Genomic DNA, 57,671 nt, shown 5'->3' with positions numbered 1-57,671 from the left:
GGAGCCCATGAATAGCTATAGCTTCCTGTTCCTCCTGTTGCAGTTACTGTAGCTGTTGCATCGCTTCCGCCATTACATAGTACATTAGTATGCGTTTCTGTTATTGCAATTGCTGTTGGTTCTGTTATAGTAACCGTTTTTGTTATGAAGCATCCATTTGCGTCTGTAATTGTTGCAGTATACGTTCCCACACTTAATCCGGAAGCAGTTGCAGCAGTCCCACCAGAAGGAGACCAGGAATAGGTGTAAGGTGAAGTTCCTCCTGAAGGAGTTACTGTTGCAGTTCCATTTAGGCCTCCGTTACACGTTACATTGGTACTAGCAATTGTTGCAGTAAGAGGAGCAGGTTCTGTTATCGTAACTGTTGCTGTTGCCTGACATGCACTTGCATCGGTAATTGTTACGGTATATGTTCCCACAGCTAGACCTGAAGCTGTTGCTGCAGTTCCTCCCGAAGGAGCCCATATATAAGAGTAAGTTCCGGTTCCACCTGTTACATTTACAGTTGCAGTTCCGTTTGTACCTCCATTACAAGAAACATTGGTTTGAGATGTTGTTGCTACAATTGCAGCTGGTTCTGTAATGGTAAAACTTTGTGTTTTAGTACAAAGGTTCGCATCAGTTACTGTTACGGTATAGGTTCCTGCAGCAAGACCATTAGCTGTTGCTGCAGTTCCGCCAGAAGGTGCCCATGAATAAGTATAACCACCTGTACCTCCGGTTACAGTAACACTTGCAGATCCGTTAGATCCTCCATTACATGAAACATTTGTTTGTGAACCTGGAGTTGTAGTAAGAGCTGCCGGCTGTGTAATGGTAAAGTTTTTTACTATAGAACAACCATTAGAAGCAGTAATTATTACGGAATAATTTCCTGCTGCAAGATTTGTTGCCGTATCAGAACTACCTCCAGAAGGAGCCCATACGTAAGTAAATGGACCAGGAGCACCACTAGGAATTACCCCGGCAGAGCCAGTATTAACACCATTGCATAAAATATTGGTCTGAAAAGCACTGGCAACTAAAGTATTAGTAGTTCCAATGGTAAAGTTTCGTGTTAGGGTACAGCCATTAGCATCTGTTACTAAAACAGTATGATTTCCTGCTGCTAATCCTGTTGCTGTTGCTGTAGTCTGACCAGTTGGAGACCACAGATAAGAATATGAAGTTGTACCGCCAGATACGATTACTGTTGCCTCTCCACCGGTTGAACATGTGGCATTAATTTGAGATGTAGTAGCACTTAATACCGCTGGTTGTACAATAGTAAAGTTCTGGGAAATTGAGCATCCATTAGCATCTGTTATAAAGCAAGTATAATTACCTACCGGAAGTCCTGTAGCAGTTGGAGCAGTTCCTCCGCTAGGAGACCATACATAGGTATAAGAAGGAGTACCACCAGACACTGTTACGGTCGCTGTTCCAGTTGAACCACCATTACAAAGTACGTTGGTTTGTGATGGAGTAACTGTTAAGCTTGTTGGTTGTGTAATAGTGAAACTCTGTGTAGCCTGACATGAATTACTATCGGTAACAGTAACAGTGTAAGTCCCTGCAACAAGTCCGGTTGCTGTTTGAGCTGTTCCTCCAACAGGAGCCCAAGAATAAGTACGAGAACCAGTTCCTCCTGTAACACTTACAGTTGCAGAACCATTGCTTCCTCCATTACAAGAGACATTAGTTTGAGAACCAACACTTGCTACAAGAGCTGCAGGTTGTGTAATAGTAAAACTCTGTGTAGCCTGACATAAATTAGCGTCGGTGACCGTTACAGTGTAGGTACCTGCAGAAAGACCGTTTGCAGTAGCATTGGTACCTCCATAAGGAGCCCATGAATAGGTACGTGCACCGGTTCCTCCTGTAACAGCTACAGTTGCTGTACCGTTAGCGCCTCCATTGCAAGATACAGATGTTTGAGAACCAATAGATGCTGTAAGCGCTGCCGCTGGTTGTGTGATAGTAAAGCTTTGTGTAGTCTGACAATTATTGGCATCAGTAACTGTTACTGTATATGTTCCTGCAGTAAGTCCTGTAGCAGTTGCAGCAGTCCCTCCGGATGGAGCCCATGAATAGATATAGGCACCTGTGCCTCCTGTAACAGCTACTGTTGCAGATCCAGTTGCAGATCCATTACACAAAACATTAGTTTGTGCCGATGCTGACGCAGTTAAAGCTGCAGCTGGTTCTGTAATTGTAAACGATTGTGTCGTCTGGCAATTCTTAGCATCAGTAACTGTTACGGTATATGTTCCGGCAGTAAGCCCTGTTGCTGTTGCAGCAGTTCCTCCTGATGGAGACCATGAATAAGTATAATTTGGGGTTCCGCCTGTAACAGCTACTGTTGCAGATCCAGTTGGAGACCCATTACATAAAATATTAGTTTGCGACGATGGAGTGGCAGTTAAAGCAGCGGCAGGCTGACCAATTACAACAGTTGCTGTAGTCTGGCATGAATAAGCATCCGTTACAGTTACAGTGTAGGTTCCAGCGGCAAGTCCGGTTGCTGTTGCTGCAGTTCCTCCAGAAGGTGCCCATGAATACGTATAACCTGATGTTCCTCCTGTTACATTTACCGTACCAGTACCATTTGTACCTCCATAGCAGCTTACATTAGTAACTGTGCCTTGAGAAGCAGTTAAAACAGCTGGTTCAGAGATAGTAAAGTTTAATGTTTTTTCGCATAAAATGGCGTCTTTAATATTCACACTGTAGCTACCAACAGTCAAATTACTGATTGAAGAAGTGGTTGCTCCATTTGACCATAAGTAAGTATAGGTTCCTATACCTCCAGTTGGATTTACGGATAAAGAACCAGTATTTCCTCCATTGCACGCAATATCAGTTTGACTTGAAGTCGCCTGAATATTAGATATTTTCAAAACAGCAGAATTAGATGTTGCTGCAGGAGTACAACTTCCAGTGGCAACTAAACGGTATTGAAAATTATTAAGTGAAGCAGTTGCCCCTGTTATAGTAAGCGTTGAAGTAGTTGCTCCGGAATAAACACCTCCATCTGCAATATTACCGAAACCTGAGCCTTGATTTACCTGCCATCGATATCCTGTAGCATTTGCTGCTGTAGCACTGAAAGTGATATTTGAATTAGTACAAACAGAAACATCTGAAGGTTGTGAAGAAATAGATGGAGCTACATTAATTGTTAAGGCGGCATCATTCGAAGTAGCGTCTGGCGAACATGAACCTGTCGCAACAAGTCTATAAAGATATCCATTCATTGCTGAAGTTGCTCCTGTTATAGTAAGAGTTGCGGTAGTTGCGTTGCTATAAGGAGCACCATTTGTAATATTAGTAAAACCAGAGCCTGTGTTTACCTGCCATTGATAACCCGTTGCATTTGCAGCAACAGAAGAGAAAGTAGTATTCGCACCTGCACAGATTGTAATAGCAGAAGGATGGGATGTTATAGCCGGAACTGAATTTATAGTTAGCACAGCGCTATTTGAATTAATACTAGGACAAGATCCTGATGCTGTTACTCTATAAAGATATCCATTCATTCCTGCAGTTGCTCCTGTAATAGAAAGAGTTGAAGTAGTTGCTCCGGAATAAACACCTCCGTCTGTAATATTACTAAAGCCAGAACCTGTATTTACCTGCCATTGGTATCCTGTTGCATTAGTAGCCGTAGCAGAGAAAGTAGCATTCCCCCCTGTACAAATTCCAGTTGGAGAAGGCTGTCCTGCAAAAGTTATTGTATTCATATTTCCTGTTACGGCAACATTTTTAGTTGTGATACCAGTGGAGGAGATAGTAATATTACCTGAGGGTGTTCCAGTGGCTGTTGAAGCTAAACGGGCATATATGGTTTTAGTTGTAACAACTCCGCCAGAATTTGGATAAGATATATTGTTAACATAAATTCCTGCTGGTGATGTTGCTATTTCAAAACCGGTTGGTGCCATTACATCAAGAGAGCTGGTTAGACCGCCTCCCTGGATAGTGAAGCTTTGCTCTGCTGAAGCACCACCACAACTTGAAAAAGCACTTAAAGAAGTCGTAGAAACAATAGAACCTGCCGGCTGTGTTATAACTACGTTTTGAGTGGTAGTACAGCCTCCTAAACCATTAGGGGTACTGTCTGTAATAGTTACAGTATAAGTTCCTGCAGTTAGATTATTGGCTGTTAAGCCAGTTCCTCCGGAAGGAGACCAGGAATAAAAGTAAGGAGATGTTCCTCCTGAAACGGTAAGTGTGGCCGAACCATTATTACCGCCATAAGTACTTACATTACTTTGTGAGAAGACGTCTGAATTAATGGCTGTTGGAACAGTTAAGGTTGCTGCACCGGAAGTCGCTGATCCCGTTCCACTTGCTACACAACGATAACTGTAACCATTCATTGACGATGTAGCTCCGGTTATCGTTAGCACTGATAAAGTTGCTCCTGAATAAACACCGCCATTTGTGATAGCAGCGTAACCTGAACCTGTACTTACTTCCCATTGATATCCTGTGGCATTAGTAGCCGAAACAGTAAAAGAAGTAGTACTGCCCGGGCATATAGTTTTACTTAACGGGCTGGCTGTAATAGCCGTAGGTGTACTTAAATAAGGCTGGTCTGAAGGCATAGTAAGCGTTCCTGTACCAAGAGTCCAGTTTGCCTGGTTCATTAAGGCAGTCCTGATTTCGGCTGCTGTACTTAGAGGAGAGTTCGTTAAATTATCAAATCGAGCAGCCTGAGGTGCTGCACCAGAAAGTTCTCCGGTATAAAAAGCATTTGTACCGCCTGTAAGTCCTCCCGCACCGGTTTTTAGAGCAGAACTATTGGTACTGGCTACGCAGCCTGTATCCCAGGCGGCTGTTGTAGTTCCCGACGCACAACGGTTATAATGTAATCCGGCAATAAGGGTTACACCTCCATTGCTGATAACACCGCTGCCTCCCTGAAAGGCATAAATCTGATCTCCGGTACCGGAAAGAGCCAGTCCAAAATAGGTCATGGTACCATCAGTTCTTGACACAGTTCCATTTGGCGTTGAAGTATTTGTGCTAGGATTAAAAGTATAAGCATTGGTACTTTTTATATATACTTCGGTTCCGGCTGGGACTGTAGCCGCAACAGTCCAGGTAACAGCTCCTTCTCCGCTGTTGGCTGCTGACCAGGTACCGTCTGGTGCATAATATCCCCTGTCAGTAAAACTAATTACAGTACCAGGGTTAAGGGTTTTAAGACAGACAAAACTATACACATCACCAACGTCATTGGAATAGGAGGAGTCATACCCGGTAAAGAGGAGATCTCCTGCCACCAGGGTCGTCTGGGAGTTACCTAAGTAACTCTGCAAAAATATCCCCAGAAAGAGGGCGATATTTAAGAAATTTTTGATTTGAGAGTAAAAATGTTTCATAATAAGATAGTTAAATTATATTGAGGCAAACTGCTCGCCGTTTTTTAGACCAAAAGCGAGCAATTTATGCCCACTCATAAAACCTTCATCTGTATAAACAGTATTTATACGAAGCAGGGTATTATCATAACATTGTATTATTAAGCCATTGTTTTCATTTATTTCCAGAACGGTTCCGGGAGTTTTTGCCTGTTCCGTTGCAGTTTGGATCTGGGAAACTTCCAAAACACGTATGTTTATACCATTCCATTGGGTATAAGCTCCTTTATTCCAAGGATTACAAGCATTTACTAAAGCCTGTATTGATTTGGAATTTTGATGCTCCCATTTTATGCTCACATCAGTAATGGTTGGTTTTTTATAATATTGTGCTAAAGTTTCATCCTGCTGTACGCCTTTGTCATTTAAATGCAATAAGGTAAAAAGTTCAGGTAGTATATAGGACGCCAGATAGGATAAATGGGTGCAAAGCATTCCATGTGTAAAATCGGTGCGCAAAGGCAGTGTCTTTTTTAAAATGATTTTCCCTTTATCAATTTCTTTTTCAATAGCGTGAACAGAAATTCCTGATTCGTGCTTTTGCTTCCTGATTGATTCAAAAACAGGGTCTGCACCACGCATTTCCGGTAAAAGACCGTAATGAAAATTATAAAACACATTAGGATTTTTTTCTATAATTTCTTCAGGTATTTTCCAGGGAAAGGTCATTGTAAAAACACATTTTAAAGTATTTATCCTGACAATTTCCTGAAGATGGATATTGAGTTTCAATTTCTCCATCACTATTAAATTCACACCTGCTTTTGCAGCAAAAACAGAACAGAAAGCTTTAACATCTTCATTTTCGGCCGGTAGACCTATAGTATGTAACCTTCCAAGACTATGTAAAGTTTGTATGGCCGGAAAAGCCATTCGGTTATTGCACAAAATTACTATGTCACGTATCGGATTCATGAGTCTAAACAGGCATAAGAGTTTAACCAGGAATTAACAGGTGTATTTTGAATGGCGAGTATATGTTGGTATAAACGGCTTCGTTCTTCTTCTAATTCCTTAATCTCTGTTATATTTTCTAAAAGACAGTTTCCGTTTTGTTCATTTTTTGCTACGGTGGCATAATATACAGGAGCTTTCGAAAAACCTGTTTCAGGATTAAAATGTATTTTTCCTCTTGGGGAATCAATAGTAATATTGTCTAATGACTGACCGTTGAATTGGGTTATAAACAAACCGGCTTCCCAGCCTAAAAGAGAAAAAACGTTTGCTTTCTGTTCACGGATGCTATTCATCATGCTTACAAATTCTTCGTTTTCTTTATTTTTCAGATTAGCAGACCATGGTATGGCACAGCTCCAGTTGTATCCGGGATAAGCAATTTTATTCAACCAGGATTCCTCGGCAGTAAAACCGCTTCCGTATGTTTTAGAGGAAGCAATATTTTTAAGCTTGGCAGATTCCCTGAAAAAATCTTCGGTCATATCCCCGCAAAAAGAAGCCAATAAAGACACATTATCATTTTGCTCCAGAAACTCCTCCAGTGGTCCTAAATTAAAATCTTCTCTTTTTAAGGCAGTGATGTGATTATAACGCAACGATGCTCCTTTGTCTTCCACTGCAGTAGCATATGTGTAAGAAGGACGATAACCCGCATCATAAAAAGAACAGGTAAAAGCAAAGTTTTGCTGGCCTTCTTCTATAGCCTTACGGACAATTAATCGGGAACACAAGCTGTTTTCTAACGAAATAAAGTAAACATTAGGTAACTTTTTCTCAAAATTTTGAAAATGATAACCACTGTCCAGCACGATAAGTAATTTACCCGAACTTGCAAAAAGTGGTTGTATAAATTCAGCTGTATCCGGATTAATATACCCTATAATAATATCAGTATTATTAAAAAGCAGTTGCTCGCTACAGGAATAAATTTCTTTATTATCTGAACCAAGGCCTATACTGGCTGTTACAATTTCATGTTTTTCACCATGTCCCATTTTTTTGAGAGACGATTTTAAGCCGTCCATGATGTCAAAAGACATAGAAGGATAAATGACAGATCGGGGCAAGAGTAAAGCTATTTTCATAAATAATTTATAGATATTTTTTTAAAACAAACTACCCATTAGAGTTTCTAATGGGTGTCGGTTTGTTAATTTCTTTGTGGAAATATTCCCTGAAGACATATAATATAACTTAGGCCTAAATATGGCTGCTGAATAGAAATGGGCTGATTATTTCCAGTTATTCCTACAGATACTGTAGGTGTAATTGGTTTTAAAGCACTATCAGGATTCACGGTAGAATACAAATTATTTAGAGATGCCAGATAGGCATCTTGAGGTGTGGCAGTGTCTCCAAGATCTGCATAGCCTTTCATAGTAAAAACTCCTTGACCTGCATGGGTATGCTGCGGAAGATTTAAAAGTGTAGCGGTTACCGTGTTAGTACCCGTAATCGCACCTAACGGGAATTGTGTAATACCTCCCGGATTACCTGTTCCCACTGCGCTTCTGCCTCTAAAGTCGGGTAATGCAAAATTAGTTGTACCATTACCCCCATAGGTGGTACCTAAAAGACTAAATAAGGCCTGATTTGTATTTATAGCAAGCAGCTGCCCCGAACAATATGCCCAGGTTTTAGGGGCAAAATTGGCGGCAAATAATCGAATTTCGGACATTGTTCCTTCCATGGTTGTTTTTGGTTTTAGTTTCTACTTGGGAAAATACCCATTACACAAATAATGTAATTAGTAGTTAGTGTAGGCTGAATGATGTTAAACGGTTGACTGCCTCCGGTACCCCCAATGGTAACTGTTGATGTTACCGGTTTTAATGTACCGTCTGTTGCTTCAGCAGTATAAGCTGTGTCTGAACCGGCTAAAACGTTACCTGTTGGTGACGCACTATTACCGGGTGCATTATAGGTTGGAATGGAAATTGAACCTGCTGTTGCTACGTGTGTATGTCCCGGCATTTGATTAACACTCATAGTTACGCTTTCTGTACCGCCAATCTGGCCTAGTACGATATTCTGTAATCCTGGCCCTGTACCTGTTCCTAACGGAATACGTCCCTGAAGATCAGGTATATTAAAGTTATTGATACCATCGCCCCCAAATGTGGTTCCCAGTAATACATAAAGTGCCTGGTAATCATTAAGACCTAATGACTGCCCCTGACAAAACATCCAGCCTTGTGGAGCAAAATTTCCGCCAAACATGCGTACTTCTCCTAAATATCCTTCCATAGTATGATCTTTTAGCTTGTTATTTAATTGTTTTACTCAATAAATTAATTGCGTGTAGGAAATGTTCCGGCAATGCAAATAATAAAATTCATCCCTAGTACAGGCTGCATAATGCTGATAGGCTGAGTTCCGCCGGCAAGCGCAAGTGTAAGTGTAAAGTTGGCCGGTTTCATATTGTCTTCTCCGGCTTCTGTACTATACATTTTTGTTTTCGAAGCTAAATTATTACCACTTGGAGTATTCAGATCACCAAAATCGGAATAAGCAGGTATTGCGATGGTTGCTGTTGTTAGGTGGGTATGATTCGGAAGATTTGTAGTTAGTAATGTTGTAGTATTTGTTCCAATCATTTCTCCTGGTACATAAGGTGTAAGCCCGGGACCATTACCGGCACCTGCCGAAGCACGTCCAGCAAAATTAGGTAAGCCGAAAGTAGTGGTGCCATCACCTCCGTAGGTCGTTCCTAAAATAGAGAATAATGCTGTGTTGCTTCGTACTGCAACAAGCTGTCCTTGACAATATGCCCAGCTCCTTGGAGCAAAAGAGGCAGCAATGAGACGAATTTCTCCAACTGTTCCATCCATAATTTTTAATTTAATAGGTTAATATTTGTTTTTAGTTATTTTGCAGATTGGGTTTTTTAAAGTAACCTGACAGTATTTTATTACAATACTAAATTACTGTAAATTAATTCTTTAAAAGCAGGTGTTTTTACGTGTTTTTCACTAAAATATTAACTTTCAGTATTTTATATTAACTGTTGCAAAAACTACTGGATTAATCTTTTTAGATCCTGTCTGTTCTAAATCGTTAATAAAATTAGCTATGAAATGTGCTGAAAAGGAAAAATATGTCATGAAACGGTTTTTTCATGTCATGAAAATCAAAAAAAAAGCGGTGATTAATAGATCACCGCTTTTTTGATTAATTTAACTTGAAAAATTCAAGCCTTTATTTTTAAAACTTATGTAGAGTTCCTGTCGTGCCAAACTTATTGTTTCTTCTGTCCTGTAAATACTACACCAGAATTTAATTAAGAGTTTGTATTTTCCGTCAGAAATGGCGCTGTAATAAATTTGTGATGGTTTTGAACTGTTTACCATTGGCAGATTAGCCAGCGTTTCGTTCACTATTAAATTAATTTCTTCCGGAACAGTTTCTCCGACAATCTCAAAGGTAACTTCAACTAATTTATAATTATCTGTATAAGTCCAGTTGGTAATATTCTGCGATAATAAATTACCATTCGGAATAATGATTTCAGCTCCATTTGGCGCGTTAATTTTGGTAGTTCTTAATCCCATCGATTTTACGCGACCGGATTCTGAACTAATTTCGACCACATCGCCAATCTGAATTGGTTTATCAAAAATCAAAATAATACCCGAAACAAAATTGTTTACTACGTTTTGAAGTCCAAGTCCGACACCAACACCCAAAGCTCCTAAAAGAATACTCAGTTTATCCAAAGGCATTCCAGATGCCGCAACGGCTAAAAGATATCCACTTATTAAAACGACTAATCTGGTAATTAATAATTTAGAATGTTGTCTTTTGTTGATGTTTTCTTCATTATCATCATCGATTTCTCCAAAGAAATAGGCCACATAATTCTGCAGTAAATGCGCCGCCCAAATTATAATGAAGAATAAAACGATATTGCCTAAAGTAAAGGTAATGCTTCCGATAGTATTTGGGTGACTCAGTAATTTTTGGAAAGAAGCTCGTAATGATTCCCAGATATTTAGATTGGAAGCAATTACAATAATCCACATATAACTGATTACAATGATAAATGGCTTCTTTAAAGTATTTGATAAATTTTCGTAATCAAACATTTTTACAATACCTCTTTTTACTCTCGTTGTATAAATTTGCAAAAGAATAATTTCAAGAATAATTTTCAATAAAACACTCAAAGCAACAATCTGTGTCAGCGAAATAAATGCGGTAAGACTTAACATATTTGAAAGCGAGACTCTTCCGAAGAAATTAAAAAGAATAGACAATACATTTAATCCAATAAAGATAATGCTGGCCCATTTGAAGAAACCTTTTATATAAAGTTCTTCTTTTAATGTCTTGATTTGCACTAAACCATATCGAATTCCTAAAACATTGATTCCCACAAAAGCAAAACGTTGTAATAATCCGATGGTAATGAATAAATCAAGGAAGCAAAGCGCAAAGAATAATCCAATAAGAAAAAGCCAGTTTCGCATAGAAACCCCGGACCATTGATTTTTGAAAAGTATGGTTAAAGCCCCAAGAAGAAGTAACTGTAATAATTCTAAAAACAACGCTGGGGCATATAAGTTGGTCACAACCGCAATGTTTAAAGCAATTACCAAAATTGGAAGTAAAACACCTCGATTTAGATATTTGAAATTTAAAAGAGACAGATTTTCAGAATAGTCATTTGCTTTTAGATATTTTATATTTCGCGAAATGTACCAGAATAGAAGTCCCATAAAAAAACACAATGTAATTAATGCGCCCGCTTTATAACTTAAATAATAAGCCGCAACGTTTTCTTCAATGATGACTTTGGCTTTAATATTATGAGTTACTTTTTTCTTTACAGCCGAATCGCTGATTTGCCATAAAGCAGGATATTCTTTGTTGAAAATACTGATTCCGGATTTCTCCAATTTGCTTTCAACTGTAACTAAAGCATTAGAAACGGCAATTTTGCGCTGTACGGTTAACCTTTTTTTATTGTTCAAAACCGTTTGGTTTTTCGTCATTAGACTATCCGTACCAACGTATCTTTTTCTAAGATCTGCAAATTCTTTTTTAAACTGCCTGCGACGAATAGTATCACGAATCAAACTCATCAATGATTTGTCATTTCGAAGTTCAATGACACGCTTTTTAATTTTCTCTAAGTCGAGATTACGGGTGTTAATTTCTTTATTCTGCTCTTCCAGCTCCTGCTGGATTTCCTGAAGTACAATACGATACATCTGTTGGTTGCGAACATTTGGATTAGCACCTTTTAAACTTGCAAGAATAAGTTCCAGTTTACTTTCGGTACGCTTCATTTCTCCAAAAAGATGACGAGTGTCGCCGGCAAAATCAATGTCATTGTAAGCAGACTCCAGTACTTCTCCGGCTTTTTCAATAGCCATCAAATAATCACTGTCTGTTGCTGTAGAATCGTTGAATAATCTTCCCGGGCTTTCTTTTTTGACAGTTTTTTGTTCCTGAGCATTACTCTTAGGAGCGAGTAAAAGAAAGAAAAATAGAGGTAAAAAGTAAAGAGTCTTTTTTTGAAAAATCATAATTTAATGGCTTGTTTAGGGAGTTCAAATGTAATTTTTTTTATAAAACTTTTCATCAACAAAAAATTAAATTAGACAGATCTGACTATTTTATCGTCAGATTTGCATTATAAAACTGCAAACCCGATTTTTCATTTGATTCTTTTTTAAAATAAGAATAGAATTATAAAAAACAATAACAATGATGCACCAACTAAGAAAATAACAACAGTATTAATTGTTTTCTGGGCTTTAAGAAGTTCTGCCATGCTCATTTCACTTGGTTTCTTTCGTTTCATTTTCTATTTTTACATTACATTTTGCACAAAAATTAATTAAAAAAGAATCCAAAACAATAGGTCAATTTTTTTTGACTACCCTATAAAATTATGGAAGAAGTAGAAACTTGTCCGGCACAAAGACTTTTAAAAATGCTGTCCGGCAAATGGAAAGCAGAAATTTTTCGTTTGTCTGTAGAATCGCCTTTACGATTTAATACTTTGTTGAGGCAAATTCAAGGTTCCAATAAACAATCTTTGGCGACTGCTTTGAAAGAATTGGAAGAAGAAGGACTTTTAGAAAAAACAACAATTAAATTAAAACCACTTCATATTGAATACAATCTTACAGAAAAAGGAAAAGCTTTGATTCCAGTTTTTCAACAATTGGAAGGTTTATCTTAGGTGAGAATAGAATAAAGAGAATAGAATAAAGAAAAGAGAAAAGATTCCCAAATACTAGCCAGTGTGACCCCACGGAAACCACTGAAATTCTTTGAGAATCAAATTCTACATCCAAAAAAAATAAAAACGGCGGGTAAAAAAATCAGATTAGTTGATAAAATCAAATTTATCTTCAAAGATTTTTCCAATTACAGGAATTGGTTTCTTTTGTTCATTTGCAGCATTTATAATTCCGAAAATCCATAAAATCAAGATTACGTAACCAACGTAACTTAAAAAATATAAGGCAGGAACTATACTTACTACAATTGATAAAGCAATATTTATGGCTAATGAAACCAAAAAGATTCCAAAACCTTGTTTTAAATGATAACTTACCAAATCGCTTTTTGGAGTTAAATCTTTACTTTTAATAAAGGCTACAATCCATCCAATAATAGTGATGTAGCTTAAAATAGAAAGGGTTTTATTATTCATCGTTTTAGTGTTTATTACTTCAAAAATAGGAGCAACAAACCGATCGTGAAATAACCATTTTGTTTATGGTTGATTTGAATTGGTATTAGGGAGATTTTGATTGTTAATGGTTATTTGAATTTGAAATTTGAGTTTTTTTTTATTTAAATTTCCTCTTTCATTAATTTAAAAAACTGCTCTTTTTTACCTCTTGAAATTGGAACCACCGACTTATCATTCAGATGTACCATTCCTTCACGTGAATAACTTACAATTGAATTTACATTGATTAAATGCGATTGATGGATTCTGAAAAACATTGGCGGTTCTAATAAATCTTCGTAATTTTTAAGAGGTTTTGAAACCATTATTTTTCTGCCATCTGTTAAAAAGAAAGTGGTGTACGAACCCGAAGTTTCGCATCTTAAAATTTGCTCCAGTTTTACTACATACATTGCTTCCTGAGTTGGAAGAATAATTCGGTCCGGAGTTTTAGAAAGATTGTCTTTCAATTCGCTTAACTGTTGTTTTTCTAAAACTTTTTCCTGTAAAAGAGCGATTCTGTCAATTGCCATTTTGAGTTCGTCGGGATCAATTGGTTTCAAAAGATAATCGATGGCGCTGTATTTAAAAGCATTTATGGCATGTTGTTCGTATGCCGTTGTAAAAATGAGGTGAAAAGAATTAAAGGTTATCTGCTGTAAAACATCAAAACCGGTTCCGTTTTGGAGCATAATATCCATAAAAACCAGATCGGGTTGTAAACGGTCAATAAGTTTTACGGCTTCTTCTACGCTTTCTGCGTAAGCTATAATCTGAACCTGATTAGGAGCGACCATTTCAAGCATAATCGATAAAGCTTCACGAATGCGCTGTTCGTCTTCAATAATAATAGTTTTATACATTTTTTACAGGATTGGAATGTTGATAATTACGATACAGCCCGTTTCGCCATTTTCAGTTTCTCTTTCTAAAACTTTAAAACCAGCATTTGGATGTTCTTTCTGCATTTTGGATAATCTTTCGTCAGTTATGGTTGTGGATAAAGATTGATGATTTTCATTTATTCTCAGTTTACGTGAAGCCGCAAGTCCGATTCCGTTGTCTGTGATTGTACAGATAAGATTTTTTTGATCGGTCTCCCGTGAAAAGCAAATTTGAAGTCTTCCTTTTTCTTCTTTGGTTTTTGGTTTTAGTCCGTGTTCTACTGCATTTTCTACAAAAGGCTGCAATAATAAAGGCGGAATAAGAATATCAGTTTCAACAGTTTCATCGCATATAATTTCATACTCAAAACTATTGTTAAGACGTAATTGCTGTAACTCAATATAGTTTTTTAAAGTGCCAATCTCTTCTTCCAGCGAAATAGTTTCTTTTCTCGATTGTTCCAAAATCTGACGTGTGAGTTTAGCAAATTTATTCAAATAAGAAACCGCTGGAATGGTATCTTTTTGCAAAATCATACTTTGGATATTTCCCAAGGCATTAAAAATAAAATGCGGATCCATCTGCGAACGCAGCAATCTCCTTTCCAGAGAAAGCCTTGCAGCAAGGTTTTCAATTGTCTCTTTTTCCATTAATTGAACCTTAAGTTCACTGTTGGCTTGTTCCTGTTTTAAAATTTCTTCTCGCTTCAGATAGTAACGCTGTCTGAAATAGTAAGAACGAAACATAAATACAAGTCCAATCAATAAAACACCGGCAATGCCATAACCTAAAAGTTTATTTTTCTGTTCGAGTTCATTTTCCAGTTCCAGCTGTTTGATGCGTTCTATTTTTTTAGAAGATTCGTATCTCGCATCTGCATTCTGTAAAAGTTTCTGAGTGCTTTCTTTATATTTTAACTGATTGTATTTAGCATATAAAGTGTCGTAACCATAATAAGCTTTATAATCATATCTTTTTATTGAAACGTCTTTTAAAGAATTGTAAAAAGTAGCCAAAAGATAATTGTCAGTATAGGGCAGACTGAGTTGATATTTAATTCCTTCAATAAATAATAATTCTGCTTTTGCGTAATCTCCTTTTTCAGTATAATACATGCCTTGAAGACCAATAGCACTTCTGTAAATAATTTTTACATTATACTTTTTGGCGATTGCAGTTGCTTTTCTAAGATTGTTGAGCATTGCCGTTTCATCAATAGGTTTTGGGCCTTTAGCATAAAGATCTGCTAAATTGATGTAAGCGATTCCAATATTACTTTTACTGACGATTTGTGAGGTGTTTTTTTCAGCCAAAGCCACTGTTTCTTTAAAGAAGTTTAAGGCAAGAATCCATTCCTCTTTGTATCCTGAATCCAATCTGTCAGTCAAATATCCTCCAAAAGCAAGTCGGGCGTACAATTGACTTTCTGCATCGCCGGCTTTTGCTGCATGTTGCAAAGCTTCCCGGGAATATTTTTTAACCTTTTCAGGTGAAGCAGGAGAGAATAAATACGATATATCAGATGCTATTTTAGCACATTGGTCATGAGCCTTTATTTGAGCAAAAAGTTGGTACCCTTTTAGAAAATGTTCCAAAGCCTGAGGCCTGTCTTCTATATAAGATTTGAGACTTCCCTGCGCCAATGAAGCAAAAGCTTTAACCCTTATTTTATTTGATTTTTCAGCCAAAATATAAGCAGTGTCTGCATAGCGGGCAAATTCTTTTAGATGAAGAAGTCGTCTTTGTGTTAAGGCCAAATAAGAGTAACAGATTACTTCGTCATCAATATTATTTTTCTTTTTAGCTAAATCCAGTGCCTGAAGCTGTATCTTTTTACTGGCAGAAGAATCAGAAAAACGTTTAGAATAGCCATAAGCGGCTATTTTTTCAATAGACGAAATCTGCTGTGCATTGGCATTCGAAAAGAATAAAATCAATATATAAAATAACCATTTTGAAAGGCTGTTTTTCATCAGATTAAAAAGTGTTTTTTAGGTGCTTTTATAGTGGTAATTACAGCCAAAGTACAAATTGAGAATTGACTGACCAAAAAAAACAGCTTAGAATTTTGAGACGAAAAGCCTTTGGAAACCTTGATTTATAAGCCATTTCAAAAAGACGTTTTCGCAATAAGAATATAGAATTACCAAATAAAAATCTAAAACCTCCATTTGCCAATTCCGAATTGTTGGGAGTTGATCTTAGTAGTAATCTTGTTGTTATTAATTTTTTTTAAAACCCAAAACTTATGAATAAGATTTTTTTTACAATAACGATTATTGCGAGCCTTTTTTTCTCTGCTTTGACGTTTGCACAACAAGATGACAAACGCATTAAAATTGAAATTTCTGTAAAAGACGGAAACAAACTGATTAAAGTTCCTGTAAGATCGGCAACTTTTTCTTTTACCAAATCAGTAATTAATACTGAAACCAATGAAATTAAGAACAATTACTATTTCTCTCTTGATTTTGAAAAACAAGATATTGTTCTGCTGACTGCTTTAATGAAAAACAAATCAGGAATCGACGGACAGATTACGATGACAGATACGTATGGCAAACAACCGACCAGAAAATTTGATTTTGCAAAAGGCAGAATCGATTCTATGAGCGATCAAATTACGGCAGATTATACCAGTACTTATATGTCGCTTATTTGTGATTCGTTAATTATTGATGGTGTCAAAATCGATTAAGAAAATGACTGAACTAAAGAAATTTGAGAAAAACGGAAGCCAATTTGTTATGAAAAGACAATACGGCTTCGGTTTACTGGTTGTGATTGGAATGCTGGCGTTTGCAATTGGCGGAATTTATTATAAAAATACGGCAGTAATCTGGATTTTTGGAATTCTGACTATTTTATGTTTTATTTCCATTTGGTCACAGACTTTTGTTATAGACCTTGACAAACAAACATTCGTCATTAAAAACGGATTGATTAATAAACCTGTAGAGATTCCACTTTCAGATTTTGTAAATTTTGAATTAGTGAAAGTCAAACAAAATCTGATCACTACAAATGTTTCTTTGAATTTGTATTACATCAAAAACAACAAAGAAAAATGTACCGGAATTGCACAAGGCTTTACCACAAAATCAATGCAGAAGTTAATCAATGAAATTAATGCTATTTTAAGACTAAATGAACATTCGGGAAAGATATAATATTGAATATACTACAAGTACATTTACTTTGTATCCTAATAAAGCTTCACTACAATTATCCTGGTGGTTTTTGGGAGGAATGGTCACAGGTTTGGTTGTTCTGGTATTTTTTGAAAATTATCTCGACAAGAGTATATTTTGGGTGATTTGTACTTTGTTGATATACTTTACGTTACATAGTTTGTATGATGTTAAAATTGGTTCAGAAATTCATTATATATTTGATGCTTCTGAAAATGCAGTGTATAAAAAAAATCCATTTTTTTTGAGAAAGAAAATAATGAAACTGGATGAAGCTGTAATTTTTGTACATTCAGAAATGGGAAGCTGGTACTACGCTTTGGGCGCAGATCAGAGTCAGTTTATCAAAAATTACAAAATAAGTGAAGGATTTAGTTCCGGACAAAAAAGTTTGGAAAGGCAAAAAGCTTACGAGAATTTTATTTTGAACAAGATTGCTAACCTAATAGAAAACATAAATCTGGAACTTAAGAACTAAACTATACTAAAAATACATTTATGAAAATTAGAGGTTTTGCATTTTTAATGTTAATGATGGTCATAGTTTCCTGCAAATTTGTGAAAGACACTCCTGACCGGATTTTTAATACAGTTGGATTAAGTACCAATAAAATTCCGTCCAGTTTTGAAAGAGTTTTTAAGGAATTTAGACAACATAAAGCTAATGGAACTTTACAGCTTCCGACAGAAGACGGAAAAAACATGCAGAAGGCAACCTGTGTTGAAGTGGTAAAATTTGCTTATGCCAATACTTTTAAAGAAGATATCAGAAGAATAAAAAATCTCAATCCGACAGAAGAAGCAGAACCAGTCATAAATGCAGGAATCGAATTGTTTGAATATGCAGACGAAATCCAAAACAAAGACTTTATGATAATTGCCAGAATGATTGATGAAGGTAAAAGTGATGATGAAATTGATGCAGCCGCAAAACAACTCGACGACACAAAAGGTATTTTACTAGATGAAAAACAATCAAAAATGATGGATTTGCTTCTCCCGTATGCAGATGCAAATGGAGTAGAGTATAGAAAGTTTTAAGGTATACAATCGAGTTAGAATCTAAAAGGAGTTTAACTCGATTTTTTTGTTTTATACACCACTTCTATTATTTCTAAATTGTTAAAAGATATATTCAAACTATTTTTAATAGTGAGAAATTATATAATTTGGGTTAAATTTGCTTCGTGCGAAAACAGATTGTCTACATATTCATTTTTCTAATAGCTTCAAACAGTAGTTTTGTACAGCAGTTTTATAAACTGCCGATACTGATTGAACACTATCAAGAGCACAAAAAATTAATGGATTTAAGTTTCGTCGATTTCTTGTCAATGCACTATTGGGGAGAAGATTTAAATGACAATGATGGAGACCGTGATATGCAGCTCCCTTTTAAAACAATCAGCAGCAGTTCTTTTCACTTTGTTTTTATTTTAGATGACAAAGATTTATTACCGCTTCCTTTTAATCCGGAATTACCACAATTAAAAATACCAACTTACAGATCTGATCTTCATTCAGATCCAAATCTTCTTTCTTTATTCCGACCTCCGGTAGCATAAATTAATTTATAATTTTTTTGCTGTGGCTGAGACTTGACGTTTTGGTCGCTCATTTATTATTTTTTAATTAATACAATATGCTTAATAAAGTAATTCAGTTCTCAGTTAAGAACAAACTGGCAATTGGAATCTTTACACTGCTGTGGATTATCTACGGTGTGTATGAAGTTACCCAATTACCAATTGATGCCGTGCCGGACATCACAAACAATCAGGTACAAATTATTACGACAGCGCCATCTCTTGGAGCTGAAGATGTAGAAAGGCTCATCACTTTCCCAATAGAACAAGCCATTAGCAATATTCCACATCTTAAAGAAAGCCGTAGTATTTCACGTTTCGGACTTTCATTAGTAAGTGTTGTTTTTGAAGACGATGCCGATGTGTATTGGGCAAGACAGCAGATAACAGAAAGACTCCAGCAAGTAGAAATTGACCGAAATGCCAACCGACCAGAAATGGCGCCGGTTACAACTGGTTTAGGTGAAATCTATCAATATGTTTTAAAACCAAAGCCGGGTTTTGAAGAAAAATATTCTTTAGAAGATTTAAGAACAATTCAGGATTGGACAATCAGAAGACAGCTTTTAGGAACTGCCGGAATTGCTGATGTTTCGACTTTTGGAGGGAAATTAAAGCAGTATGAAATTGCTGTAAATCCTGCGAGATTGAAAGCGCAAAATCTAACCATTAGTGAAGTTTTTACTGCTTTAAACAGCAGCAACGAAAACACTGGCGGTGCGTATATTGAAAAAGGCCCAACGGTATCTTATATTCGAAGTACAGGTTTAGCGAAAAGCATTAAAGATATTGAAAACATTGTAGTGAAAAGCACGCAGGGCGGTCTTCCTATTTTAGTAAAAGATGTTGCCAATGTCAAAATTTCTTCGGCAATTCGTTATGGTGCTTTAACAACAGACGAATACGGAGAATCTGTCGGCGGAATTGTAATGATGTTAAAAGGCGAAAATGCCAATAATGTTATTGTCAATGTAAAAGATAAAATTGCCGAAATTGAAAAAATCCTTCCCGAAGGTTTAAAAATTGAGCCTTTTTTAGACAGAACAAAAATGGTAGATAATGCCATTGGAACAGTAGAAAAAAACTTAATTGAAGGTGCCTTAATTGTAGTTTTGATTCTGGTTTTATTTCTTGGAAATCTTAGAGCTGGTTTTATTGTAGCTTCGGTTATTCCGTTAGCCATGCTTTTTGCCATTATTATGATGAATACTTTTGGCGTAAGCGGAAACTTAATGAGTCTCGGTGCCTTAGATTTCGGATTAATTGTAGATGGAGCCGTAATTATTGTGGAAGCTATTCTACACCATCTTCACAGTTCAAAAAAATACAAAGCAATTGATTCTATTACGCAGGACGAAATGGATAAAGAAGTAACAGGTTCTGCCGCACGTATGATGAATGCCGCCGTTTTTGGGCAAATCATCATATTGATTGTTTATCTGCCGATTCTTTCGTTGCAGGGAATCGAAGGTAAAATGTTTAAACCAATGGCGCAGACAGTTGCTTTTGCCATTTTGGGAGCTTTTATTCTGTCGCTTACTTATGTGCCAATGGTCAGCGCTTTATTTTTAAGTAAAAAAATCAGCCATAAAAAAAATCTTTCAGACCGAATTATGGAAAGATTAGAAAATGCTTATGAAGGCTGGCTGACCAAAGCTTTAGGAATTAGAAAAGCGATTGTTATTTCAGCTTTTGTGCTTTTCGGAATTGCTGTTGTTTTGTTTGGAAGAATGGGAGGTGAATTTATTCCGCAATTAGAAGAAGGAGATTTTGCTGTAGAAACCCGTTTGCTTTTAGGAACCAATCTTTCTACTACAACAGAAACAATTACGAAAATTTCTAAAGAATTAAAGAAAGAATATCCAGAAGTACAACAGGTGGTTTCCCGAATTGGAAGTGCCGAAATTCCAACCGATCCAATGCCAATTGAAGGTGGAGATATGATTATTGTTCTAAAAGACAAATCAGAATGGACAAGTGCTTCTTCATTTCCTGAACTAGCCGATAAAATGACTAAAACCGTTAAACGAATTGCACCTGGAGTTACAACCGGATTTCAATTTCCTGTTCAAATGCGTTTTAACGAATTAATGACAGGAGCTAAACAAGATTTGGTATGTAAAATTTACGGAGAAGATCTTCAGAAGCTTTCAGAATATGCCGAAAAATTAGGCGCAATTAGCAAAACTGTTCAAGGCGCGGCCGATTTATACGTAGAAAAAGTGACCGGAATGCCTCAAATTGTAATTGATTACAATTGGGCAGAAATGGCAAAATACGGTTTACGAGTTGCAGATGTGAATGCAACGATTAACGCTGCTTTTGCAGGAGCTATTGCAGGAAGCATTTATGAAGGAGAAAAACGTTTCGATATGGTAGTCCGTGTGGAAGATAATGGCAGAAAAGGAATTGAAGATGTTCGAAACCTTTTAATTGCGACTCCTTCAGGAATGCAGATTCCGCTTTACCAAGTGGCAAATGTAGATGAAGTGGAAGGCCCAAATCAGATTCAGCGTGAAAATGCAAAAAGAAGAATCATCGTTGGGTTTAATGTCCGCGGAAGAGATGTGCAGTCTATTGTGGAAGAATTACAGCAAAAAGTCAATAAACAGATCAAATTTGATCCAGGTTATTATATCACTTATGGTGGTGCTTTTGAGAATTTACAGCAGGCAAAGGCAAGATTGGGAGTTGCTGTTCCGGCTGCTTTATTAATGATTTTTGCTTTGTTGTATTTTGCATTTAGATCATTTAAAGAAGGAATTATCATTTTTACTGCTATTCCGTTATCTGCAATTGGAGGTGTTTTTGCCTTAGTTATGCGAGATATGCCATTTAGTATTTCGGCGGGAGTTGGTTTTATTGCGCTTTTTGGAGTTGCGGTATTAAACGGAATTGTTTTGATATCCGAATTCAACCGAATACAAAAACAAGGAGAAATTACAGATCCTTTTGCCATTATCCTTTTAGGAACCAAAAATAGATTACGTCCAGTTTTAATGACTGCGGCGGTTGCTTCGCTAGGATTTCTTCCAATGGCATTGAGCAACGGAGCAGGAGCAGAGGTACAGCGTCCGCTGGCAACTGTCGTGATCGGCGGATTGGTAACAGCTACTCTTTTAACGCTTTTTGTACTTCCGGCTATTTATTTGATGACCTATCACGCTAAAGGATTTTCTAAAAAAAGAAAAAAACACATGAATAATCTAACCATTTTATTAGGTGTTCTTTTTATTGGTAACATGGCAAATGCGCAGCAATTACCAATTTCGCTTGACGAATCGATTTCGATTGCCATTCAGAATAACAGAACAGTTAAATCGGCTAAGTTGAACGAGCAGTCCAAAAGTCATTTGCAAAAAACGGGGTATAATCTTCCGCAGACACAAATCGATGCCGATTACGGTCAGTTTAATAGTGCTCAAAAAGATACTAGATTTGGAATCAGTCAGACTTTTGCTTTTCCCACTGTTTACAGCAATCAGAAAAAAGCACTTCAGGCAGATTTTAATAAAGCCAAGACAGAAGTGCAGCTGACTTCTCAGGAAATTAAAACCAGAGTCAGAAATATTTATTACGATTATTTATGGCTTCAAAGTAAAAGAGAACTTTTAGTCTATGCCGATTCGATTTACCGAATTATGGAAAAGAAATCGGATTTGAGATTTCGAGCTGGCGAAGCAAATGTTTTAGAAAAAAGTGCTTCACAATCTGCCCGACAATTTTACAGCAATCAGCTGGTAATGGTAAATCGTGATATAGAAATTGCTTTAAATTCATTTAATGCGATTCTTCAGGATAAAGTGGAATATGCTCCTAAAAATGAAAAATCAAAAGCGGTTTTAAATCAATCTTTAGTTGAAAATCTGAAAGCAGAAAATCTACCAATTGTAAAGCGTTCACAATATGAATCGGAAGCAGCAAAATGGAGATGGAAAACCGAAAGTGCCAAACTGCTTCCTGAAATCACTTTAGGTTATAATAATTTGAGTATTATCGGGACTCAAACTAATGCTTCAGGTCAGGAAGTTTATTATGATAGTTCACAAAGATTTAATTACATCAATGCTGGTTTGTCTATTCCAATTTTCTTTACGAGTCAGTCTGAACGCAAACGTGCCGCAAAAGCAGAATACGAGAGTTATGAGGCACTTTCCGAAGCCGCTAAAATTGAAGTGAAAACTGCTATTGAGAATGCGGATAGGGAAGTGAAAAAGTATCAGGAAAGTTTAGAGTATTATGAAAAAGAAGGATTAAAAAATGCTCAAACGATTATCGAAGCTTCAAGCAGCCAGCTTTACAATGGAGATATTGATTATCTGCAGTGGGTTTTGGTCGTAAATCAAGCCATTACAATTAAAAGTGAATATCTAGACGCATTGAATGCTTACAACAAAGCAGTTGTTACACTGCAGAATCTTAATAATATTTAAAATGAAAAAATATATAGCAGCGTTTGCAGGCGCATTAGTATTGTTTTCTTGCGGAAAGAAACAAAATGAAGAAAATAAAAATGCTGAAGTGAAGAGCATTAATATTATAAAATTGACCAGCGAACAAATCAAAAATGCTGATTTACAAACTGGAAATCCGACGCTTCAAAATGTAAAAGAGATTTTACAGCTTCAAGGAACGGTAACAGTGCCTCCAAAAAGTGTGGTCAGTATCAGTATTCCGTTAGGAGGATATGTAAAAAGTACGAATTTAATTGCGGGAATGAATGTGCAAAAAGGACAGGTCTTAGCCGTTTTAGAAGACATGCAGTTTATCGAATTGCAGCAAGATTATCTTATGGCGAAAGAAAAGTTTGAACTGGCTCAGAACGAATATAAAAGACAAAAAGAACTTAATGCAAGTAAGGCCAGCAGTGATAAAGTTCTAGAACAGATTACAACCGAAACACGTACACAGCGTATTACAATGGCTTCTTTGGAACATAAACTGACTTTATTAGGAATCAATGTAAAGAAACTGAATGTTTCAACAATCAGCAATACAGTTAAAGTAGTTTCGCCTATTAATGGATTGGTTTCAAAAGTAAATGTGAATGTTGGAAAATATGTAAACCCAACCGATATGCTTTTTGAATTGATTGATAAAAAGGATATTGTATTGACTTTAAATGCGTTTGAGAAAGATGTTGCTTCTTTATTAATCGGTCAAACGGTTATGGCTTTTGCCAATAATTCGGATGCAAAAAAATACCCAGCCAAAATTGCTTTTATCAATCAAAGTTTAAACGGAGATAGAGCAGCAGAGATTATTTGTAAAGTTAATGCTTATAATCCGGCACTTTTACCAGGTCTATTTATAAATGCGGAAGTCGAAGTAGAAAATCAAAAAGCTTTAACGGTTCCTGAAGATGCTGTAGTGCGCTGGCAGGGTAAGTTTTTTGTTTTTACAGCCCTTGGAAATAATCAGTTTCAAATGGTGGAAGTAAAAGCTGGAGTTAAAAACGAAGGTTTCTGCCAGATTACTTCAAACGAGTTGGATAATTCTTCTAAAATCGTTGTAAAAAATGCCTACACTTTATTGATGTCTGCCATGAATAATGACGAACAATAGAGCTTAAATCTTTGATTACAAGTTTAGAGTTAAACACAAAAGCCCAGTAAAACTAGTTTTACTGGGCTTTTAATAAAGAAACTATTTGTTTGCAATTTCATTCCGTAGGAATGTTTCATCGGTAGAAAAAAAAATGGTTTGAATATATACGTTCCGTAGGAACGTTTCGACGGTGTACGGAAATTTGAATTAGGTTTATACGTTCCAAAGGAACGTTTGATTATTTGGTCAGATTTTATTTTCGTAAAATTAGGTGTCCCTACAGGACACAATATAATTCAAAACCCCATTTTTTACCGACGAGATATTCCTAACGGAATATAATTTATTACTTTAAATAAGGAGATTTAAGATAATGTGAATTAATTTTTTAAATTAATCTTTTATCCCTTTTATCCAATCTTTAAATCGGTTAACCTGTTCCGAAAAGAAAGATTCATGTTCTTCCTTATCTTCTTCAATGGGCGGTAAAACATGTTCAAAATAAGTGCCTCGTAAAACTTTGTGCAGAATGCCTTCGCCTAAAAACGCTTTTCCATCATTAAGCGTTCGCACTGCTTTCAATAAATGTCGAATATCATATTGCAACGGATTAATATCCGGAACTTGTTTATTTAAATTCAACAATTTGTAAACCGCAATTCTAGCCGTTCTAATCGAACTTTCCATAGTAAATACCACATCATTATTCGTTTCAACAAATTGTCCAATTAAGCCAAGATTTTTGCATCCTTCAGGCACAACTCTCGGACGATCTCCTTTTGCCCTCGGCATAAACATCGAAGTGATGTAAGGCATAAAAGCGGTTCGTACAATGGTGTTTTCTATTATATTATCCAGTTTATCTAAAATTCCGAGATGGAAAGATAATTCAGTTAGAATCTCATCTCCAGTACATTCGGGCATTACTTTTTTGATATAATTCCCAGGTTTATCCATAAACAAGGCATAAACCCAAAGCACTAAAATATCGTCTGGCTGATCTGGAAAATGAGGCTGTCTGTTACAAGTAAAGCTCATTAACCAATTAGAATCGGTAATGGTAATAATTCCTCCTGTTACTGTTTTGCCGGAATACGGGTCGTTTACAGAATATTCTTTTAGTTTTTCTACAAAAGCAGAAGGCCTGCAAGTCAGCGTAACCGATTCCCAAGATGATTTCTCGATATTAGTGCAGAATTTTTCTGGTTTTCCAAAAATAGGAGATTTCGCGGCTAAGTTTTTCCATAACATCCATCCAGGACTTTTGCCGCTGGTAGAGTTGTCAATACCAATAATAGGAGCAGTTTTATTGTCTCCATAGAAAGTATCTTCGGTCATTGAACCTGTGGTAACAATTACAAAATCATCTTTGCCAATTGGTGTTCTATTTTCTTTGCCTTCATGCTCTGTAATAATTCCTTCAACTACTTTACCTTCAGTATTACTTTGGATGACTAAATCTTTGATCAGTGTATGAAATTTGATATTGACACCTTTTTCTTCAAGGAATTTTCGCAGCGGTGTAACAAAAGTATCATACTGATTGTACTTAGGAAATACTAACGAAGAAAGATCATTTAATCCATCAATTGCATGAAGAAATCTATGCATATACAATTTTAGTTCTAATAAACTATGCCAGTTTTCAAAAGCAAACATGGTTCTCCAAAACGTCCAGAAATTACTTTCTAAAAACGATTCACTAAAATAATCTTCTATCGTCAAGTCGTCTAGTTCGTCTTTTCTTTTCAACAGCAATTTTACAATTGCTAGTTGATCTTTTTTATTCAAACCAAATTTGCTAAAATCTTTTATTTCTCCGTTTTTATGAATTAACCTTGCTTTCGAATAATTCGAATCGTTATCATTAATCAATCGATATTCGTCTAAAACAGTGTAGGGTGGAGGCAGTTCTAAAGCTGGAATATCCTGAAAAATATCCCATAGATTTTCGTAGGTCATATCCATTTCACGACCGCCGCGAATCATATAACCCTCTTTGGGATTTCCTGAGCCATCGAGTGAACCACCATCAATATGAAGCTGTTCCAGAAAAGTGATGTTTTTGGCAGGAATTCGACCATCTCGAATAAAATAGTAGGCAGCTGCCATTCCGGCGATTCCGCTTCCTACAATATAGATTTTGCTGTTTTCATGTGATTTGAGAGGAATTCCAATATTACGTTGGTAATTTCCAATCTGATCTGAAAACGGCATTGATTTTTCGGGGGTATTTAACTGTGTTTCTGTGCTCGAATCTGGTTCGTGATTAACATTTCCGTAGGTTGTAGAATTGTTTAGGACTTTGTCAAATTTTGATGTAATATTCTTCATTTTCAAAGCTTTAGAAGTTAATTCAACTAATGTAAGCTTAAAATTTAAAAGATAATTCTTTTATTTTTGAGAATATATTCGTATAATTTATTGATTGTTAATTAGATATGATTTTAAATTTATCCAAAGGTTATCTTATTCTTTATTGATCTGAATGACATCATTTCCGGCGATGGCATAAACTGTATCTTCTAAGCTGGGTTTTAGAAAATACTTTCCAGTAAACTCGCCAAATGCAGGAAGGATTATTTGGTTGGGTTTGCAAAAGAAACAACGAAGCTTTAAAGTTTGTAAACCCAAGCCACGCAAGATAATTCCTGGATGGATATGCCCTGAAAAATTAAATAAGTTTTCTTTTTCTGTGGGATGATGCGTAAAAAAGAAATCGTCAATTTCTAAAATCTCTGTGACAATTACTCCAATTTTTTTATAATGACTTTCATCAATAATGTCATGATTTCCAGTGATTAAATAGGTTTCTTGTTTGTGATTGGAAAGCCATTCTTCAAATAAATTCCATTCTGCATTTTTAGTGCTGTGGAATAAATCTCCCAGAAAAATAATTTTTTCAGGAAGAAAATGATCCAAAACTGCTGTGATTTTTCTAAAATTTTCTGAAACAGTATTTTGCGGAATAGCAATTCCGTGTTTTCTAAAATGTGTTACTTTTCCCAAATGCACATCAGAAATTATGACTGTTTTTTGCTTTTCCCAAAAAATAGCTCCGCTTGAATGAAGTATAAAATTTTCGTTTTTTAATTGGATATTCATAAAGATTTATTTCATATAAGATGCAGTCATTTTCTGAATTCTTTCAGCCAGAGTTTCACTCGAAAGCTTTTCTCTCAATCGATCTGTAATGATTGGAAAACTAAAAGGCGTTGGTTTTAAACATTGTTTCCAAATTATGTTTTGGCTTGCAATTCTTTCCAAAGCTAAAATCAAACGCCCTTCTTCTAATTGATGTTCAAAGGTTTCTCTATACGCCTGATGCAATAACAAATTATCAGGTTCAAAATCCCTAAAAACTTCAAATAACAATTGCGAGCCACTCTGCAAATGTTTGGTTTTAACCATTTTTCCCGGAAAACCAGTAAAAACTAATCCGGAAATTACCGCTATATCTCTAAACTTTCTTCGAGCCATTTCGGTTGAATTTAAGCTTTTCTGCAAATCATGATGAACGTATTCTGTCGAAAATAAATTATTATCTAAAACCGCTTCAATATCAATTTTCTGATCAGAAAGCAATTCAAAGCCATAATCGTTATAAGCCAAAGAAAAAGTGATCGATTGTAACAAACTAATTCGGTAAGCCAGTAAACTGGCTAAAGCTTCGTGAACAAAACGTCCTTCAAACGGATAAAAAATAGCATGAAATCCTTCACGGGTTTTAAAAGTCTCAATGAGAAATTCATCTGAACTCGGTACAATAGATTCTTTTCGCTGTCTTTTAAACAAAGGCTGTAACGCTTTTAATTCTGGCGAAAGATTGTCGGTATTGGCACGATACAATTCCTGACGAAGCAATTCGCTCATCTGAGAAGATAAAGCCAAACGACCGCCCATCCAGCTGGCAATTTTAGATTCTTTTTTCGGACTCGCTTTTTTGACTAAAACCTGCATATTTCGAATACGGAATAATTCGAGTTTTTTTCCTGCAAAGATAAAAGTATCGCCAGGTTTTAATTTCGAAATGAACCATTCTTCAATCGTTCCAATATAACCGCCACTCATGAATTTTACATTCATGACAGCATCGCCAACAATAGTTCCAATCTGCATTCTATGATGCATGGCAATCATTCGGCTGTTGATTTTGTAACAGCCATTTTCATCAATTTCAACTTTTTTGAATTCGTCATAAGCATGAAGACTTTGACTTCCTTGTGTGATAAAATTCAAAATCCAGTTCCAGTTTTCAGTTGTAATGGTTTGATAACTAAATGTTCCGTGAATTTCTTTGAAAATTTTGTTTGGATAAAATCCGTCAGAAACTGCAATTGTATTAAGATACTGCACCAAAACATCCCAGCTGTTTAAATACGGAACGCGATCTTCTATAACACTGTTTTCGACAGCCTTTTTTAGTGCCGAAGCTTCGATTAATTCAACGGCATGAGTAGCTAGGAAATAAATAACACTTTCTTTGCCAGGCTGATGTCCGCTTCGTCCTGCGCGCTGCATAAAACGAGCAACGCCTTTCGGGCCTCCAACCTGAATAATCGATTCGACAGGAGCAAAGTCAACACCCAGATCTAAACTAGAAGTACAGACTACAACTTTTAATTCTTCATTCCGAATCGCATTTTCAACCCAAAGTCTCGTTTCTCTATCGATGCTTCCGTGATGCATTGCCATTTCTCCTGCAAATTCAGGATATTTTTCTAACAATCTCTGATACCAAATTTCGCAGGCCGAACGAACATTCGTAAAAATTAAAGTCGTTTTGCTGGCTTTTATAATTTTTGCTGCTTCATCAATCAAATGTAATCCCATGTGCCCTCGCCAAGGATAAGCATCCATTTTCTCTGGAATAATAGAGACTACTTTTATCTTTTTATTGATAACCGCTTTTATTAAAACAGAATTATGATAAGCTTCAGAATCTACTCCAAGCAAAACTTCCTGCGCTTGTTGTAAATTTCCAATTGTGGCAGAAATTCCCCAAATTCGGATGTTTTTTGCTATCGTTTTAAGTCTTGATAATGCCAGTTCTACTTGAACACCTCGTTTGGTTCCCAGTAATTCATGCCATTCATCTATGACAATTGAACTGCAGTTTTTAAAAGTTGCCGCATATCCTTTTGAGGCCAAAAGTAATTGCAGACTTTCAGGAGTTGTAATCAGCAAATCGGGCATTTTTCCTTTTTGCTTGGCTCTTTCTGAAGCAGAAGTATCTCCGGATCGAATTCCGACAGTCATTGGAATATCTAAATCTGTAAGCACTCGTTCTGCCGCTTGTTTGATTTCAACAGATAAAGATCTTAAAGGTGTGATCCAAATGGCTTTTAATCCTGAATTATGCTTGGTTTTATAATTCGGATTTTCTTTGATATAATTTAAAATGATTGGAAGCCAAAGTGCGTATGTTTTTCCGCTTCCGGTTGGAGCATTTAACAAGCCGTTTTTTCCCTGCAAAAAAGCAGTCCAGGTTTGAGTCTGAAACGGAAAAGGTTTCCATCCCTGACTTTCAAACCAGTCATTGGCAATCGTAAATAACTGCTCTCTGTTCATTTATACAATTAAATTTTTTAAATCTTCTATCGAATTGGCTTCTTCAATTTTTTTATCGTGTCGCCATCTTAAAATTCGCGGAAAACGGGTTGCAACACCGCTTTTATGTCTTTTGGAAAGTGCAATGCCTTCAAAACCAATTTCAAAAACTAATTTTGGAGTTACACTTCGTACAGGCCCAAATCGTTCTAAAGTATTTTTTTTGATAAAATCGTCTACCATTCTAAATTCTGCATCGGTTAAACCGGAATATGCTTTCGCAAAAGTTACTAGTTCTCGTTCGTTATTCTCATTTTCCTGCCAAAGGGCAAAAGTATAATCAGTAAATAAATTCGATCGTCGCCCGTGACCTCGCATTGCGTAAGTTAGAACAGCATCTATGGTTAAAGGTTCTATTTTCCATTTCCACCAATCGCCTTTTTTTCTTCCCACTAAATACGGAGAATCTTTTCGTTTTAACATTAAACCTTCACTTTTCATTTCACGAGATTTTAATCTTTCGTTTGTGACATCTTCCCAAGTAGAAAAATTAAGTCTTTCTGAAAGTTGCAACGGAATTTCTTTTCCAATTAAAGTGGTAAATAATTCTTCTAGTAACGTTCGACGTTCTTCATAAGGAAGATTCCGAATATCATTTCCCTGCCATTCTAATAAATCATAAGCTTTAATGATTACAGGAGAATTTTTTAAAACGGAAGCTAAAACATTTTTACGGCCAATTCTAGTTTGCAAATCATTAAATGTTCCAATTTGATTATCAATGAAAGGAAGAATTTCGCCATCAATAACAGTTCCGTCTGGAATATTTCCAAGGAAAGATTGAAACTCTGGATATTTATCGGTTACTAATTCTTCGCCACGGCTCCAAACATAAATTTCATTTTCCCGAATAATGGTTTGAGAACGAATTCCGTCCCATTTATGTTCGGCGCTCCAGTCTTCGGGATTTCCAAGATTTTCAATTTCGCCTTCAATTGGATAAGCCAAATAAAAAGGATAAGGTTTTGATAAGTAATCACTGCTTCTTTCATCCAGAATCAATTCCTGAAATGTAATCGTATTCGGATTCCAATCGCCCATTAATTTATAAGCAAGCGTGTCTTCGTCAATGTTTTCAGCTTTAGAAAGTGCACGGGTCATTAATTTCTGACTTAAACCAATTCTAAAACTTCCTGTTATTAATTTAGTAAAAACGAATCTTTCGTAATAATTCAAGTTCAGCCAATTGGTTTGCAGATATTCTTTTTTTTCTGAATCGGTTTTCTTTTTCAAAGCAATGATTTCCTGTAGAAATTCGGTCAGACTTTTATCAGAATGTTCTTTTGTAGTTGGAATAACCAAAGCAATCGTTTCTGCCAAATCGCCGACAATATGATAACTTTCCTCAAACAACCAAAGGGGAATATTAGCCAATTCATTCGCCCATAAACGTAATAAAGTAGTATTAACAGGTCGGGGAGGACGGCGATGAGAAAGGATAGCGATTGTCCAAACCTTGTCTTCGTCACTTGCTTTTAGAAAATAGTTTGTCAAAGCATCCACTTTTACCGATGTTTTATTAGAACTATCTAAGGTTTTTATAAGCTCGGCAAAGTTTTTCATTTTTTTAAGTTATGGGTTATGGGTTATGGGTTATGGGTTATGGGTTATGGGTTATGGGTTATGGGTTATGGGTTATGGGTTATGGGTTATGGGTTATGGGTTATGGGTTATGGGTTATGGGTTATGGGGAGGAGTTAGACATCGAACAACGTTTAACTTACAACTTTTAAAGTATCGCATAACGTTTGACTCTTAACTTCTAACTTCCCTAACTTTCATCAGTATCATTGGTTTCTCCTTCATATTGTGTGTTTGCAGTTCTGGCATCGTAACCCAATTCTCTAAGGTATTTTGAAAATATGTCCGAATATCCGTGCGTACAAATCACTCTTTCTGCGCCGGTAGCTTTGATACTTTCTAATAAACCTGTCCAGTCGCAATGATCGCTTAGAACAAAACCACGGTCAACGGCGCGTCTTCGTCTTGCTCCGCGAAAAGCCATCCAGCCACTTGCAGAACCTGTTACAAAAGGAGTCATTCTTCTAATCCAGGTACTTCCGTGTGCGCTTGGTGGGGCAATTACAATGTTTCCTAATAAATCTTCTTTTTTTGTTTCTGTATTCACTCGTATTGTTGGAGGTAAATCAATTAAGGGACGAATAATTTCAGTCATGTTTTCGATTGCACCATGCGTGTAAATTGTTCCAATATGGGGATCGAGATATTTTAATAATCGTTGTGCTTTTCCTAAAGAATATCCAAAGAGAACTGAAGTTTTTCCTTCTGCGCGATTTTCAGCCCACCAATTATTTATTTCCGTCATTACATCAGCTTGCGGTTCCCATTTAAATGCAGGAAGTCCGAAAGTGCATTCGGTAATAAACGAGTGACATTTCACTACTTCATAAGGTACTGAAATTCCATCATCTTCTGTTTTGTAATCTCCTGTAAATACCCAGATTTCTCCTTTGTATTCTACTTTTATTTGAGCAGAACCAATAATATGTCCTGCAGGATGAAAAGAAAATTTCACGCCATTTATAGTAAACGTTTCATTCCAGTCTTTTCCGGTAACATTAATATCGCCAAGACGGTATTTTATAATAGGCACATTGGTATGATGCGTAATGTAATTTTGATGTCCCCATCTGGCATGATCAGAATGACCGTGCGTAATAATGGCATTTTTAACAGGTCTCCAGGGATCAAGATAAACATCAGCCTGCTGACAATAAATGCCTTTATCGTTAAATTGTAGTAATGGTGGATTCATCTTCTAGAATTACATAATTATAGTTTTACTATCTTGTGGCCATTACAAGATAAGTAATCAACGAAATACTCAAGACAAACGTAAAGACGTTTATAAAATGGAGCATTGCATACGAATATTTATATTTTGATGACATAATGATTCCTGATTTTAATGTTCGAAATTTTTGTAATTGATGCAGTTGTATTTTTCATCCTCATGATCCAGATTATAACTGTCATAAGGATTGGCTTCATCATAAGTTGAAAAGGGCGTGTTATCTTCGGCAATATTTAAACCGCTTTCTATGATTTCGTAAGAATCATCAGTAAACGAATTGAAATCATTTCTATAAGTACTGGTGTCAGAATTTTGTCCAGTAGTAAATTCTTCATCCATTGCTTCATTTTCATGAGCTGTGTCTATATGATCAGGTTTACTGCATTTAAAATCATTAAATTTTGCAGAATCTAAGTTGTTGCCAATTGTTTTCATAACTGCTCTTTTAAATTAAATAAATTCAACTTTTGATATATACAAATTTGAAAATTAGAAGATTAAAAAGATTATAGGATTTAATTTTAATCTTACATGATTTGTTTATTCTTATTTTATAATAATCAGATATAATCCTGTAAAAAAGATGAGCTAGTATTTTCCAACTTTGTATATCAATAATTTAAAAAATTATATATCATGGAAACTTCAAGAAAAGATTCGAAATCTGGAATGAAAGATTCTGGAAAAACTCAAAAATCAACTTCTGGTTCTAGAGGAAAAAGCACTACAACAAAATCAACAGATTCAAAAGGTAGAGCTGGACATTAATTTTTTAGTTTATATAATAGACTAAATAATAAAAGCGTGCTGTCTAAATGTAGACAGCACGCTTTTACGTTTTTTGAGTATTTTTAATTTATTTCAGAACTTCCTGAATTGTTTTTACAAAAGTTTCAATTGGCTGAGCACCAGAAACAGCATATTTACGATCAAAAACAAAAAACGGAACGCCTTGAACTCCAATTTCACCAGCTTCTTTAATATCCGATTCTACTTCTTTGATAAATAAAGTTTCGCTTTCCAGTACTTCTCTAATTTCATTTTCATCTAAACCTGCCTGAATTCCTAATTTAATTAAAGTCTGACCATTGTTTAAATCTTCGCCATCACTAAAATAAGCTTTGAAGAAAATTTCTTCCATTCGATCGCCCATATTTTTGGTTTTAGCCAATTGAATAATTCTGTGAGCGTTTAAAGAATTAGAAATAACCGCTTTGTCAAAATTATAATCTAAACCAACACTTTTAGCACGTTCTGCAACTCCTTTATGCATTTCTTTAGATTGTTCAATAGACATGCCTTTTCTTTCTGCTAAAAACGTGTAAACGTCCATGTCAGGTTGAGAAGTAATAGTAGGATCCAGCTGAAAGCTTTTCCATTCGATTTCAAATTCGTTGTTAGGAAACACTGCAAGCGCTGTTTCCAACTGTCTTTTTCCGATATAACAAAACGGACACATGATGTCCGACCAAATTTCTATTTTCATATTACAAAGATACGGAAAATTGTTGTTTCAAGTTTTATGTTTCAGGTTTCACGTTGATATGCTTTGTGTTTTTTTACCGCAAAGGCGCTAAGGTTTGCGCAAAGTTCGCTAAGCATTTTTTAGCTTGGTGAAATATCTCGCAAAGACGCAAAGTTCAACACAAAGCTTTGCGAACTTAGCGTTTTATATGAAAAATCTAAATCAAAAAAACCTTGCGTTCTTTGCGTAAAAAATCTACACAAAGTATATCAACGTGAAACCTGAAACCTGAAACCTGAAACCCGAAACAAAATTAACCCCAAATAAAAAACCGCAACTCTTTATGGGAATTGCGGTTTCTAGGTATAAAAAATGGTTGGTTAATAGCGATATCTTTTTTTTACAATGATATATCTTTTATTTTAAACTAAAAAATATCCCTGTAACAGAAAGAAACTTTAATGTTAACTATTTAACATTACAGGCATTACTAACATAGTAACAGTTTCTCCTTCTTCTAAACCATCAACTGGAGTTAAAATACCAGCTCTGTTTGGCAATGACATTTCTAGCATGATCATGTCAGATTGTAGGTTTGTTAACATCTCAGTTAAGAAACGAGAGTTAAAACCAATTTGAAGGTCATCTCCCTGATAATCACAAGTCAATCTTTCTTCTGCTTTGTTTGAGTAATCGATATCTTCGGCAGAAACATTTAATTCTGCTCCGGCAATTTTCAAACGAATTTGGTGTGTAGTTTTGTTAGAGAAAATCGCAACACGTTTAACAGAACTTAAAAATAAAGAACGGTCAATCATTAATTTGTTTGGATTTTCTTTTGGAATTACCGCTTCGTAGTTAGGGTATTTCCCGTCGATTAAACGACACATTAAGATATAATTATCAAATGAGAAAGTCGCATTTGAATCGTTGTATTCAATTTTTACTTCAGCATCAGAAGAACCTAAAATACTTTTTAAGATATTTAAAGGCTTTTTAGGCATAATAAAATCAGCAACCTGAGAAGCTTTTACGTCTGTACGTGAATATTTTACCAATTTATGAGCATCTGTAGCTACGAAGATTAATCCTTCTGGTGAAAACTGGAAGAAAACCCCAGACATTACCGGACGTAAATCATCATTTCCGGCAGCAAAAATAGTTTTGCTTACCGCTGTTGCTAAAACTTCAGCAGGAACTAAAGTTACAGATGGATCTTCAAGACTTACTGCTTTTGGAAATTCTTCCCCAGCTGCGTAAGCTAATGCATATTTACCTGAGTTAGAACTAATTTCTACTGTGTTGTTATCTTCAACAGTAAAAGTTAACGGTTGCTCAGGGAAAGTTTTTAAAATTTCAAGCAAAAGTTTCGCTGGTACAGCAACACTTCCTTTACTTGTAGAATCGATTGATAATGTAGCCGACATAGTCGTTTCAAGATCTGAAGCCGAAACTGTTAACTCATTATTGTTTAGTTCAAATAAAAAGTTGTCTAAAATTGGTAACGTATTGTTACTGTTAATTACACTACCTAAAACTTGTAATTGTTTTAATAAGTACGAACTCGATACTATAAATTTCATCTGTTTTATTTTATTTTTTGATGGATGCTTTAGCAAATAAAGGGCTAAATATACGGATTACAAATATATCTTAAACTATCCAAAGTATTACATTTTTTTATTAACATCTACTTGCTGTATCTTCTTTTTCTCAAAAAGGTAAAAACAAGTCCGAAAACCAATAAAATTAGAATTGGAACTCCGATAGTTATGAATTGGGTTATGCTGTAACTTTCATAAACTTTTTCTTTGTCTAATAAAGGCAGTTCGACATCTTTACTTCTAATGTTAATAAGTCCAGTGTCATCCAACAGATAATTAATACAATTCATAATAAAGTCTTTATTGTCATAAAGATTTCCTGTTCGTTGATCGTAGCCTAATTCTACGGGCATTCTGTTTTTGTCTAATTGGTTTCTGGCAATATCTCCATCAGCAACAACAATCATTTTATTTGGTTTTCCTTTTGAGGTAAAAGAATTGTCTTTGAAAGGCAAAACTCTATTCTCAAAAGCAGAGTGGAAGTTTCCTTCTAATAAAACAGCCAAATTCTGATTTCCTTTATTTAAATAATCCTGTGGAGTTGTTTTCTCCGTTACCATATTCAGGCTGATTTCTGCAGGAGAACCAATAGTTTTGGAATATTGAGAAGACTGTAATAAAACCGTTTTTTTGATTCCGTTTTTCAAAGTATCAATTGGATTGGCAAAATCAAATTTAATTCCGCCCAGATTTTTTACAATCGGATGTTGACTTGTCGGGAAAACCTGTGGCGCAAATTTCCATACAAAATCCTGATATTGTGTTGCACTTCCTTGCTCGCCGGTTGCCAGTTTTATTGGAGTTCCTTGTTCGTCTTTTATCAAATCAGGATTAATTCTAAAACCATATTTGAAAAACATATCATTTAGGTTTAAATCTCTCGGATAAGCTAAAGTTGCGCCCGCATCATTGTATAAACTATCCATATCGGCAGCAACCTGATCAATTAACCAAAGTGTTTTTCCACCATTCATAATAAACTGATCCAGAACTTCTTTTTCTTCGTCTGAGAATTTTTCAGTTGGTTTTGCAACAATGGCTAAATCGTATTTCTTCAATTCATTTAAAGTAGCATTCGGATTTTTAGCAACGGAGTCTAATGTGAAAGGGCCAATTAGGTAGCTTTCATGAATCTGTTTCAGCATTTGCGCAATGTGCCTTTCTCTTAGTTCACCATTTCCTTTTATTATCGCAACCTTTTTCTGTTTGGTTTTAGTCACTTTGTTGATAGCATCTGCAATAGAATATTCTAAATGCTGAATAGAACCAATTACTTTTTGTGTAGTCGAAGATCCCATTATATTTTTTAATAACGGAATATTCACTTCTTTACCATTATAAACTGCAATTGCCCAAGGAAAAACCATTGCCTGTGATTGTTTTCCTTTGTCATCAACCGTAATGTTTACAGGAGTTAAGCCTTTTTGAAAAAGCGATTTTGTCAGCTCGTCGCTTTCTTCTTCGTTTTCTAAAGGATCAACAAATTCGAAAACTATATTTTTGTTATAAGCCTGAAATTCTTCCAGTAATTGTTTGGTTTCCTGTTGTAAACGTCTAAAATCAGCCGGAAGTTCGCCAGCCATATAAATTTTGATTGATAATGGATTCTGAACTTGTTTTACAATACCTAACGAAGTTGATGATAAAGTATAACGTTTGTCTTTCGTTAAATCAAAACGCTGAAAAAATAAAGTTCCAAGTACATTTAAAACCACTAAAATAAGTATAGTGATGCCTAATGTTTTTAAATTTTGCTTAGTAGATGCTTTCATTACGCTTTAAAAGATTTTAATTGATAAACAGTAAAAGATAGAAAAGCGATAGTAATGCTTAAAAAGTAAATTACATCTCGTGTGTCAATAACACCTCGGCTCATACTTTTAAAGTGGTTTTGCATTCCAAAAACAGAGATCAAACTATTAGAATCAGAAAAAAGAGAAGCCAAACCTTCAAAACCAAAATAAAGGAAAAAACATAAGAAAACAGCAAGGATAAAAGCCACAATCTGATTTTCTGAAAGGGTAGAGGTAAAGATTCCAATTGCGGAGTAAGAAGCAATTAAAAACAATAATCCGAAATAAGAGCCAATTGTGCTTCCCATATCGATGTTGCCTTCTGGCGAACCTAAATCTGAAATTACTTTAACATAAATCAAAGTTGGAATAATCGCTAAAATAATCAGTAAAAATGAACCAAAAAATTTACCGTTTACAATTTCCCAGATTGACAAAGGTTTAGTTAGTAATAACTCTAAAGTTCCTTGTTTTTTTTCGTCAGAGAAACTTCTCATCGTTACGGCCGGAATTAAGAATATTAAAATCCACGGTGCTAAAGTGAAAAATGGAGTCAAATCAGCATAACCTGAGTTTAGGATGTTGTAATCTCCTTCGAATACCCATAAAAATAGTCCGTTGCTGATTAAGAAAATCGCAATGACCAAATAGCCGATCGGAGAGCCAAAAAAGGATTTTATTTCTCTTAAAATGATTGATTTCATTCGTTTTATTTTTGTTTCAAGTTTTTCTTGTTTCAGGTTTCAAGTTGACTTTGCAAACTTAGAACTTAAAAGCTTTTCTTTGGAATATTATTTCTTAATTTGTCTGTATAAATTTTGGACTTCATTACTTTCCTGCCAGCCTTCGCTTTCAGACATGGCAATCACAATAAAGCTTTTAAATTCTTCAAAAGATTTAGTTGCACCTTTAATCATTGCATTTTTCCATGGTTTTGTTTTTTCCGGCATTTTGTATTCAATCCAGTATTCATCACTATTTGAAATAATAACAAAATAGGGATCAGAACTGTCATCATCTTCAGGATATAATAAAAGATGGGCATGAGATGTTAAGCCAAAAAGCATTGTTTGGGTAAATGTCTGGTTTATAAAATCAATAATTTTAAGCATTGATTCCCCTAAAGCAGCAGATATATTATTATCTGATTGAGCCCATTCCGTATAGAATTCTTCAAGTGACCTGTTTTTTTGAGCCGAACATCTGATTAAAGGCATGTTTTTTTTGTCTTTTAAAATTTGTTTATTCAACGAACTCTTTCCTGTTTTTTAGATTTAGTGTAAGACCTAGATGAATTAAGTCAGGCTGACTAATTTATCCACACTCCAAGCTTCTGGTTTGGCATTGAATAATTTCTTTGTAAAATCCCAAACGGTATTAAAAAGCTCAGAATTTTTGTAATTTTCCAAATCTTCTTCGGTTTCCCAATAGCTGTAAGTGAAAAAGATGCATTTGTCATTTTTATCCTGATACAATTCTAAAAAACGATTTCCTTCTGCATTTCGTATTTTATCTTTCACAGATTCAAAATTCTCCAAAAAATCAGGAATTTTTTCTTCGTGAAAACTCATTTTTACTATTCGGACAAACATCTTATTATTTTAGATTTCTGAATTTAGATTTTAGATCGTCTAAAAGCTATTCAGGTGCGCAAAAATACCAAAATTGATTGTTGTTTTAAATAAAAAATGAAATATTATAAAAGTATGTTTTCTATAACTCTGATGCCAAAGATATTTAAAATATAGCCCGTGGTTTCAACCACGGGGACGCATGCAATATTACAATACGTTTCCCATGGTTGAAACCATGGGCTATGTTTATGATGCAGTGAATAATCTGAACAATCAGTAAAATCTGCGAGAGAATTAATTTAAAGTCTAATATCTAAAATTAATTTAAGAGAATTTAATCGTAATAACATCACGATAATTCAATCCTAACAAACTATTTGCAGAACCAACTTTGGAAGGATTACTTCTGAAAATAGCAATTTCAAGAAATCCGGCTTCATTAAAAATAGCCAGTTTTTCTCCTTCATAGGTTTTAATTGGATATTTATCAGAAGTTGCAATAGCCGAATAATTGGGTAAAATTGTTTTGATGCTTTTCGGTTTCATCACAATTTCATAAGGTCGCCCACGAGAAATTTCTAAGAATTGTTTTTTAGAAATATTAGTGACAACATTTCCAAAATGGTCAATATAAATAATGTTACCTTTTACAGAATTTCCGTCATCTGCTACAACAGGTTGTAGTTCGGTGGCTTCTTTTATTGCAGTAATTTCTTTTCCGATTACATTCAATAAACCGCCTTTAGATAAATGGGAAGCAACCTGAATAAAAATATCCAAATCTGTAGCTTCAATCGGAAAACGATCGTGAATATTGATAGCCACAATTTTTTGAGGAACAATTTTCTGCGTTAGCATACTTAAAATTCCATTATCGGCACAAATAAAGTAGTGATCGTTCCATTGCATGGCGATGTGCTGATTCTCTTTATTACGTTCAATGTCAACGCCAATAAGGTGAACTGTACCTTTTGGGAAACTCAAATAAGAAGCGCCAATGATATAACTTGCCTCAGCAGTATTAAAGGGATCAATGTCATGAGAAATGTCAATGATTTGAACCTCTGGATTTTCAGAAAGTATTTTACCCTTCAGCGACCCCACAAAGTGATCTTTTAAGCCGTAGTCTGTAGTAAGGGTAATTATTGACATATTTTTGTTTATAACTATTGATAGTATTTAAATCTAATTTTCATTAAATTTGAGAAATGCAAAGCTAATAATAGTAAACACAAATTGAAAGAAAGAAAAGACAAATTGTGTTTTAAAAATTAAGTTGCTGTAATACAAGTATAAGTTTTCCGTTTGGTTAAAACTGGAAACTATTACTTATAAAAAAAGAACCCGACAACTCTTAAAAATAATAACTGAATTATTTAATTTAAAAAGAACTTCATTTGAACGAAAGAATAATCGAGCTAGTAGATATTGCTCCAAAAGAGTTTTGGGGCGCGCAGGACAGCCATTTAGAAATCATTAAAAAGTATTACCCAAAGCTTAAAATCGTAGCACGAGGGACAACTTTAAAAGCATTTGGCGAAAAAGAAGTTTTAGACGAATTCGAAAAAAGATTTCAAAGATTAATGCTTCATTTCACTCGTTATAATAATATCGACGACAATGTAATTGAACGTGTTATTATGAGTGATGGCCAAGAAGAGAAAAGAGCATACGATCATGACAAAATCTTAGTTCATGGTGTTGGTGGTAAGATTATCAAAGCGATGACACCAAATCAACAATTACTTGTTGATACCATTAAGAAAAATGATATGGTCTTTGCAATTGGTCCTGCCGGAACCGGAAAAACATATACCGGTGTTGCTATGGCGGTTAAAATGCTAAAGGATAAAGAAGTAAAAAGGATTATTCTGACACGTCCCGCGGTTGAAGCCGGAGAAAACCTTGGATTTCTTCCCGGAGATATGAAAGAAAAACTGGATCCTTATATGCAGCCACTCTATGACGCGCTGCGTGACATGCTTCCAAACGAAAAACTCGAAGATTACATCTTAAAAGGAATTATTCAGATTGCACCGCTGGCATTTATGCGTGGACGAACGCTTGATAATGCCTTTGTAATCCTTGATGAAGCGCAAAACACAACCCATTCACAAATGAAAATGTTTTTGACCCGTATGGGAAAAAATGCCAAATTTATGATTACGGGTGATCCTGGACAGGTTGATTTACCAAGAAGAACTATTTCTGGTCTTAAAGAAGCCATTTTGGTTTTGAAAGATATTGACGGTATTGGAATTATTTATCTGGATGATAAAGATATCGTTCGCCACAGATTAGTGAAAAAAGTAATTGACGCTTATAAACAAATTGAGAATCACGATTAATTATAAAATTTTATTGAAATGTTAAATGTAAATCGTGAATTGTGTTTTAACATTTAGTAGTATTCGTTTTGTATGTTTTCTTTTAGAAAAATGCAAAACGAATATTTTTTTAGTAACTATAAAAATTTGCAATGATTAGAATTTTTAGTTTTCTTCTATTGATGAGTTTTATTTCCTGTAAAAAGAAAGAAATAGAAAAGAACAAATTTTATGAAGATCTTGCTTTACAAAGGAGTGGAATTTTGTTGGAAAACATTGGAAAAAAATATTATTATAAAAATTGTGTAAACTGTCATGCAGGCAAAGATGCTAAAGATAATTTTTTAGAAAATTCTGTTAGAAATCAAGAAAGAAGTGAAAGATTCTTTATTGATTTTATTACAAAACAAGATAGTTTATTAAAGCATGGAAATAAAGAGGCTTTAGCATTGAAAGATTGGTCAAATCAGAATTCCTATATTCATGATTTTGACTTTAATGATAGAGAAGTTAAAGCGATATTATATTATTTGAAAAAATGAAACAACTCGATGATTTCTACCTAAACCAGAAAGAACCTATAAAAGGGATATTTCTCGCATTAAAAGAAATCATTTTGAAACAAGATAAGGACATTAGAAATGTTTTAAAATACGGAATGCCATTCTTTTGTTATAAAGAAAAGATGTTCTGTTATCTATGGATTCATAAAAAACTCAAACAGCCTTATATCGGAATTGTAGAAGGAAAGCATTTTGACGAAGTTTTTCTTATTCAGGAAAATCGTTCCAGAATGAAAATTTTTATACTCGATTCTAAAAAAGATTTACCTTTAGAGCAAATTGAAATGATAATTCAAAAAGCCATAAATTTATACAAAACAGGAATTGTTAAGGTTTAAATTAATTTTAAAGCAATATTTAACGGAATAGTTAAATAAATAATAAACTTCCCTCAATTTTAGCTTTCAAAGCTTGTAAACTTTGTCTAAACGAGCTTAAAACCTTAAATTTGCATATCATCGATATTTGATACTTAAATATGACAAAACTTAAAAATATAAAAGTGGTAGTAAGTGACCTTGACGGAACTTTACTCAACCCACAACACAGAATTTCAGATTACACTAAATCAATTTTTCAGGAACTTCATAATCAGGGTTATTTGATTGTTGTAGCTACAGGACGTCATCATCTTGATGCGATGGCTATTATCGAAACACTTGCAGTGCCGGTTTATTTAGTAAGTTCTAACGGAGGAAGAATTCATTCGCCAAACAAAGAAGAACTTTTTGCTTTTAACTTGGATAGCGATGTGGTAAAAGCAGCGTTAAATATAGAAATCGATCCAGATGTTACGGTTGTATTATTTAAAGAGAATGTTTGGCAGACGAATAAATGGAATGAAAGGTTAAATTCGTTTCAAGCCGAATTAAAATACCGTCCGGAATTAGTTGACTACAAAACTATTGAAGACTTTAAAGCGATAAAAATCTTCTTTTCATGCGATAATCACGAAAAATTGGTAAAAGTGAGAGATGCAGTTTTAGCCAATTCTTCAGAGCATTTACATCATGCTTTTAGTTTACCAACTTGTTTAGAGTTTATGGATAAGTCTGTAGATAAAGCGGTTGCTATAGCAAAAGTATTAGAAAAAGAAGGATTTGCTATGGAAGACGCTGTTTCGTTTGGAGATGGTTTTAATGATTTGCAAATGTTGTCTGCAACTGGACGAGGATTAATTATGGGGAATGCGCCTTCAATTTTAAAAGATGCTTTACCTGATTTGGAAGTTATTAAAACTAATGCTGAAGATGGTGTAGCAAAATACATCGCATCTAAAATTTTAGATAAAGAATTAGCTTCAAGTTAATTTAGAATTGTATTTAAATGAAAATCCCTAAATATTCTGTTTAGGGATTTTTTTATTTCTGAATCTTAAAATTTCATGGTGTAACTCTCTGAAATAATTTTAAATTTGCATTCATAAAAAACAACACAACAAAATGAGCAATACAATCACAACTACAAATTTTAATTTCCCGAATCAGAAATCAGTTTACCGTGGAAAAGTTAGAGAAGTTTATAATATTAACGACGAACTTTTGGTAATGGTAGCAACCGACAGACTTTCGGCTTTTGATGTAGTTTTGCCAAAAGGAATTCCATACAAAGGACAAATCTTAAATCAGATTGCTACTAAATTTATGGAATTAACGCAAGATATTGTTCCAAACTGGCTGATTGCTACTCCAGATCCAAACGTTGCTGTTGGACATTTATGCGAGCCTTTTAAAGTAGAAATGGTAATTCGCGGTTATTTGTCAGGACATGCTGCTCGTGAATATTCTGCTGGTAGAAAACAAATCTGCGGTGTTGCTATGGCTGAAGGTTTAAAAGAAAATGATAAATTTCCGGAGCCAATTATTACTCCAACTACAAAAGCGGATAACGGTTCACATGACGAAGATATTTCTCGCGAAGACATTTTAGCTAAAGGAATTGTTTCTGAAGAAGATTATTTAGTTTTAGAAAAATATACACGCGCTTTATTTCAAAGAGGAACTGAAATCGCGGCTCAAAGAGGTTTGATTTTAGTGGATACTAAATATGAATTCGGAAAAACTAAAGATGGCGTTATTGTTTTAATTGATGAGATTCATACTCCAGATTCATCTCGTTATTTTTATGCTGAAGGTTATGCAGAAAGACAAGAAAAAGGAGAGGAGCAAAAACAACTTTCTAAAGAATTTGTTCGTCGCTGGTTAATTGAAAATGGTTTTCAGGGACAAGAAGGACAGCAGATTCCAAATATGACAGACGAATATATTGAGTCTGTTTCTGAAAGATATATCGAATTATACGAGAATATTTTAGGAGAAAAATTCGTTAAAGCTGATATTGATAATATTGATCAACGTATTGAAAAAAACGTATTAGCTTACTTAGCTTCTAAATAGTAATTTTCGGGTTTAAAACTAACTATTTAAACCATGAAAATTATAACCAATAAAAATGTCCTGTTATTTGTATGTATTACAGCAGGGCATTTTCTTTTTGCACAAATTGATAAAAAGGCCACAAAAGAGACGAAGAATTTATACTATAATCTAAATATTCTTTCTATAAGAAATATTCTTTTTGGCCATCAACACGCGCTTGAGTATGGACACGGATGGAGCAATGAACCAAATAGATCGGATGTAAAATCTGTGACCGGTTCACATCCTGCCGTAATCGGAATAGATTTTAGTGATTTTTCCGGACAATCTAAAGTGCAAACAGAAAAAGCTAAACAAAATTTAAGGAAAATTGTAGTTGATACCTACAAAAGAGGCGGGATTACCACAGTTTCTTGGCATTTTAATAATCCGGCTTCTGAGGGTGGATTTTATTGGAAAGAAGGAGTTTCGACTGCATCAATGGCTTTGATTAAGCCTGGAGGTTCTCATCATGAGCAATATAAAGAAATTTTAAAAACGATTGCCGACTTTGCAAATTCTGTTAAAGCAAAAAATGGAACACTTGCTCCAATGATTTTCAGACCGTTTCACGAATTTGACGGTGATTGGTTTTGGTGGGGAAAGTCGCATACAGCTCGTGAAGATTTTATTGCCGTATGGCAGTTTACCGTTTCCTATTTAAAAGATACTTTAGGTGTGCATAATTTTATTTATGCATTTTCTCCCGATAATCAGTTTAATTCGGAATCTGAATATTTAGAACGTTATCCGGGCGACAAGTTTGTTGATCTTTTTGGAATGGATAATTACGGCGATTTTGGTCGTGACGGAAAGTATGATTTGGAATCTGGTTTAAAGAAACTGGAAATAATTTCTGATTTAGGTAAAAAAAAGAAAAAATTAGCCGCCTTTACAGAAACAGGTTTAGAGTCTGTTCCAAATGAAAAATGGTGGACCGAGGTTTTGTTAAAAACATTGAAAACTAACGATTTAAAATTAGCTTACGTCTTGGTTTGGAGAAATGACAGTACAAGTCCCACGCATTATTACGCTCCATTTCCGGGGCAGGTGAGTGAAAGAGATTTTGTAAGGTTTTATGACGATCCTTTTACTTTGTTTGAAAAGGATTTAAAAGACATTTATAATAAGAAGTTAGACTAAGAATAATACAAATTTTACGATATAAAAGGCGCGATTCAATTATTTGAGTCGCGTTTTTTTGTTAATTCCTGATATCTTAGGGTTTTTATCATTTTTTTACACTTTTAATGCAACGTTTTACCACGTAGATGCGTCTAATAATAAATCATCACAATCATCAATCAATTTAACAAACAATCAATCATGAAAAAAACAGTTATTATCTTAGGAATGGCTTTAGTCGTATTTACAAATTTCGCAATGGCTTCTAATCAAAAGCCAGCAATTAAAGATCAAATTGAAATTTCAACTTACTTATCATCTCCCTTACACGTAGCTGTATGCAAAGGAGATTTTGAAAGTGTAAAAAAAATTATTGAATATGGCGCAGATGTGAATAAGGTTATTCGAAACATGACGCCTTTAATGCTGGCAGCACGTTACAATCATGTGGAAATCGTAAAAATTTTATTAGCTAATGGGGCAAAACCGTCTATTGAAAATGAGCAGGGATTTAGAGCATTGGATTATGCAAAATATGCAAAAGCAGACGAATCGATAGCCATTTTAAAAGGGTTAAAGTGAATTGCATTTTTCTGACATAGAAAAAAGCATCATTCTAAATTGAGTGATGCTTTTTTCTTTATCAAAAATATTATTCCATTTTATCTTTTAAGTTTTCAAGGCCTTTTTGTAAATCATTTCCAATCATTTGATCCATTTTTAACATAGGAAGCATAATATTTGTTGGATAAGGAATTACACCACTGATCCCCCATTTTACTTTCGTCTGATTATTAGAAACAGATTCTGTAGACATAAATCCGACAGCGGTATCTTCCATTGGTTTTTTAAAACGGAGAGCAAAATCTATACGTTTGTTTTCTATTACTTTAGTAATTTCCTGTTCGCCGACACCAACCTCTTTTACATTACTTTCCCAGGAAGAGATTGAGCCAACAGCACCATCAATCCCCTTGTAATTTACCTTCATTTTGGGATCCATATTTGCCCAAACACTAAATTCGTTTTGATTTTTTAATGATTTAACATAATTAAAAACACTATCAACAGGTTTATTAATTGTAATTTCTCTTTCAACAGCATATTCTTTAGGCATAAAATAAGCTGCAATTAGGATGATAGAAATAATCAAAATTAAGATGATAAGAATTCTTTTAATAATAAGCATATTTACTGGTTTTAAGTTAGTTTTTTAATTTTTTCTAGATTTGAAACTATAACAGTTTTATTCTTACAGTAAAGTTAAAGAATTCTAATTTGCTTTTACACAAGCCTTTTACAAGTATTAAAAATAAATTTTAATTTTTTTTATGGTGAATTGTAACATTTTATATTTTTTGGCGTCTATTATATCAAAACCATGAAATTTATAATGTTATAGCGAGTAAATTATGTATTCATTAAGTAATCGTTAAGAGTTAGTTAAAACATAGTACTTTGTAATACATAATACAAAATAATAATTATTTTTACATGGAAATAAAAATCATCATCAATCATTTAACAACAATCAATTATTATGAAAAAATCAATTATTTATTTAGGACTGGCCTTAGTTGCATTTGGAAATGTGGCAGTGGCTTCAAACGGAGTTTCAACTGTTAAAAATCCGGTTGAATATACTGGTTATGCAGCAAATCCTTTAAATGTAGCTATTAGTAAAGGAGATTTAGAAACGGTTAAAAAGTTTATTGAATACGGAGCAGATGTAAATCAGATGTCTGAAGATTTGACTCCTTTAATGATTGCAGCACGTTATAACAAATGTGAAATCCTTAAAGTTTTATTGGCAAATGGTGCTAGACCAAATATAAAAAATGAAAAAGGATACACTGCATTAAAATATGCTGAATTATCAAATGCTTCAGAAGCAATTTCAATTTTGAAAGAATTGAGATAAAAAGAATACAGTTTAAAAAGTTTTGAGTTAGTATAAAATGACCTTTCTGAGCAAAAGGTCATTTTTTTTGTTTTTATAAAATAGAAAAGCATCATTACAAAGAATGATGCTTCCCACTTTTAAATCCAACAATTTGATTTAAAAAACTAAAAAAATAAATCTTTATTCTATTGGGACATGTTTTTTTCTGTTGAATACCCAGAATAAAATAGGGAATACCAATAAGGTTAAAACAGTCGCTGTCATTAAACCACCAATAATAACAATCGCGAGTGGTTTTTGAGATTCAGAACCAATTCCTGTAGAAATTGCAGCAGGCAATAATCCGATTGAAGCCATTAAGGCAGTCATTACAACAGCTCTTGTTCTGGCTTTAACTCCCATAAAAATAGATTCTTCGAGTGTGAATTTTGCTTTTAGATTATGATGAAATTCTGATATTAGAATTACCCCATTCTGAATACAAATTCCTAAAAGAGCAATAAATCCAACTCCGGCGGAAATTCCAAAATTCATTCCTGTAATATGGAGTGCAATAATTCCTCCGATAATTGCAAAAGGAACATTGGCTAAAACCAAAAGAGAATCTTTAAAGTTTCCGAACAAGATGAATAAAAGAACAAAAATTCCAATTAAACTGATTGGTACAACTTGAGCCAGACGGGCACTGGCACGAACCTGATTTTCAAATTCTCCTGTCCACCCGGTTGTGTAGCCGGCAGGAAGTTTTAATTTATTTACTTTTGACTGTGCTTCTGCAATTGTACTACCCAAATCACGATCACGAACAGAAAATTTAACCCCAATAAAACGTTTCGTATTGTCTCTGTAAATAAATGCTGGTCCGGTAATGGTTTTAATGTCGCAGATTTCTTTTAAAGGAATTTTGATTCCGCTTATTGTTGGAACTTTAATTTCCTCCAAATCTTTTTCATCTTTTCTGTATTCTTTTGAAAAACGAACACGAACGTCAAATTTCTTTTCATCTTCATACTTTTCGGTTGCAGTTTTTCCTCCAAATGCTAATTCTAAAACAGCCTGAGCATCACTTAATGTTACACCATAAGCAGCCATTTTTTCACGATCCAGGATTACACTAATTTCTGGTTGCCCAACATTTCGCAAAATACCAGCATCTTTAATACCCGGAATATCCTTAATTTGAGCTAAAACTTCATTAGCAAGTTGATCTAATTTGTTTAAATCGTCTCCATAAATTTTAACTGCATTAGAAGCCTTAAATCCAGCAACAGATTCAGCAACATTGTCAATTACTGGCTGCGAGTAATTGTAGGTAATCCCCTGATGAACTTTTAGTTTAGTATCCATTTCATTAATCAGGTCATCCATAGAAATTTTACGTGTCCACTCGGCTTTTGGTTTTAAATCAACCTGAAGCTGGATAAACCCAAATCCATTCGGATCAGTTCCGTCATTGCTTCTACCAGTTTGAGATAATACATTTTTAACTTCCGGAAAACTTTCAAGATCTTTTCTAATCATTGCGGCAGTTTTAACACTTTCAGGCAATGAAGTACTCATTGGTAATTCTGCTGTAACCCATAAGGCACCTTCATTTAATTGGGGTAAAAATTCGGTTCCTAAGAAACCAGCAGAAAAGAAAACGGCTGCTAATAATCCAATTGAAGCAATTAAGGTTTGTACTTTATGTTTAAATGTCCAGGCAAAACCTTTAGAAACAATTCGATCCCAAAAGTTCACAAACGGGTTATGTTTTTCTTTTACATTTTTATTTAATAAAATATGTGAAAGAACAGGAACTAAAGTCAGAGTAAAAATAAGCGCTCCTAATAATGCAAACCCTAATGTAAAGGCTAGAGGAGAAAACATTTTTCCTTCTACTTTTTGGAATGAGAAAATTGGAAGCAAAGCTGTAATGATAATCAGTTTTGAAAAGAAAATAGCTTTACCCATTTCTGTTCCGGTTTTCTTGATTAAGCTTCCTTTTGCAATTTTATTGAATTTTTCCATCCCTAATTGGTGTGCCCGATGATCCAGAACCACAAACAAACCTTCGACCATTACCACAGCACCATCAATAATAATCCCGAAGTCGACTGCACCTAAACTCAATAAGTTGGCGCTCATTCCCATCATTTTCAGGCACAAGAATGCAAATAATAAGGAAAGCGGAATTACAATCGAAACCGTAAAAGTGGTTCGCCAGTCGGCCATAAAAAGGAATACAACAACAGTAACCAGAATAATACCTTCAAATAAGTTATGCATTACGGTTTCGGTCGTGAAATTCATTAAATTATCACGATCATAAAAAGTCTCAATTTTAATGTCTTTAGGAAGAACATTATCGTTTAGGTCTTTAATTTTTGCTTTTATCAAGGCAAGAGTTTCCTGTGGATTCTCGCCTTTTCGCATTACTACAATTCCTTCTACAGCGTCGTCATTATTTCCAATACCGGTTTGTCCTACTCTGGGCATCGAACTTTCGTAAACATCAGCTAGATTTTTAACCAAAATCGGGTTTCCTCCGGCATCATCAACGATAATATTTCCGATATCTTCTTTAGATTTTAATAATCCAACACCACGAACGACAAAAGCTTGTCCGTTTTTCTCGATTACATCACCACCAACGTTTAAGTTTCCTGCATTAACAGCATTGTAAACTTGTAAAGGCGTAATGTTATATTTAGCCAGTTTGATTGGATCAACACCAACTTCATAAGTTTTGGTCTGACCACCAAAAACGTTTAAATCTGCAACTCCAGGAAGAGAACGAAGTTGTTTGTCAATTACCCAATTTTGGTAAGTCAATAATTCACGACTGTCTCTGCTATTACTTTTTACAATATATCTGAAGATTTCTCCAGTTGGTCCGTAAGGTGGTTGCACGTCCGGTTCAACATCATCAGGAAGCGAAACGTTCTTTAATAAATTATTAACCTGAAAACGCGCAAAAGTATCATCTACACCATCATCAAAAATGATTTTGATTACTGATAATCCAAACATCGTAATGCTTCGAACACTTGTTTTTTTCTGAACAGAGTTCATCGCAATTTCAATAGGCGAGGTAACAAAACGTTCTACTTCCTCAGCACTTTTTCCATTCCACTGCGTAATAATAATAATCTGTGTATTGGTAACATCAGGAAAAGCGTCGATAGGCATGTTTTTGAACGAAATAAATCCTGCAACAGCCAATAATCCAACCCAAAAGAAGGTAAATGCTTTATTCTTTAAAGAAAAAGCAATAATATTTTTTATGAATTTGTTCATGTCTTAGTTGTTTAAAGCACCATAAATAAATAGCTGATTGTTTGTGATTACTTTTTCGTTTTCTTTCAAACCACTTGAAAGATAAGTAGTATCTCCAACAACTCTATACACTTCAACTTGTCTTGTTTCTATATTATTACGGTCTTTAAATACCACAACAAAGTTTTTACTTTTATCAAATACAATGGCTTTACTAGGTACAGCTATCATAGATTGATTTTCGTTGAATGACAATTTTATGTTAGCATTCATATCCGGTTTAAGCATATAATCTGGATTGCTTAATTTGATTCTTGCCTGCATTGCTTTAGTTTCCGGATCGATTACATTGTAGATTTTATCTACTTTTCCATGAAATGTTTTATCCGGATAACTCAACGTAGTAACAGAAGCACTTGTTCCTAATTTTACTTTATTGATATCAATTTCGTTAATGTTTGCCATTGCCCAAACCTCGCTGATTTCTGCAATATCAAAAATGTTTTCAGAACGGTCGTTACGTAAAAGCATATCCTGATTGATACTTTTTTGAATAATAAAACCACTTATCGGAGCCGTCACTTCATAAATAGATCCTGCTTTGATGTTGTAGATTTTATAAGTTTCCTGAATTTTGCTTAATTGTGACTGTGCCTTATTTACTTCCGATTTTGCCTGAAGAACATCACTTTCAGAATTCAATTTACCATCAAATAATTCCTGAGCTACTTTTAAATTGTTTTTGGCTACTAATAAATCACTTTTAGCATCGATTGATTGCTTTTCAAAATCTGCCACATCTGTGCTTTTTATAGTAGCAAGAACTTGTCCTTTTTTAACATAATCGCCAAGCTCAACATTTACTTTCATTACATTTCCTCCAACCAAAGGGTAAACGTCGATCATTTTATTATTATCAGCTGTAATTTTTCCGTAAAAACTAAGTTCGTTTTTTAATGGCTGCGTTTGAGCCTCAGCGGTAGTTGTAGTTTTCAGCATAGCGTCACTTAATACAAAAGATGTATTTGTTTCTGGATTTTCTACTTCTTTTTTGCAGCTTGCCAGTGATAGACTTACAATTGCGATTCCTATGAATAATGTATGTTTCATTTTTATGTCTTTTTAAAATAAATCTTTGTTGATGGTACTATTTAATTCTTCGCCTGCTATTACAACTTTTTTCTTCAATTCGTTTAACTGAATTATAGCTTGATTGTAGCTTTCCATAAAATCGGTAAATTCTAAAAGACTTACATTTCGTTTCTGAAAGTTGGTAAGCATGCCATTGTAAACAGCTTCAAAATCTGCATTTACAGTTGGTTTAATAACAACATAATTTTGACGAGATTCATCCCACTTGGTCCACGCTGAAGTAATTTCTGTTTTCAGTTGTAATTCAAAGTTTTGTTTCTCAATTTTAGACTGCTCCAAAACTGTTTTTGCATACTTAATGTTTCCTTTATTCTGATTCCAAAGCGGTAAAGGAATACCAACAGTCAGATTCGCTTCATTATTAAAAGCACCACTTCTTTGATCGTAATTTGCACCAAGTGTGATGTCTGGAATTGAAAGTGATTTTTGTAATTTAACATTCAATTCATTAGCGTCGATTTCTTTTTGTTTGGCTAAATAATCCGGACGATTAGCTATAGCCTGTTCTTCAAAACTTTTAAGATCAAAATCGATAACTTTTAAATATTTATTAGAATCATCTTTGCTGACAACAGGAACTACATTTTCAGTTTCATTCAAAAGCAATTTTAAATTCGCTTGCTCCTCTATATTGTTGTTGATTACTTCTAATCTTTCATTTTTGAAATTAAGATATAACGATTGCAAACGGACAACATCTTTTAAAGGAATATTTCCTTTTTGAGCCTGAATAGAATAAGAATTAATTAAGTTTTCAATATGAACTAATTGCTTATCTGTATTTTCAAGATTCTTACTGTTGTAATACACAGTGTAAAAGCTTTTACGCAATTGCAGTTTTAGTGTACGCAGTAAATCATTAAACTGAAGCTCGGCCAGCTTTTCATTGGTTTGAGCCAGTTTCACTTCATTACGTTTTTTTCCGCCAAGATAAATGAGTTGCTCAATGGCAAAAACTTTTTGACCTTCTTTTCCGATATCAAAATACTTATCTCGCTCGGGGTTGTATGCATTCAATTCGGCCGAGAGAGTAGGGTTGTCCCAGATTCGAGCCTGAATAGTTAGTGCTTTCGACGCATCTATATTATATTGAGATGCCAGTAAAAAAAGATTCTTTTTTAAGAATTGACTTTCACAGTCCAGAAGTGTGACCGATTTTTGAGCTATTGCAGCTTGATTGAGAAGTGCAAATAACAGCAATGCGAATAACTTTTTCATTGTATCATTTTTAATTATACAAATATGCTATCAACAGGCTTTAAGAGACCTTAAAATCTACCTTAAAAATAGCTTAAAATTATTTATAAATTAAAAAATAACTGAAATAAATTCGTATTAATATTTGTTACTGAGTAAGTTATGTTTGCTTTATGCAGTGTTAGTATTCGTTGAACAATTCTTAATCCAAGTCCAAAGCCCGAAGTTCCTTTAGAGTTTTTACCACGCATGAAAGGCTGAAAAAGATTTTTTTGTTCTGCTTCACTTAATGTATCTCCGGTATTTGAAACTGATACTATTAAATGGTAACGATCTGTACTTATTTTTACTTTAGCTTGTTTATTGTCTGAATATACGCAGGCATTTTTAAGGACATTGCTCAAAGCAATTTCCAGAAGGTTTTTATTACCTTTAATTTCCAGTGCAGTATCAAGATCTTCACTTTCCTCCATTTCAAAAAGAATCACAAAATCGGGGAAAGATTTATTTATTTTTTCAATAGAAGAAAATAAAATCTCATCTATTCGTTGTACTTCATGATTTTCAACTTCTCGGTTATCAATTTTAGACAGAATTAATAAAGAATTGATTAATTCGCTTAAATGATTGACATCAGTCAATATAGCATTTAAGAAAGATTTGTTTTTAGGTTTCGTATCAGGATCGGCAACAGCATTTTCAATTTGAGACGTCATTCTTGAAAGTGGAGTTCTTAACTCGTGCGAAGCATGTGCAGTAAATTCTTTTTGTCTTTGATAAGAAAGCTCAATTCGATCCATCATAAAATTGAACTCATCAGCAATTAAGTCAATTTCGTTTTTAGTGCTTTTAGATTCAATTCGGGTATCAAGATTATTCTCGTTGATATTTTTTATTTTCTGATGAAAGGCATTCAACGGGTTCATTACCTTTTTTACGGTAAAAGAAGTAATAACCCAGCACAGGCAGGTGAAGAAAATATAGGATATAATTAAAGTGTATCTTAAAAAGAGTAATTTCTTTTTGCCGTAATCGTCCGTTGCAGAAATCAGGGCGTAGAAATCTTTATCATTTGTGTCATAAAAAACACCATACACCTCATAATCTCCTTGCTGTTTAAAAAATGTTTTGTTTTTCTTTAAGTATTTTAAGTCATCAATCGACCAATTAATTTTCGCATCGTCAATACTACTGTAAATCAATTTAAAATTAGAATCAAAAACCAGCGTTTTTTCATCATACAATTTATTAATTGAGTTTTGATCGATAATTTTTAAAAGCTGATTATCAACCTGTTTAACGTTGACTAAAAGTTTTATGTTAGATAAAGCCTTAATTTCTAATCGATCACGAAATTCTTCTTTTCTATAATTAGAATACAAAATGAATATCACTGTAGATGCCAATCCAAAAAGGATGGTAAACAGTAAACTGACTAACAATGATATTCGATTTTTTAATGTCATTCCTGATCGCTTAGATAATAACCATAACCTACCTTTGTGCGTATTAATTTAGTGTCGTGGTCTTTGTCAATTTTCTTTCTTAAAAAATTAATGTAAACTTCAATAGTATTTTGATTGGTTTCGATATGATAATCCCAAAGCTTTTCGGCAATAAATTGTTTAGACAAAACTTTTCCTTTCGCGTGAGCCAGAATAAGGATTAGTTTGAATTCTTTTGGTGTAAGCTTGATTTCTTCTCCAGATCTAAAAACCTGCATTTCATCTTCAAGAATTTCCAGATCGTTTATAGTAATCTTGTTTTCGACAATTTGAGGAACATCTTTTCTTCTTAATAAAGACTGAACTCTCGCATAAAGTTCATCAAAATGAAAAGGTTTTACCAAATAATCATCTGCACCGCTGTCAAAAGAAGATAACTTGTCTTCAATTTCGCTGAAAGCAGTCAGCATAATTATAGGTGTTTTTTTATCTGTTTCCCGAATCCCTTTGCATACTTCAATTCCGTTTATTCCTGGAACATTAATATCAAGAACAATTAAATCATATTCGTATGGAAAGTATTTTTTAAGCAATAAAGAGCCATCGTAATATGGAATACACTCGAACCCCTTTGATGTAAAGAATGTTGAAATTTCTTTAGATAAAGTAAAATCGTCTTCGAGCAGTAATATTTTCATTTCGGTGTATAATTAGTAAATCCGACTGAAATTTTATTCAGTCAGATTTACATTAAAGATAGGATTTATTTGAAATAAGAGAAAGTCTCGTTATTTTCAATCTTAAGCAAAGATTCATAAATTAAATTGATAACGTTTTCCACATCATCTCTATGAACCATTTCAACTGTAGTGTGCATGTATCGTAAAGGAAGCGAAATCAAAGCAGACGGAACGCCGCCATTGCTGTAAGCAAATGCATCTGTATCTGTTCCGGTAGCACGTGAAGTTGCATGTCTTTGAAACGGAATATTATTTTCAGCAGCTGTATCTACAATTAAATCACGTAATTTATTCTGAATTGCCGGAGAATACCCTATAACAGGTCCTTTACCCATTTTAAGATCGCCTTCTACTTTTTTGTCTATCATTGGAGTAGTAGTGTCGTGACAAACATCTGTTACAATAGCGACATTTGGTTTTATTCTGTGTGCAATCATTTCAGCCCCACGAAGACCAATCTCTTCCTGAACAGAATTTACAATGTATAAGCCAAAAGGAAGTTCTTTTTTGTTTTCATGCAGTAAACGAGCAACTTCAGCAATCATAAATCCTCCCATTCTGTTGTCAATAGCACGACAAACAAATTTGTTTTCGTTTAAAATCATAAATTCGTCTGGGTAAGTAATTACACAGCCAACATGAACACCTAAAGCTTCAACTTGTTCTTTATTTTCGCATCCTAAATCGATAAAAATGTTACTTAGTTTAGGTATTTCTTCTTTATCACGTAAACGAGTATGGATTGCAGGCCATCCGAAAACACCTTTAACAATTCCATTCTTTGTATGAATATTGACTCTCTTAGAAGGAGCGATCTGGTGATCTGAACCACCATTTCTAATAACATATATAAGACCGTCTTCGGTGATATAGTTTACATACCATGAAATCTCATCAGCATGTCCTTCAATAACGACTTTATAAGGAGCATCAGGATTGATTACACCTACAGCAGTTCCATAAGTATCCGTTATAAAATTATCAACATAAGGTTTCAAATAATTCATCCAAAGTTTTTGCCCTTCGCTTTCATATCCGGTAGGAGAGGCGTTATTAAGGTAGCTTTCCAAGAATGCTATAGAAGTATCTTTTAAGATAGATTTTGTGCTCATAAAAATATTTTTTTGCTAAAATAGAAATTTGGTATCAGAGTTGTGTATAAATATATAATTTTACATTTAAATTATGATTCAATGAGATTAACCACCTTTATTTTATTTATACTATTAGTTTCCTTTTCGTGTCATGCCCAGGTTACTCCAAAGGAAAACCAGCAAATGGGATATATATTAACAGAACAAGACTCTATTTTAAATGACACCATCCAATTGCCGGAGATAATTATTTCAAAAGGCGAGAAGATGAATCCCGAAGAAATGAAGCAATTTCAGATTCTTCAAAACAGAGTCTATAAAGTTTATCCTTATGCCAGATTAGCTTCTGACAGATTAACAGCGTTGAATAACGGGATGGCTCGTTTAAAAACAAATCGTGAAAAGAAAAAATACTTCAAAATAGTAGAAGACTATTTAAATAATGAATTTGAAGAAAGACTAAAAAAGCTTTCCAGAAAACAAGGCCAGATTCTGGTAAAATTGATTCACCGTCAAACCGGCATCACCACTTATGAATTAATTAAAACATTAAAAAGTGGATTTAAAGCTTTTGTTTCTAATACAACTGCAAATTTATTTGACATAAGTTTAAAAACGGAATATAAACCTTATGATGTAAACGAAGACTATTTAATAGAAACTATTTTAGTCCGAGCGTTTGAGTCAGGGCGATTAGCAAATCAAAAACCAGCGAATCCCGTAGATTATGACGACTTATCCAGTAAATGGCAGGAAAGAGCAAAAGAATTAAATAAAAAATAGTTTCTAGTCTAAATAGATGCTCAACCCGACAGGTTTTCAAAACCTGTCGGGTTTGTTTTTTTATACATATATATATAATGTATATGTAGTATATTATATAATAAGAGTAAGAAAACTGAATTTAAGATATTAGATTGTAATTAATAAGGAGCAAAATCCCGCTATCCGTTTCAATCTTTTGCTTTTTAAAGGAAAAAGCAAAAGGATTTCCACTTCTATCGGGGCTAGGGCACCATTTTTCAGAAGAGAATTTCGGAAAGAAAAGACGTTTTCACAAGAAAGGAAATTAAAAACCCGGCGCCTTTGCGTGTTTTCGAGATCAAAAAGGGCAGAAAACAAGGCTTTGCGTCTTGGTGCCTTGGTGGCAAAACAAGAGAAACAATAGCCAAAAGAGGAAAAACCTCACAAGGGATAGAAAAAACTTCGATTATAACCTGCGAGTTATGAGAGTGTTAAGAAAAAGAGTGAAAAAAGATCAAAAAAAGGCGGACAAAAAGCTTGTATAACTGAATAAAGGTGCTACTTTTGCACCCGCAACAAC

48 protein-coding genes (1 of these 48 running past the window's edge) are annotated in these 57,671 nt (G+C 34.5%); 18 read left to right on the top strand and 30 right to left on the bottom strand.

Annotation, left to right across the window (positions count from 1 at the left end; translation table 11 throughout):
- The 7 genes from ACFS3A_RS20260 to ACFS3A_RS20230 all read right to left on the bottom strand — a co-directional run.
- Window positions 1-5,369: the 5' portion of a T9SS type A sorting domain-containing protein gene (locus ACFS3A_RS20260; RefSeq protein WP_379827377.1), read on the bottom strand. 2,293 nt of this gene lie to the left of the window's left edge; 5,369 of the gene's 7,662 nt are visible here — the first part of the coding sequence; it begins with the start codon at window positions 5,367-5,369; its stop codon lies off the left edge, out of view.
- Window positions 5,370-5,384: 15 nt separating this feature from the next.
- On the bottom strand, window positions 5,385-6,323 hold the full coding sequence (locus ACFS3A_RS20255) for a formyltransferase family protein (protein ID WP_379827376.1): 939 nt from the start codon (window positions 6,321-6,323) through the stop codon (window positions 5,385-5,387).
- Complete coding sequence (locus tag ACFS3A_RS20250; protein WP_379827375.1) at window positions 6,320-7,450, bottom strand: hypothetical protein; 1,131 nt, start codon at window positions 7,448-7,450, stop codon at window positions 6,320-6,322. The genes ACFS3A_RS20255 and ACFS3A_RS20250 overlap by 4 nt, the downstream gene beginning before the upstream one ends.
- A gap of 65 nt (window positions 7,451-7,515) precedes the next feature.
- On the bottom strand, window positions 7,516-8,055 hold the full coding sequence (locus ACFS3A_RS20245) for a phage tail protein (RefSeq protein WP_379827374.1): 540 nt from the start codon (window positions 8,053-8,055) through the stop codon (window positions 7,516-7,518).
- A gap of 14 nt (window positions 8,056-8,069) precedes the next feature.
- On the bottom strand, window positions 8,070-8,612 hold the full coding sequence (locus tag ACFS3A_RS20240; RefSeq protein ID WP_379827372.1) for a phage tail protein: 543 nt from the start codon (window positions 8,610-8,612) through the stop codon (window positions 8,070-8,072).
- Window positions 8,613-8,656: 44 nt separating this feature from the next.
- Entirely contained in the window at window positions 8,657-9,196 is a 540-nt protein-coding gene (locus ACFS3A_RS20235) for a phage tail protein (protein WP_379827371.1), read from the bottom strand.
- A 345-nt stretch (window positions 9,197-9,541) separates the two neighbouring features.
- Window positions 9,542-11,896: a mechanosensitive ion channel family protein gene (locus tag ACFS3A_RS20230; RefSeq protein WP_379827370.1), complete on the bottom strand. Its 2,355-nt coding sequence runs from the start codon at window positions 11,894-11,896 to the stop codon at window positions 9,542-9,544.
- Between the two features lie 368 nt (window positions 11,897-12,264).
- Here ACFS3A_RS20230 and ACFS3A_RS20225 point away from each other — a divergent pair, with 368 nt between their 5' ends.
- Window positions 12,265-12,558, top strand: a complete 294-nt coding sequence (locus ACFS3A_RS20225) for a winged helix-turn-helix transcriptional regulator (RefSeq protein ID WP_091498680.1) — start codon at window positions 12,265-12,267, stop codon at window positions 12,556-12,558.
- Window positions 12,559-12,705: 147 nt separating this feature from the next.
- On the opposite strand, the gene ACFS3A_RS20220 is transcribed toward ACFS3A_RS20225, so the two are convergent.
- The 3 genes from ACFS3A_RS20220 to ACFS3A_RS20210 all read right to left on the bottom strand — a co-directional run bounded on the left by ACFS3A_RS20220 (window position 12,706) and on the right by ACFS3A_RS20210 (window position 15,914).
- Window positions 12,706-13,035 carry a DUF4870 domain-containing protein gene (locus tag ACFS3A_RS20220; RefSeq protein ID WP_379827369.1) on the bottom strand — a complete coding sequence of 110 codons (330 nt, stop codon included), beginning with the start codon at window positions 13,033-13,035 and terminating at the stop codon, window positions 12,706-12,708.
- Between the two features lie 143 nt (window positions 13,036-13,178).
- Window positions 13,179-13,919, bottom strand: a complete 741-nt coding sequence (locus ACFS3A_RS20215) for a LytR/AlgR family response regulator transcription factor (RefSeq protein ID WP_379827368.1) — start codon at window positions 13,917-13,919, stop codon at window positions 13,179-13,181.
- Window positions 13,920-13,922: 3 nt separating this feature from the next.
- Window positions 13,923-15,914, bottom strand: a complete 1,992-nt coding sequence (locus ACFS3A_RS20210; RefSeq protein ID WP_379827367.1) for a sensor histidine kinase — start codon at window positions 15,912-15,914, stop codon at window positions 13,923-13,925.
- 275 nt (window positions 15,915-16,189) lie between these two features.
- Between ACFS3A_RS20210 and ACFS3A_RS20205 the strand changes: the two genes are divergently transcribed.
- The 7 genes from ACFS3A_RS20205 to ACFS3A_RS20175 all read left to right on the top strand — a co-directional run bounded on the left by ACFS3A_RS20205 (window position 16,190) and on the right by ACFS3A_RS20175 (window position 24,283).
- Window positions 16,190-16,639, top strand: a complete 450-nt coding sequence (locus tag ACFS3A_RS20205) for a hypothetical protein (protein ID WP_379827366.1) — start codon at window positions 16,190-16,192, stop codon at window positions 16,637-16,639.
- Window positions 16,640-16,643: 4 nt separating this feature from the next.
- Entirely contained in the window at window positions 16,644-17,111 is a 468-nt protein-coding gene (locus tag ACFS3A_RS20200) for a hypothetical protein (protein WP_379827365.1), read from the top strand.
- Window positions 17,089-17,610, top strand: coding sequence for a hypothetical protein (locus ACFS3A_RS20195; protein ID WP_379827364.1), 522 nt, complete (start codon window positions 17,089-17,091; stop codon window positions 17,608-17,610). The genes ACFS3A_RS20200 and ACFS3A_RS20195 overlap by 23 nt, the downstream gene beginning before the upstream one ends.
- Before the next feature lie 20 nt (window positions 17,611-17,630).
- Window positions 17,631-18,173 carry a hypothetical protein gene (locus tag ACFS3A_RS20190; RefSeq protein ID WP_379827363.1) on the top strand — a complete coding sequence of 181 codons (543 nt, stop codon included), beginning with the start codon at window positions 17,631-17,633 and terminating at the stop codon, window positions 18,171-18,173.
- 263 nt (window positions 18,174-18,436) lie between these two features.
- The gene (locus ACFS3A_RS20185) at window positions 18,437-18,697 is read left to right on the top strand and encodes a hypothetical protein (RefSeq protein WP_379827362.1); all 261 of its coding nucleotides are present in this window, start codon (window positions 18,437-18,439) and stop codon (window positions 18,695-18,697) included.
- A gap of 77 nt (window positions 18,698-18,774) precedes the next feature.
- Complete coding sequence (locus ACFS3A_RS20180; RefSeq protein WP_379827361.1) at window positions 18,775-23,151, top strand: CusA/CzcA family heavy metal efflux RND transporter; 4,377 nt, start codon at window positions 18,775-18,777, stop codon at window positions 23,149-23,151.
- 1 nt (window position 23,152) lies between these two features.
- On the top strand, window positions 23,153-24,283 hold the full coding sequence (locus ACFS3A_RS20175; RefSeq protein WP_379827360.1) for an efflux RND transporter periplasmic adaptor subunit: 1,131 nt from the start codon (window positions 23,153-23,155) through the stop codon (window positions 24,281-24,283).
- A 375-nt stretch (window positions 24,284-24,658) separates the two neighbouring features.
- Here the strand turns inward: ACFS3A_RS20175 and ACFS3A_RS20170 are convergent, their stop codons facing one another.
- The 6 genes from ACFS3A_RS20170 to ACFS3A_RS20145 all read right to left on the bottom strand — a co-directional run bounded on the left by ACFS3A_RS20170 (window position 24,659) and on the right by ACFS3A_RS20145 (window position 33,125).
- A complete protein-coding gene (locus ACFS3A_RS20170) occupies window positions 24,659-26,599 on the bottom strand; it encodes an oleate hydratase (protein ID WP_219071095.1) in 1,941 nt (646 codons plus the stop codon).
- Between the two features lie 135 nt (window positions 26,600-26,734).
- Window positions 26,735-27,370, bottom strand: a complete 636-nt coding sequence (gene pdeM / locus ACFS3A_RS20165) for a ligase-associated DNA damage response endonuclease PdeM (protein WP_379827359.1) — start codon at window positions 27,368-27,370, stop codon at window positions 26,735-26,737.
- Between the two features lie 6 nt (window positions 27,371-27,376).
- Complete coding sequence (locus ACFS3A_RS20160) at window positions 27,377-29,836, bottom strand: ligase-associated DNA damage response DEXH box helicase (protein ID WP_379827358.1); 2,460 nt, start codon at window positions 29,834-29,836, stop codon at window positions 27,377-27,379.
- Window positions 29,837-31,438, bottom strand: coding sequence for an ATP-dependent DNA ligase (locus ACFS3A_RS20155; protein ID WP_379827357.1), 1,602 nt, complete (start codon window positions 31,436-31,438; stop codon window positions 29,837-29,839).
- 208 nt (window positions 31,439-31,646) lie between these two features.
- Window positions 31,647-32,651 carry a ligase-associated DNA damage response exonuclease gene (locus ACFS3A_RS20150; protein WP_379827356.1) on the bottom strand — a complete coding sequence of 335 codons (1,005 nt, stop codon included), beginning with the start codon at window positions 32,649-32,651 and terminating at the stop codon, window positions 31,647-31,649.
- 150 nt (window positions 32,652-32,801) lie between these two features.
- Window positions 32,802-33,125, bottom strand: coding sequence for a hypothetical protein (locus tag ACFS3A_RS20145; protein WP_379827355.1), 324 nt, complete (start codon window positions 33,123-33,125; stop codon window positions 32,802-32,804).
- Window positions 33,126-33,326: 201 nt separating this feature from the next.
- On the opposite strand from ACFS3A_RS20145, the gene ACFS3A_RS20140 reads away from it, so the two are divergent.
- On the top strand, window positions 33,327-33,458 hold the full coding sequence (locus ACFS3A_RS20140; protein WP_255596598.1) for a hypothetical protein: 132 nt from the start codon (window positions 33,327-33,329) through the stop codon (window positions 33,456-33,458).
- Between the two features lie 88 nt (window positions 33,459-33,546).
- On the opposite strand, the gene ACFS3A_RS20135 is transcribed toward ACFS3A_RS20140, so the two are convergent.
- The 7 genes from ACFS3A_RS20135 to ACFS3A_RS20105 form a co-directional block, all read right to left on the bottom strand.
- On the bottom strand, window positions 33,547-34,176 hold the full coding sequence (locus ACFS3A_RS20135; protein ID WP_379827354.1) for a DsbA family oxidoreductase: 630 nt from the start codon (window positions 34,174-34,176) through the stop codon (window positions 33,547-33,549).
- Between the two features lie 443 nt (window positions 34,177-34,619).
- Complete coding sequence (dnaN, locus tag ACFS3A_RS20130) at window positions 34,620-35,738, bottom strand: DNA polymerase III subunit beta (RefSeq protein ID WP_091498742.1); 1,119 nt, start codon at window positions 35,736-35,738, stop codon at window positions 34,620-34,622.
- Window positions 35,739-35,845: 107 nt separating this feature from the next.
- Window positions 35,846-37,531: a gliding motility-associated ABC transporter substrate-binding protein GldG gene (gene gldG / locus ACFS3A_RS20125; protein WP_379827353.1), complete on the bottom strand. Its 1,686-nt coding sequence runs from the start codon at window positions 37,529-37,531 to the stop codon at window positions 35,846-35,848.
- Window positions 37,531-38,256: a gliding motility-associated ABC transporter permease subunit GldF gene (gldF, locus tag ACFS3A_RS20120; protein WP_379827352.1), complete on the bottom strand. Its 726-nt coding sequence runs from the start codon at window positions 38,254-38,256 to the stop codon at window positions 37,531-37,533. The genes gldG and gldF overlap by 1 nt, the downstream gene beginning before the upstream one ends.
- Before the next feature lie 87 nt (window positions 38,257-38,343).
- Window positions 38,344-38,769 (bottom strand): hypothetical protein, encoded by a 426-nt coding sequence (locus ACFS3A_RS20115; protein ID WP_379827351.1) that lies wholly within the window; start codon window positions 38,767-38,769, stop codon window positions 38,344-38,346.
- A 78-nt stretch (window positions 38,770-38,847) separates the two neighbouring features.
- Complete coding sequence (locus ACFS3A_RS20110; RefSeq protein WP_379827350.1) at window positions 38,848-39,144, bottom strand: putative quinol monooxygenase; 297 nt, start codon at window positions 39,142-39,144, stop codon at window positions 38,848-38,850.
- 306 nt (window positions 39,145-39,450) lie between these two features.
- Window positions 39,451-40,278: an SAM hydrolase/SAM-dependent halogenase family protein gene (locus ACFS3A_RS20105; protein ID WP_379827349.1), complete on the bottom strand. Its 828-nt coding sequence runs from the start codon at window positions 40,276-40,278 to the stop codon at window positions 39,451-39,453.
- Window positions 40,279-40,523: 245 nt separating this feature from the next.
- Between ACFS3A_RS20105 and ACFS3A_RS20100 the strand changes: the two genes are divergently transcribed.
- The 7 genes from ACFS3A_RS20100 (at window position 40,524) to ACFS3A_RS20070 (ending at window position 46,140) form a co-directional block, all read left to right on the top strand.
- Complete coding sequence (locus ACFS3A_RS20100; protein ID WP_095930014.1) at window positions 40,524-41,474, top strand: PhoH family protein; 951 nt, start codon at window positions 40,524-40,526, stop codon at window positions 41,472-41,474.
- 131 nt (window positions 41,475-41,605) lie between these two features.
- On the top strand, window positions 41,606-41,995 hold the full coding sequence (locus ACFS3A_RS20095; RefSeq protein WP_379827348.1) for a c-type cytochrome: 390 nt from the start codon (window positions 41,606-41,608) through the stop codon (window positions 41,993-41,995).
- A complete protein-coding gene (locus tag ACFS3A_RS20090) occupies window positions 41,992-42,354 on the top strand; it encodes a DUF1801 domain-containing protein (RefSeq protein WP_379827347.1) in 363 nt (120 codons plus the stop codon). Before ACFS3A_RS20095 ends, ACFS3A_RS20090 begins: the two co-directional genes overlap by 4 nt.
- Window positions 42,355-42,494: 140 nt before the next feature.
- On the top strand, window positions 42,495-43,325 hold the full coding sequence (locus tag ACFS3A_RS20085) for a Cof-type HAD-IIB family hydrolase (RefSeq protein ID WP_379827346.1): 831 nt from the start codon (window positions 42,495-42,497) through the stop codon (window positions 43,323-43,325).
- 133 nt (window positions 43,326-43,458) lie between these two features.
- Window positions 43,459-44,412 (top strand): phosphoribosylaminoimidazolesuccinocarboxamide synthase, encoded by a 954-nt coding sequence (locus tag ACFS3A_RS20080; RefSeq protein WP_379827345.1) that lies wholly within the window; start codon window positions 43,459-43,461, stop codon window positions 44,410-44,412.
- Window positions 44,413-44,445: 33 nt separating this feature from the next.
- The gene (locus ACFS3A_RS20075; RefSeq protein ID WP_379827344.1) at window positions 44,446-45,576 is read left to right on the top strand and encodes a glycoside hydrolase family 26 protein; all 1,131 of its coding nucleotides are present in this window, start codon (window positions 44,446-44,448) and stop codon (window positions 45,574-45,576) included.
- A gap of 183 nt (window positions 45,577-45,759) precedes the next feature.
- A complete protein-coding gene (locus ACFS3A_RS20070) occupies window positions 45,760-46,140 on the top strand; it encodes an ankyrin repeat domain-containing protein (RefSeq protein WP_379827343.1) in 381 nt (126 codons plus the stop codon).
- A 70-nt stretch (window positions 46,141-46,210) separates the two neighbouring features.
- Here ACFS3A_RS20070 and ACFS3A_RS20065 read toward each other — a convergent pair whose 3' ends face one another.
- Window positions 46,211-46,747 (bottom strand): SRPBCC family protein, encoded by a 537-nt coding sequence (locus ACFS3A_RS20065; protein ID WP_379827342.1) that lies wholly within the window; start codon window positions 46,745-46,747, stop codon window positions 46,211-46,213.
- Window positions 46,748-47,098: 351 nt separating this feature from the next.
- Between ACFS3A_RS20065 and ACFS3A_RS20060 the strand changes: the two genes are divergently transcribed.
- A complete protein-coding gene (locus ACFS3A_RS20060) occupies window positions 47,099-47,479 on the top strand; it encodes an ankyrin repeat domain-containing protein (RefSeq protein WP_379827341.1) in 381 nt (126 codons plus the stop codon).
- A gap of 162 nt (window positions 47,480-47,641) precedes the next feature.
- Here the strand turns inward: ACFS3A_RS20060 and ACFS3A_RS20055 are convergent, their stop codons facing one another.
- The 6 genes from ACFS3A_RS20055 to ACFS3A_RS20030 form a co-directional block, all read right to left on the bottom strand.
- The gene (locus ACFS3A_RS20055; RefSeq protein ID WP_379827339.1) at window positions 47,642-50,740 is read right to left on the bottom strand and encodes an efflux RND transporter permease subunit; all 3,099 of its coding nucleotides are present in this window, start codon (window positions 50,738-50,740) and stop codon (window positions 47,642-47,644) included.
- 3 nt (window positions 50,741-50,743) lie between these two features.
- On the bottom strand, window positions 50,744-51,829 hold the full coding sequence (locus tag ACFS3A_RS20050) for an efflux RND transporter periplasmic adaptor subunit (RefSeq protein ID WP_379827338.1): 1,086 nt from the start codon (window positions 51,827-51,829) through the stop codon (window positions 50,744-50,746).
- Window positions 51,830-51,841: 12 nt separating this feature from the next.
- A complete protein-coding gene (locus ACFS3A_RS20045) occupies window positions 51,842-53,089 on the bottom strand; it encodes a TolC family protein (RefSeq protein WP_379827337.1) in 1,248 nt (415 codons plus the stop codon).
- An 83-nt stretch (window positions 53,090-53,172) separates the two neighbouring features.
- On the bottom strand, window positions 53,173-54,534 hold the full coding sequence (locus ACFS3A_RS20040) for a HAMP domain-containing sensor histidine kinase (RefSeq protein ID WP_379827336.1): 1,362 nt from the start codon (window positions 54,532-54,534) through the stop codon (window positions 53,173-53,175).
- Window positions 54,531-55,211: a response regulator transcription factor gene (locus tag ACFS3A_RS20035; RefSeq protein ID WP_379827335.1), complete on the bottom strand. Its 681-nt coding sequence runs from the start codon at window positions 55,209-55,211 to the stop codon at window positions 54,531-54,533. Before ACFS3A_RS20035 ends, ACFS3A_RS20040 begins: the two co-directional genes overlap by 4 nt.
- Window positions 55,212-55,276: 65 nt before the next feature.
- Window positions 55,277-56,365 (bottom strand): M42 family metallopeptidase, encoded by a 1,089-nt coding sequence (locus ACFS3A_RS20030; protein ID WP_379827334.1) that lies wholly within the window; start codon window positions 56,363-56,365, stop codon window positions 55,277-55,279.
- Between the two features lie 81 nt (window positions 56,366-56,446).
- Between ACFS3A_RS20030 and ACFS3A_RS20025 the strand changes: the two genes are divergently transcribed.
- Complete coding sequence (locus ACFS3A_RS20025) at window positions 56,447-57,130, top strand: DUF4294 domain-containing protein (protein ID WP_379827333.1); 684 nt, start codon at window positions 56,447-56,449, stop codon at window positions 57,128-57,130.
- Window positions 57,131-57,671 lie beyond the last annotated feature (541 nt).

Source organism: Flavobacterium notoginsengisoli (genome assembly GCF_042686225.1).
Taxonomy (GTDB): domain Bacteria; phylum Bacteroidota; class Bacteroidia; order Flavobacteriales; family Flavobacteriaceae; genus Flavobacterium; species Flavobacterium notoginsengisoli.
This window is presented reverse-complemented; position numbering and strand designations above follow the sequence as displayed.

What these genes read in the sequence shown, in the direction of transcription:
- ACFS3A_RS20255 (WP_379827376.1), bottom strand. Translation starts at nt 6,323, where the DNA reads ATGAATCCGATACGTGACATAGTAATTTTGTGCAATAACCGAATGGCT.
- ACFS3A_RS20250 (WP_379827375.1), bottom strand. Translation starts at nt 7,450, where the DNA reads ATGAAAATAGCTTTACTCTTGCCCCGATCTGTCATTTATCCTTCTATG.
- ACFS3A_RS20245 (WP_379827374.1), bottom strand. Translation starts at nt 8,055, where the DNA reads ATGGAAGGAACAATGTCCGAAATTCGATTATTTGCCGCCAATTTTGCC.
- ACFS3A_RS20240 (WP_379827372.1), bottom strand. Translation starts at nt 8,612, where the DNA reads ATGGAAGGATATTTAGGAGAAGTACGCATGTTTGGCGGAAATTTTGCT.
- ACFS3A_RS20235 (WP_379827371.1), bottom strand. Translation starts at nt 9,196, where the DNA reads ATGGATGGAACAGTTGGAGAAATTCGTCTCATTGCTGCCTCTTTTGCT.
- ACFS3A_RS20230 (WP_379827370.1), bottom strand. Translation starts at nt 11,896, where the DNA reads ATGATTTTTCAAAAAAAGACTCTTTACTTTTTACCTCTATTTTTCTTT.
- ACFS3A_RS20225 (WP_091498680.1), top strand. Translation starts at nt 12,265, where the DNA reads ATGGAAGAAGTAGAAACTTGTCCGGCACAAAGACTTTTAAAAATGCTG.
- ACFS3A_RS20220 (WP_379827369.1), bottom strand. Translation starts at nt 13,035, where the DNA reads ATGAATAATAAAACCCTTTCTATTTTAAGCTACATCACTATTATTGGA.
- ACFS3A_RS20215 (WP_379827368.1), bottom strand. Translation starts at nt 13,919, where the DNA reads ATGTATAAAACTATTATTATTGAAGACGAACAGCGCATTCGTGAAGCT.
- ACFS3A_RS20210 (WP_379827367.1), bottom strand. Translation starts at nt 15,914, where the DNA reads ATGAAAAACAGCCTTTCAAAATGGTTATTTTATATATTGATTTTATTC.
- ACFS3A_RS20205 (WP_379827366.1), top strand. Translation starts at nt 16,190, where the DNA reads ATGAATAAGATTTTTTTTACAATAACGATTATTGCGAGCCTTTTTTTC.
- ACFS3A_RS20200 (WP_379827365.1), top strand. Translation starts at nt 16,644, where the DNA reads ATGACTGAACTAAAGAAATTTGAGAAAAACGGAAGCCAATTTGTTATG.
- ACFS3A_RS20195 (WP_379827364.1), top strand. Translation starts at nt 17,089, where the DNA reads ATGAACATTCGGGAAAGATATAATATTGAATATACTACAAGTACATTT.
- ACFS3A_RS20190 (WP_379827363.1), top strand. Translation starts at nt 17,631, where the DNA reads ATGAAAATTAGAGGTTTTGCATTTTTAATGTTAATGATGGTCATAGTT.
- ACFS3A_RS20185 (WP_379827362.1), top strand. Translation starts at nt 18,437, where the DNA reads ATGGATTTAAGTTTCGTCGATTTCTTGTCAATGCACTATTGGGGAGAA.
- ACFS3A_RS20180 (WP_379827361.1), top strand. Translation starts at nt 18,775, where the DNA reads ATGCTTAATAAAGTAATTCAGTTCTCAGTTAAGAACAAACTGGCAATT.
- ACFS3A_RS20175 (WP_379827360.1), top strand. Translation starts at nt 23,153, where the DNA reads ATGAAAAAATATATAGCAGCGTTTGCAGGCGCATTAGTATTGTTTTCT.
- ACFS3A_RS20170 (WP_219071095.1), bottom strand. Translation starts at nt 26,599, where the DNA reads ATGAAGAATATTACATCAAAATTTGACAAAGTCCTAAACAATTCTACA.
- pdeM (WP_379827359.1), bottom strand. Translation starts at nt 27,370, where the DNA reads ATGAATATCCAATTAAAAAACGAAAATTTTATACTTCATTCAAGCGGA.
- ACFS3A_RS20160 (WP_379827358.1), bottom strand. Translation starts at nt 29,836, where the DNA reads ATGAACAGAGAGCAGTTATTTACGATTGCCAATGACTGGTTTGAAAGT.
- ACFS3A_RS20155 (WP_379827357.1), bottom strand. Translation starts at nt 31,438, where the DNA reads ATGAAAAACTTTGCCGAGCTTATAAAAACCTTAGATAGTTCTAATAAA.
- ACFS3A_RS20150 (WP_379827356.1), bottom strand. Translation starts at nt 32,651, where the DNA reads ATGAATCCACCATTACTACAATTTAACGATAAAGGCATTTATTGTCAG.
- ACFS3A_RS20145 (WP_379827355.1), bottom strand. Translation starts at nt 33,125, where the DNA reads ATGAAAACAATTGGCAACAACTTAGATTCTGCAAAATTTAATGATTTT.
- ACFS3A_RS20140 (WP_255596598.1), top strand. Translation starts at nt 33,327, where the DNA reads ATGGAAACTTCAAGAAAAGATTCGAAATCTGGAATGAAAGATTCTGGA.
- ACFS3A_RS20135 (WP_379827354.1), bottom strand. Translation starts at nt 34,176, where the DNA reads ATGAAAATAGAAATTTGGTCGGACATCATGTGTCCGTTTTGTTATATC.
- dnaN (WP_091498742.1), bottom strand. Translation starts at nt 35,738, where the DNA reads ATGAAATTTATAGTATCGAGTTCGTACTTATTAAAACAATTACAAGTT.
- gldG (WP_379827353.1), bottom strand. Translation starts at nt 37,531, where the DNA reads ATGAAAGCATCTACTAAGCAAAATTTAAAAACATTAGGCATCACTATA.
- gldF (WP_379827352.1), bottom strand. Translation starts at nt 38,256, where the DNA reads ATGAAATCAATCATTTTAAGAGAAATAAAATCCTTTTTTGGCTCTCCG.
- ACFS3A_RS20115 (WP_379827351.1), bottom strand. Translation starts at nt 38,769, where the DNA reads ATGCCTTTAATCAGATGTTCGGCTCAAAAAAACAGGTCACTTGAAGAA.
- ACFS3A_RS20110 (WP_379827350.1), bottom strand. Translation starts at nt 39,144, where the DNA reads ATGTTTGTCCGAATAGTAAAAATGAGTTTTCACGAAGAAAAAATTCCT.
- ACFS3A_RS20105 (WP_379827349.1), bottom strand. Translation starts at nt 40,278, where the DNA reads ATGTCAATAATTACCCTTACTACAGACTACGGCTTAAAAGATCACTTT.
- ACFS3A_RS20095 (WP_379827348.1), top strand. Translation starts at nt 41,606, where the DNA reads ATGATTAGAATTTTTAGTTTTCTTCTATTGATGAGTTTTATTTCCTGT.
- ACFS3A_RS20090 (WP_379827347.1), top strand. Translation starts at nt 41,992, where the DNA reads ATGAAACAACTCGATGATTTCTACCTAAACCAGAAAGAACCTATAAAA.
- ACFS3A_RS20085 (WP_379827346.1), top strand. Translation starts at nt 42,495, where the DNA reads ATGACAAAACTTAAAAATATAAAAGTGGTAGTAAGTGACCTTGACGGA.
- ACFS3A_RS20080 (WP_379827345.1), top strand. Translation starts at nt 43,459, where the DNA reads ATGAGCAATACAATCACAACTACAAATTTTAATTTCCCGAATCAGAAA.
- ACFS3A_RS20075 (WP_379827344.1), top strand. Translation starts at nt 44,446, where the DNA reads ATGAAAATTATAACCAATAAAAATGTCCTGTTATTTGTATGTATTACA.
- ACFS3A_RS20070 (WP_379827343.1), top strand. Translation starts at nt 45,760, where the DNA reads ATGAAAAAAACAGTTATTATCTTAGGAATGGCTTTAGTCGTATTTACA.
- ACFS3A_RS20065 (WP_379827342.1), bottom strand. Translation starts at nt 46,747, where the DNA reads ATGCTTATTATTAAAAGAATTCTTATCATCTTAATTTTGATTATTTCT.
- ACFS3A_RS20060 (WP_379827341.1), top strand. Translation starts at nt 47,099, where the DNA reads ATGAAAAAATCAATTATTTATTTAGGACTGGCCTTAGTTGCATTTGGA.
- ACFS3A_RS20055 (WP_379827339.1), bottom strand. Translation starts at nt 50,740, where the DNA reads ATGAACAAATTCATAAAAAATATTATTGCTTTTTCTTTAAAGAATAAA.
- ACFS3A_RS20050 (WP_379827338.1), bottom strand. Translation starts at nt 51,829, where the DNA reads ATGAAACATACATTATTCATAGGAATCGCAATTGTAAGTCTATCACTG.
- ACFS3A_RS20045 (WP_379827337.1), bottom strand. Translation starts at nt 53,089, where the DNA reads ATGAAAAAGTTATTCGCATTGCTGTTATTTGCACTTCTCAATCAAGCT.
- ACFS3A_RS20040 (WP_379827336.1), bottom strand. Translation starts at nt 54,534, where the DNA reads ATGACATTAAAAAATCGAATATCATTGTTAGTCAGTTTACTGTTTACC.
- ACFS3A_RS20035 (WP_379827335.1), bottom strand. Translation starts at nt 55,211, where the DNA reads ATGAAAATATTACTGCTCGAAGACGATTTTACTTTATCTAAAGAAATT.
- ACFS3A_RS20030 (WP_379827334.1), bottom strand. Translation starts at nt 56,365, where the DNA reads ATGAGCACAAAATCTATCTTAAAAGATACTTCTATAGCATTCTTGGAA.
- ACFS3A_RS20025 (WP_379827333.1), top strand. Translation starts at nt 56,447, where the DNA reads ATGAGATTAACCACCTTTATTTTATTTATACTATTAGTTTCCTTTTCG.